This is a genomic window from Actinomadura xylanilytica (genome assembly GCF_030283145.1).
In the GTDB taxonomy this organism is placed as follows: domain Bacteria; phylum Actinomycetota; class Actinomycetes; order Streptosporangiales; family Streptosporangiaceae; genus Spirillospora; species Spirillospora xylanilytica.
Genome location: NZ_JASNWE010000002.1, coordinates 1247202 through 1304309 on the forward strand (window position 1 = coordinate 1247202; position 57108 = coordinate 1304309).

General features: G+C 72.7%; 51 protein-coding genes (2 of these 51 running past the window's edge). 25 read left to right on the forward strand and 26 right to left on the reverse strand.

What is annotated here, in order from left to right; all coding sequences use genetic code 11:
• Window positions 1–2229 carry the 3' portion of a 5-methyltetrahydropteroyltriglutamate--homocysteine S-methyltransferase gene (metE, locus tag QP090_RS16960; protein ID WP_285939879.1) on the forward strand. The gene continues 45 nt to the left of window position 1, outside the view, so only the last 2229 of its 2274 coding nucleotides appear in the window; its start codon lies off the left edge, out of view; its stop codon occupies window positions 2227–2229.
• A gap of 56 nt (window positions 2230–2285) precedes the next feature.
• Window positions 2286–2573 (forward strand): chorismate mutase, encoded by a 288-nt coding sequence (locus tag QP090_RS16965; protein ID WP_285939880.1) that lies wholly within the window; start codon window positions 2286–2288, stop codon window positions 2571–2573.
• A 58-nt stretch (window positions 2574–2631) separates the two neighbouring features.
• On the opposite strand, the gene QP090_RS16970 is transcribed toward QP090_RS16965, so the two are convergent.
• The gene (locus tag QP090_RS16970; protein WP_285939881.1) at window positions 2632–3048 is read right to left on the reverse strand and encodes an ATP-binding protein; all 417 of its coding nucleotides are present in this window, start codon (window positions 3046–3048) and stop codon (window positions 2632–2634) included.
• A 674-nt stretch (window positions 3049–3722) separates the two neighbouring features.
• On the opposite strand from QP090_RS16970, the gene QP090_RS16975 reads away from it, so the two are divergent.
• Together QP090_RS16975 and QP090_RS16980 are read left to right on the forward strand one after the other, a co-directional pair.
• Entirely contained in the window at window positions 3723–4985 is a 1263-nt protein-coding gene (locus QP090_RS16975; RefSeq protein ID WP_285939882.1) for a helix-turn-helix domain-containing protein, read from the forward strand.
• Window positions 4986–5168: 183 nt separating this feature from the next.
• A complete protein-coding gene (locus QP090_RS16980) occupies window positions 5169–5873 on the forward strand; it encodes a putative DNA-mimic protein (RefSeq protein ID WP_285939883.1) in 705 nt (234 codons plus the stop codon).
• Window positions 5874–6024: 151 nt separating this feature from the next.
• On the opposite strand, the gene QP090_RS16985 is transcribed toward QP090_RS16980, so the two are convergent.
• A complete protein-coding gene (locus QP090_RS16985; RefSeq protein ID WP_285939884.1) occupies window positions 6025–6936 on the reverse strand; it encodes a MerR family transcriptional regulator in 912 nt (303 codons plus the stop codon).
• A 68-nt stretch (window positions 6937–7004) separates the two neighbouring features.
• Between QP090_RS16985 and QP090_RS16990 the strand changes: the two genes are divergently transcribed.
• From QP090_RS16990 to QP090_RS17000, 3 genes are all read left to right on the forward strand, one after another.
• Window positions 7005–7760, forward strand: coding sequence for a maleylpyruvate isomerase family mycothiol-dependent enzyme (locus QP090_RS16990; protein WP_285939885.1), 756 nt, complete (start codon window positions 7005–7007; stop codon window positions 7758–7760).
• Window positions 7761–8015: 255 nt separating this feature from the next.
• On the forward strand, window positions 8016–9038 hold the full coding sequence (locus tag QP090_RS16995) for a carbon-nitrogen hydrolase family protein (RefSeq protein ID WP_285939886.1): 1023 nt from the start codon (window positions 8016–8018) through the stop codon (window positions 9036–9038).
• A gap of 142 nt (window positions 9039–9180) precedes the next feature.
• Window positions 9181–9882, forward strand: coding sequence for an SMI1/KNR4 family protein (locus QP090_RS17000; protein ID WP_285939887.1), 702 nt, complete (start codon window positions 9181–9183; stop codon window positions 9880–9882).
• 129 nt (window positions 9883–10011) lie between these two features.
• On the opposite strand, the gene QP090_RS17005 is transcribed toward QP090_RS17000, so the two are convergent.
• Window positions 10012–10839 carry a DUF1963 domain-containing protein gene (locus tag QP090_RS17005; RefSeq protein WP_285939888.1) on the reverse strand — a complete coding sequence of 276 codons (828 nt, stop codon included), beginning with the start codon at window positions 10837–10839 and terminating at the stop codon, window positions 10012–10014.
• 255 nt (window positions 10840–11094) lie between these two features.
• Between QP090_RS17005 and QP090_RS17010 the strand changes: the two genes are divergently transcribed.
• Window positions 11095–12648: a serine/threonine protein kinase gene (locus QP090_RS17010; RefSeq protein ID WP_285939889.1), complete on the forward strand. Its 1554-nt coding sequence runs from the start codon at window positions 11095–11097 to the stop codon at window positions 12646–12648.
• Between the two features lie 27 nt (window positions 12649–12675).
• On the opposite strand, the gene QP090_RS17015 is transcribed toward QP090_RS17010, so the two are convergent.
• Window positions 12676–13290, reverse strand: a complete 615-nt coding sequence (locus QP090_RS17015; protein ID WP_285939890.1) for a nucleotidyltransferase domain-containing protein — start codon at window positions 13288–13290, stop codon at window positions 12676–12678.
• Between the two features lie 54 nt (window positions 13291–13344).
• Here QP090_RS17015 and QP090_RS17020 point away from each other — a divergent pair, with 54 nt between their 5' ends.
• Window positions 13345–16443: an ATP-binding protein gene (locus QP090_RS17020; protein WP_285939891.1), complete on the forward strand. Its 3099-nt coding sequence runs from the start codon at window positions 13345–13347 to the stop codon at window positions 16441–16443.
• A gap of 24 nt (window positions 16444–16467) precedes the next feature.
• Window positions 16468–17658, forward strand: a complete 1191-nt coding sequence (locus QP090_RS17025; RefSeq protein WP_285939892.1) for an FAD-dependent monooxygenase — start codon at window positions 16468–16470, stop codon at window positions 17656–17658.
• Between the two features lie 25 nt (window positions 17659–17683).
• Here QP090_RS17025 and QP090_RS17030 read toward each other — a convergent pair whose 3' ends face one another.
• From QP090_RS17030 to QP090_RS17050, 5 genes are all read right to left on the reverse strand, one after another.
• Window positions 17684–17980, reverse strand: a complete 297-nt coding sequence (locus tag QP090_RS17030) for a hypothetical protein (RefSeq protein ID WP_285939893.1) — start codon at window positions 17978–17980, stop codon at window positions 17684–17686.
• Complete coding sequence (locus QP090_RS17035) at window positions 17977–18588, reverse strand: DUF5994 family protein (RefSeq protein WP_285939894.1); 612 nt, start codon at window positions 18586–18588, stop codon at window positions 17977–17979. Before QP090_RS17035 ends, QP090_RS17030 begins: the two co-directional genes overlap by 4 nt.
• Before the next feature lie 194 nt (window positions 18589–18782).
• Window positions 18783–19676: a CE1 family esterase gene (locus tag QP090_RS17040; protein ID WP_285939895.1), complete on the reverse strand. Its 894-nt coding sequence runs from the start codon at window positions 19674–19676 to the stop codon at window positions 18783–18785.
• Between the two features lie 255 nt (window positions 19677–19931).
• Window positions 19932–21443 (reverse strand): DEAD/DEAH box helicase, encoded by a 1512-nt coding sequence (locus QP090_RS17045; RefSeq protein ID WP_285939896.1) that lies wholly within the window; start codon window positions 21441–21443, stop codon window positions 19932–19934.
• Between the two features lie 375 nt (window positions 21444–21818).
• Complete coding sequence (locus QP090_RS17050) at window positions 21819–22022, reverse strand: cold-shock protein (protein ID WP_285939897.1); 204 nt, start codon at window positions 22020–22022, stop codon at window positions 21819–21821.
• Window positions 22023–22346: 324 nt separating this feature from the next.
• On the opposite strand from QP090_RS17050, the gene QP090_RS17055 reads away from it, so the two are divergent.
• Entirely contained in the window at window positions 22347–22574 is a 228-nt protein-coding gene (locus QP090_RS17055) for a hypothetical protein (protein WP_285939898.1), read from the forward strand.
• 199 nt (window positions 22575–22773) lie between these two features.
• On the opposite strand, the gene QP090_RS17060 is transcribed toward QP090_RS17055, so the two are convergent.
• Window positions 22774–23454, reverse strand: a complete 681-nt coding sequence (locus QP090_RS17060) for a response regulator (RefSeq protein ID WP_285939899.1) — start codon at window positions 23452–23454, stop codon at window positions 22774–22776.
• Window positions 23421–24764: a sensor histidine kinase gene (locus tag QP090_RS17065; RefSeq protein ID WP_285939900.1), complete on the reverse strand. Its 1344-nt coding sequence runs from the start codon at window positions 24762–24764 to the stop codon at window positions 23421–23423. The genes QP090_RS17060 and QP090_RS17065 overlap by 34 nt, the downstream gene beginning before the upstream one ends.
• A 112-nt stretch (window positions 24765–24876) precedes the next feature.
• Between QP090_RS17065 and QP090_RS17070 the strand changes: the two genes are divergently transcribed.
• Window positions 24877–26157 carry an SGNH/GDSL hydrolase family protein gene (locus QP090_RS17070; RefSeq protein WP_285939901.1) on the forward strand — a complete coding sequence of 427 codons (1281 nt, stop codon included), beginning with the start codon at window positions 24877–24879 and terminating at the stop codon, window positions 26155–26157.
• Here the strand turns inward: QP090_RS17070 and QP090_RS37665 are convergent.
• The 3 genes from QP090_RS37665 to QP090_RS17090 all read right to left on the reverse strand — a co-directional run bounded on the left by QP090_RS37665 (window position 26076) and on the right by QP090_RS17090 (window position 29038).
• On the reverse strand, window positions 26076–27371 hold the full coding sequence (locus tag QP090_RS37665) for an AAA family ATPase (protein ID WP_432763046.1): 1296 nt from the start codon (window positions 27369–27371) through the stop codon (window positions 26076–26078). The genes QP090_RS17070 and QP090_RS37665 overlap by 82 nt on opposite strands.
• A gap of 66 nt (window positions 27372–27437) precedes the next feature.
• Complete coding sequence (locus QP090_RS17085; RefSeq protein ID WP_285939902.1) at window positions 27438–28325, reverse strand: sulfotransferase domain-containing protein; 888 nt, start codon at window positions 28323–28325, stop codon at window positions 27438–27440.
• On the reverse strand, window positions 28322–29038 hold the full coding sequence (locus QP090_RS17090; protein ID WP_285939903.1) for a DsbA family oxidoreductase: 717 nt from the start codon (window positions 29036–29038) through the stop codon (window positions 28322–28324). The genes QP090_RS17085 and QP090_RS17090 overlap by 4 nt, the downstream gene beginning before the upstream one ends.
• Window positions 29039–29237: 199 nt before the next feature.
• Between QP090_RS17090 and QP090_RS17095 the strand changes: the two genes are divergently transcribed.
• Both QP090_RS17095 and QP090_RS17100 read left to right on the forward strand, forming a co-directional pair.
• A complete protein-coding gene (locus QP090_RS17095; RefSeq protein ID WP_285939904.1) occupies window positions 29238–30284 on the forward strand; it encodes an RNA polymerase subunit sigma-70 in 1047 nt (348 codons plus the stop codon).
• Window positions 30285–30416: 132 nt separating this feature from the next.
• The gene (locus QP090_RS17100) at window positions 30417–32795 is read left to right on the forward strand and encodes a tetratricopeptide repeat protein (protein ID WP_285939905.1); all 2379 of its coding nucleotides are present in this window, start codon (window positions 30417–30419) and stop codon (window positions 32793–32795) included.
• Window positions 32796–32866: 71 nt separating this feature from the next.
• Here QP090_RS17100 and QP090_RS17105 read toward each other — a convergent pair whose 3' ends face one another.
• Together QP090_RS17105 and QP090_RS17110 are read right to left on the reverse strand one after the other, a co-directional pair.
• The gene (locus QP090_RS17105) at window positions 32867–33682 is read right to left on the reverse strand and encodes a dienelactone hydrolase family protein (RefSeq protein ID WP_285939906.1); all 816 of its coding nucleotides are present in this window, start codon (window positions 33680–33682) and stop codon (window positions 32867–32869) included.
• 147 nt (window positions 33683–33829) lie between these two features.
• A complete protein-coding gene (locus tag QP090_RS17110; RefSeq protein ID WP_285939907.1) occupies window positions 33830–34372 on the reverse strand; it encodes a PadR family transcriptional regulator in 543 nt (180 codons plus the stop codon).
• A gap of 291 nt (window positions 34373–34663) precedes the next feature.
• Between QP090_RS17110 and QP090_RS17115 the strand changes: the two genes are divergently transcribed.
• Window positions 34664–36667: a glycosyltransferase family 2 protein gene (locus QP090_RS17115; RefSeq protein WP_285939908.1), complete on the forward strand. Its 2004-nt coding sequence runs from the start codon at window positions 34664–34666 to the stop codon at window positions 36665–36667.
• A gap of 65 nt (window positions 36668–36732) precedes the next feature.
• Here QP090_RS17115 and QP090_RS17120 read toward each other — a convergent pair whose 3' ends face one another.
• Together QP090_RS17120 and QP090_RS17125 are read right to left on the reverse strand one after the other, a co-directional pair.
• Window positions 36733–37698 (reverse strand): DUF5954 family protein, encoded by a 966-nt coding sequence (locus QP090_RS17120; RefSeq protein WP_285939909.1) that lies wholly within the window; start codon window positions 37696–37698, stop codon window positions 36733–36735.
• Window positions 37699–37853: 155 nt separating this feature from the next.
• Window positions 37854–38432 (reverse strand): TetR/AcrR family transcriptional regulator, encoded by a 579-nt coding sequence (locus QP090_RS17125; protein ID WP_285939910.1) that lies wholly within the window; start codon window positions 38430–38432, stop codon window positions 37854–37856.
• Between the two features lie 161 nt (window positions 38433–38593).
• Here QP090_RS17125 and QP090_RS17130 point away from each other — a divergent pair, with 161 nt between their 5' ends.
• The 7 genes from QP090_RS17130 (at window position 38594) to QP090_RS17160 (ending at window position 44187) form a co-directional block, all read left to right on the forward strand.
• A complete protein-coding gene (locus QP090_RS17130; RefSeq protein WP_285939911.1) occupies window positions 38594–40126 on the forward strand; it encodes an MDR family MFS transporter in 1533 nt (510 codons plus the stop codon).
• A 241-nt stretch (window positions 40127–40367) separates the two neighbouring features.
• Window positions 40368–40940 carry an RNA polymerase sigma factor gene (locus QP090_RS17135; protein ID WP_285939912.1) on the forward strand — a complete coding sequence of 191 codons (573 nt, stop codon included), beginning with the start codon at window positions 40368–40370 and terminating at the stop codon, window positions 40938–40940.
• On the forward strand, window positions 40933–41955 hold the full coding sequence (locus QP090_RS17140; RefSeq protein ID WP_285939913.1) for a CU044_5270 family protein: 1023 nt from the start codon (window positions 40933–40935) through the stop codon (window positions 41953–41955). Before QP090_RS17135 ends, QP090_RS17140 begins: the two co-directional genes overlap by 8 nt.
• A 58-nt stretch (window positions 41956–42013) precedes the next feature.
• The gene (locus tag QP090_RS17145) at window positions 42014–42700 is read left to right on the forward strand and encodes a DUF6348 family protein (protein ID WP_285939914.1); all 687 of its coding nucleotides are present in this window, start codon (window positions 42014–42016) and stop codon (window positions 42698–42700) included.
• Window positions 42701–42977: 277 nt separating this feature from the next.
• Window positions 42978–43115, forward strand: coding sequence for a hypothetical protein (locus QP090_RS17150; RefSeq protein ID WP_285939915.1), 138 nt, complete (start codon window positions 42978–42980; stop codon window positions 43113–43115).
• 116 nt (window positions 43116–43231) lie between these two features.
• Window positions 43232–43816, forward strand: coding sequence for an RNA polymerase sigma factor (locus QP090_RS17155; protein WP_285939916.1), 585 nt, complete (start codon window positions 43232–43234; stop codon window positions 43814–43816).
• A gap of 50 nt (window positions 43817–43866) precedes the next feature.
• Window positions 43867–44187: a hypothetical protein gene (locus QP090_RS17160; RefSeq protein WP_285939917.1), complete on the forward strand. Its 321-nt coding sequence runs from the start codon at window positions 43867–43869 to the stop codon at window positions 44185–44187.
• A gap of 55 nt (window positions 44188–44242) precedes the next feature.
• On the opposite strand, the gene QP090_RS17165 is transcribed toward QP090_RS17160, so the two are convergent.
• On the reverse strand, window positions 44243–44992 hold the full coding sequence (locus QP090_RS17165; protein WP_285939918.1) for a L,D-transpeptidase family protein: 750 nt from the start codon (window positions 44990–44992) through the stop codon (window positions 44243–44245).
• 163 nt (window positions 44993–45155) lie between these two features.
• On the opposite strand from QP090_RS17165, the gene QP090_RS17170 reads away from it, so the two are divergent.
• From QP090_RS17170 to QP090_RS17180, 3 genes are all read left to right on the forward strand, one after another.
• A complete protein-coding gene (locus QP090_RS17170; RefSeq protein ID WP_285939919.1) occupies window positions 45156–45803 on the forward strand; it encodes a TetR/AcrR family transcriptional regulator in 648 nt (215 codons plus the stop codon).
• A 122-nt stretch (window positions 45804–45925) separates the two neighbouring features.
• A complete protein-coding gene (locus tag QP090_RS17175) occupies window positions 45926–48052 on the forward strand; it encodes an acetate--CoA ligase family protein (RefSeq protein ID WP_285939920.1) in 2127 nt (708 codons plus the stop codon).
• Between the two features lie 100 nt (window positions 48053–48152).
• Window positions 48153–49358 (forward strand): amidohydrolase family protein, encoded by a 1206-nt coding sequence (locus QP090_RS17180; RefSeq protein ID WP_285939921.1) that lies wholly within the window; start codon window positions 48153–48155, stop codon window positions 49356–49358.
• A gap of 110 nt (window positions 49359–49468) precedes the next feature.
• On the opposite strand, the gene QP090_RS17185 is transcribed toward QP090_RS17180, so the two are convergent.
• The 7 genes from QP090_RS17185 to QP090_RS17215 all read right to left on the reverse strand — a co-directional run.
• Window positions 49469–50599: an ABC transporter substrate-binding protein gene (locus QP090_RS17185; protein ID WP_285939922.1), complete on the reverse strand. Its 1131-nt coding sequence runs from the start codon at window positions 50597–50599 to the stop codon at window positions 49469–49471.
• 28 nt (window positions 50600–50627) lie between these two features.
• Complete coding sequence (locus tag QP090_RS17190; RefSeq protein ID WP_285939923.1) at window positions 50628–51503, reverse strand: ABC transporter permease; 876 nt, start codon at window positions 51501–51503, stop codon at window positions 50628–50630.
• The gene (locus QP090_RS17195; RefSeq protein ID WP_285939924.1) at window positions 51500–52213 is read right to left on the reverse strand and encodes an ABC transporter ATP-binding protein; all 714 of its coding nucleotides are present in this window, start codon (window positions 52211–52213) and stop codon (window positions 51500–51502) included. The genes QP090_RS17190 and QP090_RS17195 overlap by 4 nt, the downstream gene beginning before the upstream one ends.
• A 206-nt stretch (window positions 52214–52419) precedes the next feature.
• Entirely contained in the window at window positions 52420–53739 is a 1320-nt protein-coding gene (locus tag QP090_RS17200; RefSeq protein ID WP_285939925.1) for a CaiB/BaiF CoA transferase family protein, read from the reverse strand.
• Between the two features lie 225 nt (window positions 53740–53964).
• A complete protein-coding gene (locus tag QP090_RS17205) occupies window positions 53965–55248 on the reverse strand; it encodes a glutathionylspermidine synthase family protein (protein WP_285939926.1) in 1284 nt (427 codons plus the stop codon).
• A gap of 23 nt (window positions 55249–55271) precedes the next feature.
• On the reverse strand, window positions 55272–56531 hold the full coding sequence (locus tag QP090_RS17210) for an ATP-grasp domain-containing protein (RefSeq protein WP_285939927.1): 1260 nt from the start codon (window positions 56529–56531) through the stop codon (window positions 55272–55274).
• Between the two features lie 49 nt (window positions 56532–56580).
• A protein-coding gene (locus QP090_RS17215; RefSeq protein WP_285939928.1) for an MFS transporter crosses the window boundary here: on the reverse strand, window positions 56581–57108 show its end. The gene runs 750 nt beyond the window's last position; the window shows 528 of its 1278 coding nt (coding positions 751–1278); the start codon falls outside the window, past its right edge — the gene reads right to left on this strand; the stop codon is at window positions 56581–56583.

The window sequence follows — 57108 nt, forward strand, 5'->3', positions numbered from 1 at the left end:
GACCGCGAGCTGAAGCGCGCGACCGAGGCGTACTGGGCGGGCGGGCTCGACGCCGCCGGGCTGGAGGCCGCCGCGTCTGCGCTGCGCCGCTCGGTGTGGACGGGGCTGAGGGACGCGGGACTCGGGCTGATCCCGTCCAACACCTTCTCGCTGTACGACCAGGTGCTCGACACGACGGTGCTGGTCGACGCGGTCCCCGAGCGCTTCCGCGACCGCGAGGGGCTGGACGCCTACTTCGCGATGGCGCGCGGCGCCGAGGGCGTCCCCGCGCTGGAGATGACCAAGTGGTTCGACACCAACTACCACTACCTGGTGCCCGAGCTCGGGCCGGACACCCGCTTCCGGCTCGCCGACCCGGTGAGCGCCAAGCCGCTCGCCGAGTACCGGGAGGCCAGGATCCTCGGGATCGAGACGCGGCCGGTGCTGGTCGGGCCGCTGACCTACCTGCTGCTGGCCAAGCCGGCGCCGGGCGCGCCCGCGGGTTTCCGGCCGCTCGACCTGCTGGACGGGCTGGTCGAGGTGTACGCCGAGCTGCTGGAACGGCTCGCCGGGGCGGGCTGCGCGTGGGTGCAGCTCGACGAGCCCGCGCTCGCCGCCGACCGCACCGACGAGGAACTGGACGCGCTGCGCCGCGCGTACGACCGGCTGTCCGGGTTGCCGTCCCGTCCCCGCCTGCTGGCCGCCACCTACTTCGGGGAGATCGGCGGCGCGCTCCCCGTCCTGGCTGGGACGGCCGTGGAGGCGATCGGGCTCGACTTCGTCGCCGGGCCCGGCAATTTGAAGGCGCTCGCCTCCATCGGCGGGCTGCCGCGCCGGACGCTGGTCGCCGGGGTGGTGGACGGGCGGAACGTCTGGCGGGCCGACCTGTCCGCGTCCCTGTCGGTCTGCGCGTCCCTGCTCGGGCTCGCCGGGGACGTGGTGGCCGGCACGTCCTGCTCGCTGCTGCACGTCCCGCTCGACCTGGGCGCCGAGCCCGGCCTGGACGACGGTCTCCGCGGCCGGCTCGCGTTCGCCCGGCAGAAGGTCGACGAGGTGGTGCTCCTCGGCCGCGCCCTCCGCGAGGGCCACGAGGTGATCGCCTCCGCCGCGGCCGAGACCCGCGCCGCGGCGGAGGCGGGAACCCGCTCGGACTACCGCGTCCGGGCCCGGCTGGACGCTCTCGGCGACGGCACCGTCCGCGCCGACCCGGCCGCGCGGTTCGCCGCGCAGCAGGAGGCGCTGGGGCTGCCGCCGCTCGCGACGACCACGATCGGCTCGTTCCCGCAGACCGCAGAGGTGCGGCGCGCCCGCGCCGACCACCGCGCCGGACGGATCGACACCGCCGCCTACGAGCAGGTCATGCGGGACGAGATCGACCGCGTCATCGCGCTCCAGGAGGACCTCGGCCTCGACGTCCTCGTGCACGGCGAGCCGGAGCGCAACGACATGGTGCAGTACTTCGCCGAGCAGCTCGACGGGTACGCCGCCACCGCCAACGGCTGGGTGCAGTCGTACGGGACGCGCTGCGTCCGGCCGCCGATCCTGTTCGGGGACGTGGCCCGTCCCGAGCCGATGACCGTCCGCTGGACCACCTACGCGCAGTCGCGGACGCGGCGTCCGGTCAAGGGCATGCTGACCGGGCCCACGACCATGCTGGCCTGGTCGTTCGTCCGCGACGACCAGCCGCTCGGCGACACCGCCCGGCAGGTCGCGCTGGCGCTGCGCGACGAGATCCGCGACCTGGAGGCGGCCGGGATCGGCATCATCCAGGTCGACGAGCCCGCCCTCCGCGAGCTCCTCCCGCTGCGCGCCGCCGACCAGCCCGCGTACTTCGCCTGGGCGATCGCCGCGTTCCGGCTGGCCACCTCGGGCGTCGCCGTGACCACGCAGATCCACACGCACATGTGCTACTCGGAGTTCGGCGAGGTCATCGGCGCGATCGGCGACCTGGACGCCGACGTCGCCAGCGTCGAGGCGGCCCGTTCCCACATGGAGCTGGTCACCGACCTCAACGCGGCGGGCTACGCCGCGGGCATCGGCCCCGGCGTGTACGACATCCATTCGCCGCGCGTCCCTGAGGTGGCGGAAATGGAGGACTCCCTCCGGCGCGCCCTCCAGACCATCACCCCCGCGCGTCTCTGGGTGAACCCCGACTGCGGCCTCAAGACCCGCGACTACCCGGAGACCGAGGCGTCCCTGCGCAACATGGTCACAGCCGCCCGCAACATCAGAGCGGCCCTCCCCGCCTGACACCGTCCGCGGCCTGCCCCGGGCCACGGGGCAGGCCGTTGTGTGACAATTGGGACATGATCGACCCGACGTCCCTCGCGGAAGTCCGCGCCCGCATCGACGGCATCGACGACGACCTCGTCCGGCTGCTGGCGGACCGGCAGGCGCTGGTGCGGGCCGCGGCGGAGTTCAAGGCCGACGAGCAGGCCGTACGCGCGCCCGCGCGGGTGGAGCAGGTGGTGGCCAGGGCCCGCGAACGCGCGCTGGCGGCGGGCCTGTCCCCGGACGTCGCCGAGCCGGTCTGGCGCGCGATGATCACCGCGTTCATCGACCTTGAGCTCACCGAGCACGCCGCCCGGAAGTAGCCGTCCGATCGGAACCGCGCCTGAGTGTGGTGGCCGGGACACGTGACGTACGGCCACGTCACCGGCTTCCGACGCCGTCACCTTGGCAGTCTGCCGCGATCCGGCACCACACGGTTTTGCCGCCGGCGGTCTCAAACCATCCCCAGGACGCCGAAAGGTGCGCGACGATCGCGAGCCCCCGTCCCGATTCCGCGGCGCCGCCCGGATCGTCCGCGCGAGGCAGCCGCCCGCACCACCCGCCCGCGTCCGACACCTCGACGCGCAGGGCGCCCGGTTCGAGCAGCAGGCAGATCGTGATCACGTCGTCCGGCCGGTGCGGCGCGTGCAGGACCGCGTTGCCGGTCAGTTCGGACGCGCAGGTCAGCAGATCATCGATCGCGGACGCGAGTCCGGCGGACGGTTCCGTGATCTCCTTCGCGAGCCGATCACGGATCCACCGCCGCGTCTCACCGACCTCCCGCCGGTCGTAACGCATCACCCGCACCCCGACGACGAGGCACTTTCCCCGCGCCACATCACCGGCCCCCGCGAGCGCGGTGCCAGGTTGCGGGGGCGCGGTGCCGGGTGTTCGGGCAGCGGGCGTGTTCGCGGTCACCAGGCCACCGACCTCGACTTGAGGATGTCGCGGAGCCATCGCCGGAGGGCTCGCCTCCGGGAGACGGGGCGCAGTGGCACCGGGTCCTGGGGGACGGCAGGCGTCGGCCGCACCGCCACACCGGTCTGAGCGCGGACATGTCGGGATTGAAGTGACATTTGCGGTCTCAATGCGTCCAATCGTCGCCATAGTTCGCTGTAGGTTTCGGCCTCGACCAATCCATGGTCCGTTCCCCGGGGCATTGCCCACCAATGGCCGGTGTACTCGCCATGCCAGATCACGAACCCGGGGAATTCGATCTTGAAGCGGCGGAGCACCTGATCTAGATCGACGTCCAGTGCCGCCCATGGGGGCGTATCCACTAGATTGTTCATAGGCCACGACTGCCTTTCGTGGTTCAGGCCCCGGAACTCGGTGTGGTAGCACCGGTCCGGGGCCGACTTGTCTTCCGAACCATGTAAGGGCCGTGGCGGGGTTACCGTGAAGATGTTGACTGTTGTGCGCACCAGTCGCGCAACAGATCAACACCCCGTTGACGCGGATTGGTGCGATTTATGGCGACGTTCGGTGCTACTTTGCGCGGTTTGATGGCTGATCGTGGACTGGGGCTGCGCGAGCTGGCCAGGAAGGTGCCGTGCGACCCCGGGCACCTGTCACGGGTGTCGCACGACCAGACTCGGCCGTCCGTGAAATTCGCGGAGGCGCTTGAGTGGACCCTGGAGGCCCCCGGCGAGCTCCGGCCCCTCCTACCCGGCAAGCGAGCCGCATCGCGCGCTACGTTGGAACCGGAAGCCGCCCAGGAAACGGACGAAGACGTGAGACGTCGCGAGGCTCTCCAACTGCTCGCCGCGCTCGGCGTGGGCGCCGGTGCGCTCGGCTCCACCGGCGAATCGGTCCGTCAGCTGCTGGCTCTGACCCTCGACAGCGAACCTCGTGACCTGGACGAATGGCATCTGACCATTTCGGATCACCTGCACGCGTTGCGGACGCGTCCGCCTGAGCGGGCCCGTGACGGCCTGGTCGTCGATCTGCTGGCCGTCCAGCGTCAGCTACAGACCGCCGATGTTCGGCAGGTGACCGAGCTTCAGCGCGTCACGGCCGCGCTGGCGATGCTGCACGCGAACATCCTGACCCGGCTGGGTGACCACGGGGCCGCGATCCACTGGTCCCGGACGGCCAAGGCCGCCGCCGACGCGTCCGGTGACCTCGAACTGCGCTTGCTGGTCCGCGCCGAGGAGGCGGGGCTGGGGTTGTACGGCCAGCGTGGTCCGGAAGCCGTACTCCAGCTCGTTCGCAAGGCCCAGTACATCGCGGGCGGCTCGGCATCGGTCGCGCTGGCCAGATTCGATCTCGCCCAGACGCAGGTGAAGGCGCTGTCCCTGCTCGGCAGGCACGAGGAGGCGAAGCAACGCGTTCGCCGGCTCAACATATCCGTTCCGGACGATTTGCGTGATGGGCCCATTCCGGCCTACTGGACCGGCGACCAGATGCATTTCGCTGAGAGCTGGGTGTACGCCCACGCGGGCGAGGAGAGTCGCGCTGATGACGCCCGCGAACGGGTCCTTTCGTATGGGCCTGATTATGTGTACGGCGTGAATGTTCGTCTGCACGAGGCCCTGTGCGTCACCGTGAACGGCGGGGTGGAACAGGGGGCACGTCAGGCCGTGGAGATCCTTTCCGAACTCTCGGTGTCCCAGCGGGTCCAGATGATCACTGAGACGGGGAAGGCCGTGCTGCGGGCGGTTCCGCCGGGGCAGAGGGAGCGTCCCGCCGTTCGGGAGTTGCGTGCGATCACCGGGAGGACGGCGCTCGGCTGAGTCGGGGCCGGGAGCTGGCTCGGTTCTGGAAGTGGACCGAGGTGGACCGGGCCTGACCAGGCGAGATTGATCCCTGGTGGAGTGGTGGACTTCCACTCCCCTCAAGACGACACGCCGGTGGTCCCATCAACATGCCACCACCAGCCCAAGGTCGTTTCTGCCGTTGAGACTAGGGTTGCTGCCGTGGCTTTGGACGTCAACGTCGGGATGTTTCTGTGCGCGGAAGACGAGGGCTGGGGCGGCGAATACCAGGAACGGTTCCTTGCCGACATCAACGCGACATTGCATCAGCTCGGCCTGCCGGAGCATCGCGAGCCCCGCACGCTCGCCGAGATCCACCCCCCGCTGGACCCGGGCACCGACCCCTGCCTGCTCGGTGCCCGGTTGGGTTCCTACGGCTCTGAGAAATACCAGCGGCTCGCCGACTTCGCCCGGCACCTGGCCGTCCTTGGCGCTGTGCCCCCGGCCGACCATCCGTACGACGCCCTCGCCGAACAGCGTTACGACGACCTACCCGACCGGCGGGCGGGCTTCGACCACGTCATCGCCACCGCGACCGGCATGGACACCGTCGTCCTGCCGCAACAGTTCGACGAGGTCGCCTACGGCACCGATAGACCAGTCGCACACGGCCTCCTCGTCTCCGCCCACCGGCTGCGCATCGAGAGCGTGATGCTGGGACACGCGTTCCGCTACGCAGACTCCCGCGGCCACGACTGGATCAGCGACAGCGTCCTGGACGACGATTCGTTCGCGCACCTGAACGCACGCATCGATGACGACCCGGACATGAAGCAGGCATGGGCGAACGAGGCCGACCTGTGCCACCGGCTGCTCAGCGCGGCCACCGACGTCCTCCGCAGCGGCGCGCTGGGCATCACCGGGTGACCGGTTGCGGACCGCCACACTCGCTGTCCGCCTGCCAACGCTCGATCTGTCCGCCATACAGCACTCCACTGACCGCCTACCAGGTGCTGCCCGCGGACGGCTCCGGGGCCCGCGTCACCGGCGACCGAGCAGAACACGGAGTCCGCGGGGGTCAGGTGAGGGATCGTTCGAGGGCGTCGAGGAGCCAGGCGAGGATCGAGCCCGGGGAGACGGGGCCGTGCGTGATCTCGGTGGTCAGGGTCCAGTAGCGCTGGACGGCCGGGTCGCGGTCCAGGGCCGAGTTCGCCAGCAGTTCGCGTCGGAACGCGGGGGTGTCGCGGCGGCCCCGGGCCGAGGCGTGGGTGGTCACGAAGCAGTCGAGGGCCAGGTCCGGGGCCCGTCCCGTGCCCATCAGGGGGAGGGCCAGCTCGGCCGCCGTGCCGATGCCGATCACGAGGGCGTTCTCGTCGGGGATCTGCTTCCGGTTGGCCCAGGAGCGGGCCTGTAGCCGCCTGGTCAGTGAGCGGTCGCCGACCAGGGCGACCATCTCGGCGTACGCGACGACCTGGCGGGTGGTCGGGTCGGCGGGCGGGTCGGGCACGTTCATGGCGACGAAGGTGTCGAACACCTCCGGCCGCAGCGGGGACAGGATGACGCGGCGCCAGAAGGCGACCAGGGCCTCGCGCGCGGCGCGTCCGCCACCGGCGGCGGAGAGCAGGTCCAGGCGCGCGGCCCGCTCGGACGGGGCGGCCTCCTCGATCGCGCGGAGCGAGGCGTGCCGCCAGGCGAGCGCCGCGAGCTCGACGTCGAGCGCGGCGCGTTCGGCGGCGACGGCCTCGGCGACGGAGCGCTCGCCGGTCAGGACGTGCGCGATCGCGGGCAGGCCCATACCGAGGTTCCGCAGGCTCCGCACCAGGTTGAGCCGGTCGACGGCGGACGCGTCGAACCTGCGGTGCCCGCCCTCGCTGCGCCGGGACTCCAGGATCCCCTCGTCGCAGTAGAAGCGGATGGTCCGGACGGGCACGCCGGTCGACCGGGCCAGGTCGCCGATGCCGAACAGCGTCCCGTCCGTGTCCTTGGTCACGGCCCCTTGAACCTCCACCTCGGTGGAGTTCTTACGTTAGGGGCATCCCGATGGACAGGAGGCACGACATGAGAACGCTGGACGTCGAGCGGCTCGCGGAAGGGCTGTGGGAGCAGAGCGGCTTGTTCGCGGACGCGGTCGACGGCGCGGACCCGGACGGGCGCGTGGACACCTGCCCGGAGTGGCGGATCCGGGACCTCGTCGTGCACCTCGGCCAGGCCCACCGGTGGGCGGCGGGGGTCGCGCGGACCGGTGCGCCCGCGCCCGCGCCGGACCCGGGCGCCGCGGACCCCGGCGGCCCGGACGCCTGGTCCGGGTGGCTGCGCGCCGGCGCCCAAGAGCTGATCGAGGCCGTCGGCGACGGCGGGACGGTGGTGTGGACCTTCACCGGTCCGCGGCCGTCGGTGTTCTGGCTGCGCCGGATGCTGCACGACACCTCCGTCCACCAGGGGGACGCGGCCCTCGCCCTCGGCACCGCCTTCGAGATCGCGCCCGACCTCGCGGCCGACGCGATCACCGAGGGGCTCGAGCTGCTGACCGCGCCCGGCGCGGAGGCGATCAAGTCCGACCTCGCCGAGCTGCGCGGTGACGGCCAGACCCTCCAGGTGCTGCCCGCGGACGGGCCCGAGGGGTGGCTGATCACCCGGACCCCCGGCGGGCCGAGGTGGGAGCACGGGTCGTCCGGCGGGGACGTGGTGGTGGCCGGGCCCGTGGCCGGGCTGCTGCTGGTGCTCACCAGGCGGCTCCCCGCGGACGGCTCCGGGGCCCGCGTCGCCGGCGACCGCGCGCTGCTGGACCACTGGCTGGCCCACACCGCGATGTGATCTGGGCCCGCCTCGAAGTGAGGTGAGCGTCGGCGGTGTCGCGGCCGGTCATCACCCGAAGAGGGGCGGAGGAGGCCCTGGGCGAGGTTGACGGTGGCCGGCGGTCAGGAGAACATGCTCGCGGCGTGGCCTACGCCTCACCTCCCTCGGCCGTCCCCGGCACGGTCTGGCACGGAGGCAAAGGGACTTGGTCTCAGGTCGCTGTCGCGGTCCGATCGTCTTGGACGTGGTCGCCGGGGGGCTCGCGTTCGGGACGTGGAAGGCCAGATGACAGCCAACAGGAATCTCAAGCGCCAGGTACGTGCCCGTGCCGCCAAGACGGGCGAGTCGTACACCACTGCCCTGAGGCACGTGCGTCCGGCGCCGTCAGGAGGCGCGAAGCCGGGCGCCTTCGGTGTCCGGCTGGCCGTGGCGCAGACCATCGTCCACCATGACCCGGGCAATTTCGTTGAGCTGCGCGAAAGTGGGCATCAGGTGCGCCGTCTGATGCGCGAAGCCCACCAGGCCGGCGCGAGGATCGTGCATTTCACCGAGGGGGCGAGCTGCTTTCCCCACAAGCGGGTGATGTCGGTCGAGGGGCCGGGCAGGATCGGTCCGGCTGACTGGAGCAGGTTCGCGTGGGGGGTACTCCGGCAGGAACTGGCCGCGACGGCGGAGCTGGCGCGAGAACTCATGCTGTGGACCGTCCTCGGTTCCACGCATCGACTGACCCCGCCTCACCGGCCGCACAACAGCCTGTACGTGATCTCTGACCGGGGCGACGTGGCGACGCGTTACGACGAGCGCATGCTGTCGGACACCAAGGTCTCCTACATGTACACGCCCGGCTCCACCCCGGTCACGTTCGAGGTCGACGCGGTCCGGTTCGGATGCGCGCTCGGAATGGAGGTCCATTTCCCCGAGATCTTCAGCGAGTACGAACGGCTCGATGTCGACTGTGTGCTGTTCTCGACGACGGGCGGGGCACCCGGCAGCGGGGCGGCATTCGCCACCGAGGCACAGGGACACGCGGCCACCAACGGCTACTGGACCAGCTTCTCCGTCCCCGCCCAGCACAGCACGATCACGCCCTCAGGAGTCATCGGTCCCGGCGGCGAATGGGCGGCCCAGTGCTCCCGGGACCAGAGACCGGCGGTGGTGGTCGTCGACATCGACCGCGACCCGGCCGACCATGCGAACCCCCAGGCCCGGCTGTGGCGCCGCAACGCCCGAGCAGGTCTCTACGACGACTACTTCGCTGAACACGACCCGCGAAGCGATGACCGCAGCGAATTTTAGCGACCGATCACGTGTGGGCACGGATTCTGTCGAGGAGTACACCTAGGCCGTGCCCCGTAGATCTTGTAGGTGACGCCTGCCCCTTTCGGCCGCACGTTGAACACGACCCGATCGAGGCCGGCATGTGGAAGTATCTCCTGCCATGACTTTCGACTTTCGTGCTGAACTGGACGTGCTGGCCCGGAGGATTGAGCAGAACCCCATGCTGGAACTGTTCTCGTTCGAGGTGTGTGCGCCCGTTTCGGAGGAAGCAGTCAAGGACGCTGAGGCGCGCTTCGGGGCGCCTTTGCCGGCGCCGCTGCGTCGGCTCTACCGAACGCTCGGCAGCGCCACCCTCCAGTGGTGTTTCAGATCAAGCCTTGACGAGCAAAATCGCCAACAAATATCCGAGAAACCCCCGAACACGATCGCCGAGCACGGCCTCTTCGATGGATCCATCGGGATTGCGTCACTGGAGAACGTGCTGTTCAACCCCGAGTACACCCCACTGCAACTTGAATACGAATCTGAATTTATTTTCGACGGGACCGTGTACGGCGACAATGAGTTCTGTCGTATGGTGCGCCACTTCGACACGGTCGACGACTGTTACGCGATGTCGTTCATCGTTCAGCCGGACCGTACGGACTGGAAGATGATGCTTCTCGGCGATTACTGGATCGAATACGACTATTCGAGGGTGGCCTACCTGGAGGACTACCTCAGGTACGTCATCGCCACATGGGGCCTGGTGGACGCCCGCGAAGAACTGTTCAGCGAGTACCGTGGCGACCTGCGCGAACCACTGCGCTTCGACCCCGACCTCGCTGCCGCCCGGGTCCCGACGATCTTGTCGGCCATGTGATCCGGCACCGTCCTCGCGTGTCCGGTGATCAGTGACTGGGGCACGGAGCCAGATGTGGATGGATTCCATCAGAGGGATGAACCGCGGCGAGTCGCCATGCTGGCCAGAAGTGATAAGGCGGATGATCTACTAGGGGAAGTCCGGTTCGGCCACTGCCTGAGTGAAGTCACCGTCGCGCAGCGCCTTGGTGGGGATGAGGAAGTGCAGCCCCCCGCCTTCAGGGAATTCCCATTCCGCGAGGTTGCTGGAGATCCGGAGCAGGCGCGTGTACTCGCCCTGGGGATCGGGGAGGAGTCGGTGGGTCGCCTCCTCCGCCGTCCAGCCGAAAGCCTGATCGACTCCGAGCGGGCCCGGATAGTACTGGTCCTCCGGGAAGTCGCCGAACATGAGCAGGGCGTCGGCTTCGAGTCGGTCGGCTTCGATGCCGGGATCAGGAGTGAAGCCGAAGTCTTCGATGAGGCTTTCGAGGGACATGAACGAGCCACTGGAAATGAGGCCGGGCAGCGTGAGATCGGGGCGGGCGTTCAGCGGGACCGCCGCGAAGCCGCGCTCGGGCTGCGGTGCCGTGACCGCGACGGCGCGTGCCGGGTTCGCCGGAACGACCCGGCAGATCGCCGGGTCGTCGAGGTCGTAGCCCGATGGCGCGGTGTCGAGGTAGAAGAAGTTGAGCAGCCCGGGACGGCAGGGCAGTTCGTCCCCGAGCCATGGCGCCAGCTCGTCGGTGTCCAGCACGGCGAAGAGGACGAGCGGAAGGTCGTCGCACCGTGGCCACGGTGTTCCCGGATCCAGCAGCGCGGGCCCGCCCAGCCGGCACCGGCCGGTCGCGGGCCGGGCATCGTTCGCCGGGGTGAGATCGAATCCCGGACGGGCCAGGGCGGCGAGTTGCGGACCCAGAGCCGCGCCCAGCCTTTCGGTGCACAGCCTGTGGACAGCGGCCGTCTCGGTCGGAAGATCCATGCGCCAATACCAGCACAGACCGCCGCCGAATTCGCCTCATGGTCGCGATCGCGTGGGGACGCACCGGTCAAAGCCGGTGGACCCAGGTCCTCAAGCTCACTTGGCGGCCGTCGGCGCGCGAACGCAGGACGGGTTCGGCGTCGGTGCGGAGAAAGCCCGTCGCCTCGGCGACACGCCGGCTGGCGGTGTTGGCACGCCCCGCCACATTCTGGCATCCGTGGATATGATCGCGCCTGATCCGATGTTGGAGGACGCGTGCCGGAATGGATGGCCCTGCTGCCCACGGATCTGGAAGCGGTAGGGCCGTACCGGCTCGAGGGCCGGCTGGGCACCGGCGGCCAGGGCACGGTCTATGTCGGTGGCGAGAAGCCGGGGCAGCGGGTGGCGATCAAGCTGCTCCATCCGCACCTGGTCACCGATGAACGGGCCCGGACGCGGTTCCTGAGCGAAGTCGAGATCGCCAAGCGGGTGGCCCCGTACTGCACGGCGCAGGTGCTCGACAGCGGCGTCGCGAACGAACAGCCCTACATTGTCAGCGAATTCGTGGACGGGCCGTCGCTCCAGGAGTCGGTGCGCAGCACGGGACCGCGCGGCGGGGCGGCGCTGGAACGGCTCGCGTTCAACACCGTGACCGCGCTGGCCGCGATCCATCAGGCGGACGTGGTCCACCGGGATCTCAAGCCGGGCAACATCCTGCTGGGGCCGGACGGCCCGGTGGTGATCGACTTCGGGATCGCCCTGGCCCTGGACCTCAGCCGGTCGATCATCACCAGCCAGGTCGTGGGCAGCCCCGGCTACATGGCGCCCGAGCAGATCTCCGGGGACGCGGTCGGACCGGCGGCCGACCTGTTCGCCTGGGGGGCGACCATGGTCTTCGCCGCCACCGGGCAGCGGGCCTTCAGCGGCGAGTCGATCCCCGCGGTCATGCAGGCGATCCTTCATGGTGAGCCGAACCTGGAGGCGCTGGACGGCCGCCTCGGCGCCGTCATCCGCGCCTGCCTGGACAAGGACCCCGCCAGGCGGCCGACCGCCGAGCAGGTCGGCAACGACCTGCGCGCCCTGCCGGGCCCGGCCTGGAACACCGCGGACGCCCCGGTCGCCGCGCTCCAGACCGAGCCCGCGAGCGAGGCGGGGGCCACGAGCGAGGACGAGCCCGCGTCCGCGAAGGCGCCCGAGGACACGAGCGAGGACGAGCCCGCGCAGCCGCCCGAGGCGGGCCGGGGCGACGAGACGGCTCCCGCCGACGGGGCCAAGCGCCGTCGCCTGGCCGGGGTCGGTGCGGCGGTCCTGGTCCTGCTCGCGGCATTGGGGCTCGCCTACTCCGTCATCTCCCCTGACAAGGGGAGGTCCGGCTCGCTGCGGACGCCGGGCTCGGCCGGGCCATCGGGCGGGCCGTCCGGCAGTCCGCCGGCGTCGCCCGGCCCGTCCGGCAGCAAGGGGGACGCGAGCCGGGCGCCGTCGGCCGGGACGCCGGCGACTCCGGCGGCCGGTGCTGGGCGGCAGTCCCCGGGCCGTCCGGATGGGGCGCCGAACACCGGCGGCTCGAAGGCTCCGGCGACCAAGAAGCCGTCCTCGCGGCCGAGCGGGGGCGGGCAGCCCTCGTCCGACCCGAAGGTGATCGGGACCGTTTCCATCAGCGATATGAACGGCTACTGCCGGTCCAAGGGGTACGCCGGCAGCGGGGGCCCCTGGAACAGTTGGTGCTACGGCCCCGGCGGGGAGCAGGTCAGCATGACGAGCGTCTGCCGCTGGGCCTATCCGGGCCACCCGAACGTCAAGGCGGACGGGACCACCTGCAAGGAGTACTGAACGGCGGCGACGAGCGGCACCGCGACTTCAGGACGCGTCGCCGGGTTCGGGCAGGCGATCGAGCCAGGGGTGGCCGCCCAGGGTTGCGACGATGGCCGCCGCGAGCCATCGTCTCTGGCGGCCGGTGAGGACGGGCAGGGTGACGGCGAAGTCCAGTTCGTCCTTGGGGCGGGGTGCTCTGGCCTTGTAGAAGAGCTGCACTTCGGGTGAGAGGTAGGGGACGCCGTCCGGGGACACGAGGCCGAGGTCCTCGATGGGGCGGCGAATCCGGTCGTCGCGGTGCGAGATCCAGGTCCGGTGTTCGGACTCGTCGAACATGACCTGGATCCGCCAGGGCGCGGCGGGTCCGGGACGGCACCAGATGTCGTGGACGGACGGCGGCAGCGTTTCGCCCGGGTCCCAGGGGCGCAGCGTCCCGGGCGGGTCGGCGGCCCACCACTGCCAGGCGGGAAGGGCGTCCTGCACGCTGAGCTGGTCGCGGCGCAGGAGGAGGACGTCGATGTCGGCGTGCTCCCGGTGGACGCGGCCGATGGCGAGGTCGATGGCGTGGCCCCCGGCGATCCACCACGGGACGGCCAGGGAGGCGAAGAGCGCGGCCACCTCGGCGAGCGGCGCGGGGTCCCAGGGAGCGGTGTGCGGCATGGTCCTGTATATGGTCCGGACGAGTCTAGGGCGAATGGGCTGATAATCACGGGTATGCGGTTCGGGGTTCTGGGGGAGACGCGGGCGTGGCGTGCGGACGGGAGCGAGGTGCCGCTCGGCGGCCCGGCCCGGCGGGCGCTGCTGGCCCTGCTCCTCACGCGGCCGGGGGCGCCGGTCTCCGTCGACCGGCTGATCGACGGCGGCGCGGGCGGGGGGCGGGCGTTGCAGTCGCAGATGTCCCGGCTGCGGGCGGCGCTGCGCCCGGAGGCGGAGATCGAGCTGACCCCCGCCGGCTACCGCCTCGGGGTCCAGCCGGACGACGTGGACGCGTGGCGGTTCGAGCGGCAGGCGGGCGAGGGCCGGGACGCGCTCCGCGGCGGTGATCCCGAACGGGCGGCCGGGCTGCTGCGGGCGGCGCTCGGATGGTGGCGGGGCGACGCGTTCGCGGACGTGGCGGACGGGCCCGCGCGGGCGAGCGCCGAACGGCTGGAGGAGCGGCGGCTCGAAGCGCTGGAGGACCGGATCGACGCCGAGCTGCGGACCGGCGGCCGGCTCGCGGTGGTGCCGGAGCTGCGCGAGCTGGTCGAGCGGCATCCACTCCGCGAACGGCCGCGCGCCCTGCTGATGCGGGCGCTGCGCGACGAGGGCCGGCCCGCCGAGGCGCTGGTCGCGTTCGAGGACGCCCGGCGGACCCTGGCGGACGAGCTGGGCGCCGATCCGTCCGCCGAACTGGGCGCGCTGCACCGGGAGCTGCTGGCCGCCCCGCCGCGCGGGCCGGCGGCGCCGCCCGCGCAGCTCACCAGTTTCGTCGGGCGCGACGCGGAGACGGCGGAGCTCGGCGCGCTGCTCGGCACCGTGCGGCTGGTGACGCTGCTCGGGCCCGGCGGGGTCGGGAAGACGCGGATGGCGGTCGAGGTCGCGTCCGGCGAAGGGTGCGGGGAGGTGTGCTTCGTCGAGCTGGCGCCGGTCCGGGACGGCGCCGCACTGCCGCAGGCGCTGCTGGTGGCGCTCGGCCTGCGGGAGGGCGGGCCGCTCAGCGCGCCCGCCGGGCCGGTGCCGCCGCTGTCGCGGCTCGTCGCGGCGCTGGCCGACCGGCCGCTGCTGCTGGTGCTCGACAACTGCGAGCACCTGGTGGACGCCGTGGCGGAGCTGGCGCACGCGTTGCTGTCGGCCTGCCCTGGCCTGCGCGTCCTCGCGACGAGCCGCGAGCCGCTCGGCATCACCGGCGAGCACCTGTGGTCCGTCCGGCCGCTGGAGGGGGACGCGGCGGTGCGGCTGTTCGCCGACCGGGCCTCGGCCGTCCGGCGCGGGTTCGCGCTCGACCGCGACCGCGCGACGGTGCGGCGGATCTGCGCCGCCCTGGACGATCTGCCGCTCGCGATCGAGCTGGCGGCGGCGCGCCTGCGCACCCAGGATCTCGCCGAGCTGGCCGCCGGGCTGGACGACCGGTTCGGGTTGCTGGAGCGCGGCGCCCGCACAGCCGACGCCAGGCACCGGACGCTGCGCGCGATGGTGGCGTGGAGCTGGGACCTGCTCACGGACGACGAGCAGCGGGCCGCGCGCCGGTTCACGGTCTTCGCCGGAGGCGCCGACGCCGCGTCCGCGCAGGCCGTCTGCGGGGTCCCCAACGTGCGGGACGCCCTGGAGTCGCTGGCCGACAAGTCCCTTCTGGAGGTCACGGCCGGTCGCTACCGGATGCTGGAGACGATCCGCGCGTACGGGGCCGAGCGGCTGAACGCGGCCGGTGAGGACGACCTCGCGCGCCGCGCGCACGCCGCCCGCTTCCTCGACCTCGCGCGCACCGCGGGCCCGTATCTGCACGGCGATGAGCAGCTCCGGTGGCTGCCGGTTCTCGCCGCCGATCACGACAACCTGCTGGCCGCGCTGCGCCGGACCGTCGAGGCGGGGGCGACCGGGACGGCGTTCCGGCTGCTCGGCTCGATGGCCGCCTACCTGTGGATCCGCGGGCTGTCGGCCGCGGCGGCGGGTGCGGCGGCGGCCCTGCTCGACCTGGTCGGGCCCGGCGCCCCGTCCGGCCTGGAGGAGGAGTACGTGGTCTGCGCGCTGGTCGCCGCCGCCGACCCCGCGACCGCGCGGGCATGGAGCCGGCACCGGCGGGCCGCGGGCGCGGCGATCGCGGCCATCGCGGCGGGGGCCGGGCGGCACCCGTTCGTCCCGTTCCGCTGGCTGATGGCCGCCGCGGAGCCGGACGAGGCGGAGACCGCGTTCGCGCTGATCACCGCCGACCTGGGCTCCGCCGAGCCCTGGGCGCGGGCCGCCGCGCACCTGATCTCGGGCTATCCGGAGCTGGCCGCGGGCGACGCCGTCCGGGCCGAGCAGGAGTTCACCGCGGCGCTCGCCGCCTTCCGCTCGACCGGCGACCGCTGGGGGACCGCGCTCGCCCTGGACTCCCTCGCCGGGCTCGCGGCGCTGTGCGGCGACCCCGGCCGGGCGATCACGCTCACCGACGAGGCGCTCGTCCTCAGCGAGCGGCTCGGCGCCGTGGACGACCAGTCCGACCTGCTGTGCAACCGCGGCGACTACCGGTTCGGCGCCGACCCCGAGGGCGCGCGGGCCGACTACGCGCGGGCCGCCGCTCTCGCCCGCCGCGCCGGACGGCCCACCTACCTGGCGGCGGCGCTGCGCGGCCTCGGCGACCTCGCGCTCCACGACGGCGACCCGGGCGGGGCGCGGCGGCTCTACGAGGACGCGCTCGACCGCTTCGACCCGAACTGGATCAAGAGCGTCGGCAACCGGACCCGCGCGCTCGTCGGCCTCGGCCGGGTCGCCGAGGCGGGCGGCGACCGGGCCGGGGCCCGCGTCCTGTACCGGCGGGCGATCGAGGTCGCGGCGGCGAGGGGGGCGCTCTTCGAGGCCGCCCGCGGCGTCGTCGCGCTCGCCGGCTCGGCCCTCGCGGACGGCGATCCCGCGCCGGCCGCCACCCTGCTCGGGGCGGCGCGAGCGCTGCGCGGGATCGCGGGCGACGCCGACGCCGACGCTCCTCGCATCGAGGCCGCGGCGCGCGCCGAACTGGGCGAGGGCCCCTACCGCGACGCGCACCGGACGGGGCTGCGGATGGGGCCCGCGCAGGTGCTCCGCCTGACCGGCCTGCCCGAGTCCGTCGCCGGTGAGCGCGCGGTGAGGGTGCGGTGAGCGGCCCCGGCCAGGCTCACCCGCATGAACCCCACCAGGAAGCACGTCCTCATCTCCGGGGCGTCCATCGCCGGGCCCGCGCTGGCCCTGTGCCTGAACCGGCACGGCTTCGCCACCACCATCGTCGAGAAGAGCCCCGCGCTCCGTACCGGCGGCTACGCCGTCGACTTCCGTGGGAAGGCCCACCTCGACGTGCTGCGCCGGATGGGCGTCCTCGGCGAGATCGAACGCGCCCGCACCCGGATGGGCGCCATGGCGATGGTCAACAGCGCGGGCAAGAAGCTGGTGAGCATGCCCGAAGACCTGTTCGCGGGGGACGTGGAGATCCTCCGCGGCGACCTTGCCCGGATCCTCGTCGACGCCACCCGAGAGCGCACCGAGTACGTCTTCGGCGACTCCATCACCGGGCTGGCCGACGGCGCGGACGGCGTGGACGTCACCTTCGAGCGGGCCGCGCCGCGCCGGTTCGACCTGGTCGTCGGCGCCGACGGGTTCCACTCCAACGTGCGGTCGATCGCGTTCGGTCCCGAGCGCGACCACGCGACCCACCTGGGCCTCTACAACGCGATCTTCACCACCGCCAATCACCTCGGGCTCGACCGCACCGGCCTCGGCTACAGCACCCCCGGCAAGACCGTCACGATGTACAGCGCGCGGGACAACACCGAGGCCAAGGCCGTGTTCTACTTCGCGTCCGCGCTCCTGGACCTGGACCGGCACGACACGGCGGGGCAGCAGAAGGCGCTCGCCGAGCGGTTCCGCGGCGGCGGCTGGGAGACCGACCGGCTCCTGGACGCCATGGCGGACGCGCCCGACTTCTACTTCGACTCCGTCGGCCAGATCCGCATGGACGCCTGGACGCGCGGCCGGATCGCGCTGCTGGGCGACGCCGCGTGCTGCCCGTCGTCGCTGTCGGGGATGGGCACCGGCCTCGCGGTCGTCGGTGCGTACGCGCTGGCCGGCGAGCTGGCCGCGGCGGGCGGCGACCACCGCACCGCGTTCGCCCGGTACGAGGCGCTGGTCCGCCCGTACGCGGAGGGGTGCCAGAAGTCGGGGGAAGGGGTCAGCAGGTTCATGGTGCCCGAGACCCGCTTCATGGCCTGGTTTCTCAACCAGAACTTCAGGCTCCTCCCCTACCTGCCGTGGAAGGGCATGATGGCCAGATCGGCCCGCCGGACCGCCGAGGCGATCTCCGTCCCCGCCTACGACCTCTGACCGCCGGGCGCCCGGGGCGCGGCGGTCAGAGCGGTTCGGCGATCCACCGCCAGACGCGGCCGTCGTGCTCGGCGCGGACAACCTGGGCCCCGCTGGAGTCGGCCAGCTCGCCGACCGCCCGGATCAGCCGCCGGTGGAAGTCGCCCGGCAGCGGCTCCGGGCTCTGCCCGTCGATGAGGGTCACGGTGACCTTGGACTCGTCGCGGAGCTGCGCGGTCAGCCGGCCGCCCGGATCGAGCCGGACCACCACGATCATGTCGGCCCGGATCAGGTCGCGGCCGTCGCCCGTGGCGATCCAGACCTCGGTGTCCTTGCCGCTCAAGGGCGTTCCCTCCGCATCCCGCCGTCGTCGGCCCACTGGGAGATCTCGATCGGCTCGACCCGGTCGATGTCCTCGGCCCCGGTAGGCAGGATCTCATCCGACCTGCCGTCCGGCCCGGGGACGCGCGCGGTGGACACGTCGCAGGCGGCGAGGATCTCGTGCGGCATGGCGCTGTCCGTCCCGGCGGCGGCGCTCGCCAGTGCGGCCCGGGCCGGTGCCTCGGGGGCCTCCGGCGGGACGACCAGCAGCATGAGCTCGTCCGACCGTCCCCGGGTCACGATGACCATGCTGTCGATGTCCGGCAGCCAGCCCACCTTGATCATCCGCCCGCCGACCAGGAGGCGGCGCGGGACCTCGTCCCAGTCGGCGAGGTCGACGGTCAGCCGCAGCGGCTCGTCCGGGGCCCAGGGCAGACCGCTCACCAGCGCGGTCAGCTCGGCGACCGCGTCGCGGGAGCGCGGCCACCAGCCGCCGTCGAGGGCGCCCCTGCGCTCCGGGCCGGGGGCCAGCGTGAGGCGCGGCTCCCGCGCGCGCTCCGGCCCGGCCGGCTCGTCGCCGGGCGGCGCGGGCGACCGCCGTGCGGCTGCGAGATCATAGATACGGGCCATATCGCGGGCCCCGTTCTCGGCTCCGTGCGGAACCGGATGGTCACTCGCCGAAGACGACGCCGACGTGACGGTCCGCGTTCGAGATGCCCCCGGTCCCTCCAGCCTACGTCGCGGGACGCCCGAACGGCGGTGGCGTGACGGCCGCTACGCCGGCCTTCCCGCCGGGCGCGCCACCTGACCGTCGGCGCGGAGCGTCACGGGCGGACGTGCTTGGTGAAGAAGTCCCAGATGAGCGGACTCGCGGCGACGCCCTTGCCCGTCCCGTCCGGCCAGGTGTGCCCGCCGTCGAAGATCGTGCAGAACTCCACCTGGCTGGAGCGGACCGCGCCGAGCGAGGTGCGGCACACGGTGGACGCCGCGTCCAGCACGATCCGGTCCAGCGGGGGCAGCCGGTCGATCGACCGCCAGAAGTCCATCACCGCCTGGACCGGCGGGAACGGGACGTGGTTGTTCCAGTCCTGGTCGCCGCCGCCGCCGAACGGCACCGACGGGTCCGCGGTGCCGTGCAGGGCGATCAGCGACACCGGGCGCTCCGGCTCGCACGGGACGGCCAGCGAGCCGGACACCACGCCGATCGCCGCGATCCGGGTGGACCGCTCGCAGGCGTACCGGTAGGCCATCCCGCCGCCGTTGGAGAAGCCGGTCAGGTAGATCCGCCGCGGATCGGCCAGCCCCTCCCGGACCAGCGTGTCGATCAGCCGGTCCAGGAACCCGACGTCGTCGATGCCGGCCATCCGGGCGAACCAGCAGCAGCCGCCGGCGTTCCAGGTGCCGAAGAAGCCGTTGGGGTAGGCGGTCACGAACCCCTTCTCGTCGGCCAGCGCGTCGAACCCGGTCGAGTCGCGGATGTACTGCATGTCGTTCAGCCCGCCGTGCAGGGCGATCACCACGGGCCGCGGGCGGGCCTTCCCGGGCGGGACCCGCAGCAGGTACTCGCGTTTCCATCCGTCGTCCATCGTCACCGAGCGCGTGTACGAGCCCGGCGCGAGCCGTGCGGTTGCGGACGTGGCCCCCGAGGCGGTTCCGGACGCCGCCAGCAGGGCGGCGAGCAGAACCCACGTGATCACGATGTGCGTCACAGACCTCATGGCGGAGATCATCCGGCGGCGGGCCGGGGGACGGCTATACCCCGGGCGAGCGATTGCTCGGGCAAAGTGCGCGCCCAGGTGCATAGCACGCCGGAACGCTCCCGTCCGATCGCGTTGAGTCGCGATCGGACGGGACGCGGCGGAGGAATCGCTCGCGCGGCCCCGGACGGCGAGACCGTCCCGGACGGCGAAACGGCCCCGGACGGCCGAAGGGCCCGGCGAGGTGACCGCCGGGCCCTTCTACAGATCGTCGCGTCAGGTGTTGCTGGACGAGGCGAGCGCTCCGGAGCGCCCGTCACGGCCACGGGACGAGGAACGGCGCCCGTGTCCGCCGCGGCCTTGGCCGCCACCGGCACTGTTGCCGCTGGCGCCGCCGCCGCCGCCACCGCGACGGCGTCCGCCGCCACCGCCGCCGCCGCGCCGGTTGCCGCCGCTCTGGGGGCGTTCGGCGGCGGGCGGGGCCGGGAGCGTGACCGGGACGCCGGACGGCGGGCGGGCGCCGGTGATCCGGGCCAGCTCCTCGTCGCCGGGACGCACCCGCGTGGTGGTCGGGGTGATCCGGGCGAGCGCCATCAGCCGGTCCATCTCGCGCCGCTCGGCGGGCACGACCAGGGTGACCACGGTGCCGGACTCGCCCGCGCGGGCGGTCCGGCCGCCGCGGTGCAGGTAGTCCTTGTGGTCGGTCGGCATGTCGACGTTGACGACCAGGTCGAGTCCGTCGATGTGGATCCCGCGCGCCGCGACGTTGGTCGCGACCAGCACGGTGACCTGCCCGGTGCGGAACTGCTCCAGCGTGCGGTTGCGCTGGGGCTGGGACTTGCCGCCGTGCAGCGCCGCGGCGCGCACGCCGCTCGCCAGCAGCTTGCGGGCGAGCCGGTCGGCGCCGTGCTTCTTGCCGACGAACATCAGCACCCGGCCCTCACGCGCGCCGATGTGCACCGTGGTGTCGTGCTTGTCGGTCTCGGTGACGTGGAGCAGGTGGTGCTCCATCGTGGTGACCGCGCCCGCCGACGGGTCGACCGAGTGGGTCAGCGGGTCGTTCAGGAAGCGGCGGACCAGCCGGTCGACGTTGCGGTCGAGCGTCGCCGAGAACAGCATCCGCTGCCCGCCGGGCACGACCTGGTCGAGCAGCGCGGTGACCTGCGGCAGGAAGCCCATGTCGGACATCTGGTCGGCCTCGTCCAGCACGGTGATGTCGACCCGGTCGAGCCGGCAGTCGCCGCGGTCGATCAGGTCGGCGAGCCGTCCGGGCGTCGCGACCAGCACCTCGGCGCCGCGCTTGAGCGCGCTCGCCTGGCGGCCGAGGGACATCCCGCCGACCACGGTGACCAGCCTGAGCCGGACCGCGTCGGCGTACGGGGTGAGCGCGTCGGTGACCTGCTGGGCCAGTTCCCGGGTCGGGACCAGCACCAGCGCGAGCGGCTGCTTCGGCTCGGCGCGCCGGCCCGCGGTGCGGGCCAGGAGCGCGAGGCCGAAGGCGAGGGTCTTGCCGGAGCCGGTCCGGCCGCGGCCGAGGACGTCCCGGCCGATCAGCGTGTTGGGCAGCGTCGCCGCCTGGATCGGGAACGGCGCGGTGACGCCTTCCCGGGTGAGCGTCGCCAGGAGCGCCGCGGGCATGTCGAGCTCGTCGAAGGCCTCCACCGGCGGCAGCGCGGGCGTGGTGCTCTCCGGCATGGCGAACTCGGTGCTCTGGTTCTGCCGCTGCTGCGGGGCCGCCGGGCGCCGGCCGCGGGGCCGGGACGAACGTGAACGTGCGTTGTGGGGCATGCGGGGAAAAAGACCTTCCTCGGGTGGCACGTGTCGAGGAGTGCTCCGCTGCACGGGGCCGCACGATCGCAGGGCCGGGCGAAGAAGTCTCAAGAACGAGCCGGTGGGAATGACGGGCGGTGCTCGTGCCGCCGATCGTGGGGAACGGCCTCATCGCCGTGGGGCGGGGCCGAAGTCGAGAGCACACGATATCCGTGTGCGGGGCGCTGTCGAGCGCGCCGTCGAGCCGGTGCTGCACGATCGGTACCGGCCGATCAGGTGTCGCCTGATCAGTGCTGCCCGATCGGTGGTGCTGGGGCCGAAGTGGCGGCTCGGCCGGGCCGGAGGGTCACGACGGGCCGCGGCCGGAGGCCGCGACCCGCCGTTCACACATACTTAGGCGGGGACGATGTTCTCCGCCTGGAGGCCCTTCTGACCCTGGGTGACGTCGAACGACACCTTCTGGCCCTCCTGAAGCTCGCGGAAGCCCTGGGCCGCGATGTTGGAGAAGTGGGCGAAGACGTCGGGGCCGCCGCCGTCCTGCTCGATGAAGCCGAAGCCCTTTTCGGCGTTGAACCACTTCACGGTACCGGTGGCCATGGTGTTTCTCCTTCTGGGCCAATGCCCGGGCTCGCACCCTGCGAGTCCGGAGTCGCCGCGATGATCCCATCCGGAAGATCCAGAACAACAAAAAATGCGCCTGAGGTAAGTACCAGCAGGCGCACACAAGAGTCTATGAGAACCGCAACTCTCCGGAGTCTAGCACGCATCCGGGGGAGATCGCCAAGGCTGATCGCTTCGTGTCCGAAAACCCTTGGCCACAGGGGGTTTCGGGGACGCGCGCGCGAGCCCGCCCGCAGGTCCGCGCAGGTTACTGGCCCAAGAACGCCCCGTTATGGCCCAGCTGGGCGCATACTGGGAATGATGAAAGCACCCCGAGCCGTGACCCGGCGACACCTGCCCACCAGTCCCTTCAAGCCTCCGCCCGCGGCCCCGCCTGTCGAGCAGTTCGCCGTGGACGACCGGGTGAGCCACGACAAGTACGGCCTCGGCCGTGTCATCGGCGTCGTGGAAGACACCACCGTTCTGGTCGACTTCGGAACCCAGAAGGTGCGGATCTCCGCGCCGTTCGCCAAGCTCTGCAAGCTCTGACTCCCGGGGCCGCACCGCCGCGGCCCCGCCGGAGTCGGCACGGACCGGCCGCGGGGCCGTCGTCTCGGCCGCCGCCCAGGCCGCCGGGCCGGTCGGCCATTCCGCCGTACCCTGAACGCCGCGCGGAATCACGCGGCGTGCTTCCTTCATGCCCGCCCGCCGGTCCGCTCACCTGTCGGCCCGGCGGTCCGCCCGGCCGTCAGCGGCGGGGCGCCGTGCCGCGCAGGTAGGCGAGGACGGCGAGGACCCGGCGGTGGGTCTCCTCGGTCTGCGGCAGGTCGAGCTTGGTGAGGATGCTCCCGACGTGCTTGCCGACGGTCGCGTCGGAGATGACCAGGTGCTGGGAGATCGCGGCGTTGGAGTGCCCCTCGGCGATCAGCGCGAGGACCTCGTGCTCGCGCGGCGACAGTGCCGACAGCGGGTCGCGGTGGCGGCGCAGGAGCTGCCGGACGACCTGCGGGTCGACCACGGTGCCGCCGGCCACGACCTGGCGGAGCGCGGTGATGAAGTCCTCGATGTCGACGACCCGGTCCTTGAGCAGGTAGCCGACCCGGCGCCCGTCGCCCGAGTCGAGCAGGTCGGTGGCGTAGCTCGACTCGACGTACTGGCTCAGCGCGACCACGGCCAGGCCCGGGTGGTCGCGGCGCAGGTCGACCGCCGCGCGCAGCCCCTCGTCGCTGAAGCCCGGCGGCATCCGGATGTCGGTCACGACCAGGTCGGGGGCGTGCTCGGCGACGGCGGCCCGGAGCGCCGCGGCGTCGTCGACCGCCGCGGCGACCTCGAACCCGAACCTGCCGAGCAGCCCGGACAGCCCTTCGCGGAGCAGCACCCCGTCCTCGGCGAGCACTACCCGGACGGCGGCTGTCGGTTCAGGCTGCACGGAAGCTCCACACGTAGGACCGTCGGCCCCCCGGTCGGGCTCGACAGGAACATTCTGCCGTCGATGACGGCGACCCGGTCCGCGAGGCCGGTCAGGCCGGTCCCGCCGGCCGGGTCGGCGCCGCCCGTCCCGTCGTCCTCGGCCTCGACGGTGAGCAGCCCGTCCAGCCAGCGGGCGGTGACCCGGACCCGCCCGGCGCCGCCGTGCTTGGCGGCGTTGGTGAGCGCCTCGGCCACGACGAAGTAGGCGGTCGCCTCCACGTGGGCGGGGAAGCGGCCGGGCAGTTCGGCGTCGACCGTCACGGCCGGCGCGGCCTGGTCGGCGAGCTCGCCGAGCGCGGCGGGCAGGCCCCGGTCGGTCAGCACCCGCGGGTGGATCCCGTGGATCAGCTCCCGCAGCTCCACCATGAGCCTTTTGGCCTGCGCGTGCGCGGTGTCCATGCTGCGTGCGGCGGGCGAGCCGGGCGGGACGTCGAGCCGGGCCAGCCCGATCTGGAGGGTCAGCCCGATCAGCCGCTGCTGCGCGCCGTCGTGGAGGTCGCGTTCGATCCGGCGCCGTTCGGCCTCGAACGCGTCGACCAGCCGGGCCCGCGAGCGTGACAGCTCGACCAGCTCGACCCGCAGCAGCTCGCTGGAACCGCGCCGCAGGAGCGCCCGCGCGAGCAGGCCGTGCGCCCCGGCGATCAGCGCCAGCCCGTACGGGACGGCGGGCAGCAGCACCAGCGCGCCGAGCGCGTACGGCAGCGCGTCGCCGGGCGTGCCGATCGTCACGGGGCCGAGCGCCACCGGGCCGTCGCCGCCCTGGGCCAGCAGCGGGCTCACCAGGCAGGCCAGCAGCCACAGCAGGGCGAGCGCGAGGGCGGTGTACAGGACGGGGGCGACGGTGACGAGCAGGCAGGCGTAGCCGAGCTCGCGCCACGTGGCGGGCTCGGCGTACCGGGTCCGCAGCCAGCGCAGCGGCCCCGGGCCGGACGGGTGGCGGTGCCCGGAGCCGATCGGGGTCAGGTCGATCATGCCCAGGCGGCGGCGTTCCAGTTCCGCGAGCGGGACGGCGACCAGCGGGCCGATCCCGGCGATCAGCAGCACGCCCACCGCGACGAGGAAGGCCGCCTGCACGAGGGACGTGGCCCGTCCGCCCATCGGCGCCGCGATCAGCAGCGGCAGCCCGATGAGCGTCAGCGGCGCCGCCGCCAGCGCCGCCGCCGGGACGCTGGTCAGCAGGTAGCCGGCCGACCGCCATGGCCAGCCGCTGAGCAGGAAGCGCCACCGGAGGACGGCTTCCAGCGGGGTTCGCGGGGGGAGGGGACGCACGCACGTACGTTATCGACGCCCGGGAGCGCGCCGCCGGGGTAGTGCTGGCCCTACCTCGAAGTTGGTGGGGCGCCCTGATGCCGCCGTCCCGTCCGGCTAGTGGGATCTAGACATGAACTTCACGCGTCACACACGGTCGTTCCGGATCCCGCTCGCCGTCCTGGGCGGCACCGCGCTGACCGGTGGGCTCGTCTACGCGGCGACCGCGTCCGCTGCGGCGCCCGCCGCGCCGGGCGGGTGGGTGCAGAGCTGGGCCGCCGCGCCGCAGCGGCCCGTCGCCGGCAACGAGGACGACGGCGCCAACTGGTCGACGACCGGCTTCAAGGACCAGTCCCTGCGGCAGGTGATCAGGGTCGGGCAGGGCGGCGCGCGGGTCCGGATCCGGCTCTCCAACCGGTATGGGACCAAGCCGCTGAAGGTCGCCGGCGCTACGGTCGCCCGGTCGGCCGGGGGCGCCCAGGCATGGCCGGACACCTCCGCGCGGGTCACGTTCGGCGGCGCGGCGTCGGTCATGGTGAAGCCGGGCGCGGAACTCGTGGGCGACCCGGTCGCGCTGTCCACCTCCCCGCTGGAGAAGCTGGCCGTCACGTTGCGCTTCACCAGCGCGACCGGGCCCGCCACGTTTCACCGCTTCACCACCCAGGCCGCCTACCTGGCCAAGGGCGACCACACCGCCGATCCCGCCGGCGGCGCCTTCACCGCGTCCACCGACGCGCTCTACTACCTGACGGGCGTGGACGTGGCCGGCGGGAAGGTCGCCGGGACCGCGGTGGCGTTCGGGGATTCACTCGTCGACGGCACCGGCTCCACGGGCGAGGGCCGCTGGCCCGACGTCCTCGCCGGGCGGCTCCTCACCGCCGGACGCCCGGCGACCTCCGTCAACGCGGGGATCGCCGGCAACCAGCTCCTCGCCGACTCGCCCTGCTTCGGCGACAAGGCCCTCACCCGGTTCCGCAAGGACGTCCTGGACGTGCCGGGCGTCCGTTCCGTGCTGATCCACCTGGGCGCCAACGACATCGGCGCGTCCCAGGTGCAGAACGAGTGCCAGCGGCGGGCCGCCCCGGTGACGCCGCAGGAGCTGATCGCGGGCCACCGGGAGCTCATCCGCGCCGCGCACTCCCGCGGTGTCAAGGCCACCGGCGTGACGGTGCTGCCGCTGAAGGGCGCGCTGTTCCCGATCTGGAGTCCGGAGGGCGAGAAGGCCCGCCAGGGGTTTAACCACTGGATCCGCACCAGCGGCGAGTACGACGCCGTCCTCGACGCGGACAGGGCGATGGCGGACCCCGCCGACCCGGACCGGTCCCTGCTCGCCTACACCTTCCAGGACGGCCTGCACCCGAACGACGCCGGCCACCAGGCGATCGCGCGGGCCGCCGACCTCGGCGCCCTGTGACCCGCTAGTCGACCAGGGCGCCGCAGGAGATGTTGACCTGGGTGGAGGTCAGGGTGCGGGCGTGGTCGGAGACGACGAAGGCCGCGACCCGCCCGACGTCGGCGAGCGTGGCGGGCCGGCCGAGCAGCGTCGCGTCGGTCATCTGCTGCCGGAAGGGCGCCGTCTCCGTGACGTCCGGCATGGACTCGGGGATGCCGCCGGTGCGCAGGGTGACGACCCGCACCCCGTGCGGGCCCAGCTCGCAGGCCCACTGGCGGCGCATCGCCTCGACGGTGTCGCTGCCGATCTGGACGGTGCCGAGTCCGGGGGCGCGGTTGCCGGGCGTCCTCGGCGGGACCGAGATCGACCGCGGACAGGCCGAGCGTGCCCGCCGCGCCCAGCACGACGTCCGGATCGGCGGTGCCGTCGGCCGCGATCACCACCAGCAGCCGGGTCGCCGCGGGCAGCTCCGCGACCCGCGCGCGGAACGTCTCCAGGACCTGGCCGGTGACCCGGAGCGGCCCGGTCCGGTGCGGGCTCTCGGCGCGTCCCTCCTCGGCCCGCAGCGCGGTGGCCAGCTCGATGAGCGCGAGCGGGTTGCCGCCGGACTCCGCCAGGAGGCGTGCGCGCGCCGGGGCGGTGAGGCCGGGCACGCGGTCGTCCAGCAGCCCGGCGGCGGACGCGCGGTCGAGGCCGCCGAGCTTGAGCACGTCGAGCCCGGGAGCCGGGAACGGCCGGGCCTCGTCGCGGATCGCGAACAGCAGCGCGATCGGGTCGGCGCGCAGCCGCCGGGCGGCGAAGAGCAGCGCGTCCGAGGAGGCCAGGTCGAGCCACTGCGCGTCGTCGACCAGGCAGAGCAGCGGCCGGTCGGCGGCCAGCTCGGACAGCAGGGTGAGGGTGGCCGCGCCGACCAGGAACCGGTCGGGCGCCGGGGCGTCCGCGAGCCCGAACGCCGAGCGCAGCGCCGCGGCCTGCCGGTCCGGCAGCGCGTCCAGCCGGTCGACGAACGGGAGCAGCAGCAGGTGCAGCCCGCTGAACGGCAGCTCGGCCTCGGACTCGACGCCCGCCCCGCGCACCGTCCGCAGGTCGCGGCCGTCGGCGGCGGCCTGGTCGAGCAGCGTGGTCTTGCCGATGCCCGCCTCGCCGCGGATCACCAGGACCCCGCTCCGCCCGGATCGCGCGCCCGCGAGCAACCGGTTCACGCGCTCCCGTTCGACGTTCCGCCCGACCGGCATCCGCGCCCCCTTTCCCGAAGCGCGATCATCGTAGGCGGACGGCGCCCGCCGGCGGATCGGGAGAGGTCAGCGGTGCAGCCATTCCAGGAGGTCTGGCGGGGCGAGCTCGGCGGTGCGCCGCGCGTAGCGGGCGAGGTCCTCTGGCGAGAGGACCTCGCGGGCCCCGCCGGACGTGCCGCGCCGGAAGAACGCGGCGTTGTCCTTGAGGATGCCGGACGGGTTGGGCGCGAGTGCGTCCGCGCGGGCGCGCATGTTGGCGAACGTGGCGGCCTCCACCAGAGAAGGCCACCGCCCGTCCGGGACCTCTATACCGAGTGCTCCTGCCAGCCTGCGCATCTCGCCCGGCAGGTCACTGGACAGGTCGTCGTAGTGGACGAGGACGATATTGGACTGGTCACGGCGGTTCCAGGCGTCCGACAGATGCCACATCACCCCAGGGAGCGAGTCCATCTGGTCGAGGTGCGAGACGTCGTGTCCGATCCAGCCGCGAAGCCAGTCGCGTAGTGGCGGCCGGGGCCTCTCCCGTACGGGCGGGCCGCTTGTTAGCTGCCTGATCCGTTCGCGGTCGATGTTGCCGCCCTGGTGGTAGAGCGACACGGCCATGTCGAGCGGATGCCGTGCGACCACCACGTACGTCGCGCGTTCGTCGAGCGGGATCCCGTCCAGGGGCGTATGCGTCTTGATGAACCGGCGGTGCCGCTGGTCCTCCAGCCGCGCGACCACCTCGTCGCGCGGCGCCACCAGGTGGTCGAGCCACGGTGACAGCTCGTGCAGCGGCGCGGGCAGCTCGGGCGTCTGGAAGACCAGCAGCGCGCAGATCATCTGTAGCCAGGTCGTCCCGCTCTTGGACCGGGTGCTGATCACGATGTCGCCGCGCCGGAAGGGGAACTCCGCCCACCGCCCGCTGTCCTCGTCGGGCGAGGTGTAGCGGACGGCCGGGGCCCCGTCCCTCATCCGCGGGGCTCCGCGGGCACCGCGCAGGCGTCGCCGTCGCAGGCGCCGCCGTCGCCGGCCGCGATGGTCACCGGGGGCCGTGACTCGGCCCAGGCGCGCGCGAGGACCTGCGTGAACGTCTCGGTGGGCTGGGCTCCCGAGACGCCGTAGCGGCCGTCGACGACGAAGAACGGCACGCCGGTCGCGCCGAGCTGCTGGGCCTCGACCTGGTCGGTCTGGACGTCGGCGGCGTACCGGTCCGAGTCCAGCACCGCCCGCGCGGCACCGGGGTCCAGGCCCGCCTCGGCGGCCAGCTCGACCAGCGAGTCCGGGTCGAACAGCGAGCGGCGGTCGGTGAAGTGCGCCCGGTAGAACGCCTCGATCACCGGCCCCTGGAGCCCGGCGTCGCGGGCCAGGTGGATCAGGCGGTGCGCGTCGGCGGTGTTCCCGACCGTCCCGCCGCTCAGGTTGTACTCCAGCCCGTCCTCGGCGGCGCGGTGCTCCATCTCCGTGTTGAGCGCGCGAACGCGCTCGGGCGGCATGCCGAGCTTGGCCGACAGCATCTCGGCCTGGTCGCGGACCTCGCCGTGAGGCGCGGACGGGTCGAGCTGGAACGACCGGTGCACGACCTCGACGCGGTCCCGGTGGTCGAACCCCGCCAGCGCCTTCTCGAACCGGCGCTTGCCGATATAGCACCAGGGGCAGACGAGGTCGGACCAGATTTCAACGAGCACGGCACACCTTCCAGACGTAGACCTCCAAGTCAACGCATTGTCCCCGGGATCGATTTCCTCGGGCCCGGCCGGGGACCGGCGGCGGCGCCCCGGGGCCGGTCCGACGGCCGTCCGGCCCGGCGGATGTCGGTGCGGTGGGGTACAAAAGTCGTGGTCAGGGCGGATGTCCGCCCGATCGCACGCAGACGCGGGGGGCGACGTGAGCGGGCAGGTGGACGAGGCACAGGTCGTGGACGCGATCCAGGCGGGCGACGAGGCCGTGTTCGCCGAACTCGCCGAGCGCTACCGGCATGAGCTGCGGGTGCACTGCTACCGGATGCTCGGATCGTTCGACGACGCCGAAGACCTCGTCCAGGACACCCTGCTGCGGGCCTGGAACCGGTGCGAGACCTTCGAGGGCCGGTCGACGTTCCGGGCGTGGCTGTACCGGATCGCCACCAACGCCTGCCTGGACGCGCTGGCCGTCCCGTCCCGCAAGCGGGAGGTCGCGACGGCGACGGCCGCCGCGGGCGGCCCCGCGCGCTCGGCGCCGGCCGAGATCGCCTGGCTCCAGCCCTACCCGGACGAGCTGCTCGACCTGGCCGCCCCCGCCGAGGGCGGGCCGGAGGCGGCGGCGATCGCCAGGGAGACCATCGAGCTGGCGTTCCTGGCCGCGATCCAGCACCTCCCGCCGCGCCAGCGGGCCGTGCTGATCCTCCGCGACGTCGCCGGGTGGCCCGCGCCGCAGACGGCCGAGGCGCTGGAGATGACCGTCGCCTCGGTCAAGAGCGCGCTTCAGCGAGCCCGTGCCACGCTCCGCGAGCAGCTCCCCGAACGGCGCTCGGACTGGGGCCGGGCCACCGCCCCCAGCGACGCCGAGCAGGCGCTGCTGCACCGGTACGTCGCCGCGTCGCGGGAGGCCGACCTGTCGGCGCTGGCCGCCCTGCTGCGCGAGGACGCCCGGCAGACCATGCCGCCCGCGCACCTGGTGTACGACGGCCGGGCCGCCATCCTCGACCTGTGGCGCCCGGTCCTGGAGGGCGGCCGGAGCTGGGGCGAGTGGCATTCGGTGGCGCTGTCGCTGAACCGCCAGCCCGCCGCCGCCAACTACGTACGGCGGCCCGGCGAGCCGTCCTACACGGCGGTCAACATCGACGTCCTGCGGGTCGAGGACGGCCGGATCGCGGAGATCACCACCTTCGACCCCGCGCTGCTGCCCGCCCTCGGCCTGAGCCGCACCCTGGCCCCGGCCGAGATCGGGTGGTGACCCGCGTCTGACCGGCGGAGCGGCGGTCGTCCCATGAGGGCGAACCGCCACGATCCGGGGCATCGGGCGGTTACGATCTTGGTCCCGCGCCGTGGCGCGGGACCTCCCCACCGCCGTACCGAAAGGCCGCCCGTGCCCTCCGCCGACGAACTGACGCCCGCGCAGGCCAGCCGCCGCGCCACCGTGCTCGACCTGCTCACCAGCGCGGGCTGGACCCCGGACAACGCCCTCTGGGACGCCGGCATCAGCACCGACTTCGTCGCGGGCGTCCAGTTGCGCGGTGCCGGGACGGCCCAGCGGTGCGACTACATGATCACGGAGAAGGGCGACCTGACCGAGTACCTCAACGTGCGCTGGAACCTCCCGGACGGCGAGACCCAGCTGATCATCGACTTCCTGGGCCAGTCGTCCGGCTCGGAGACCGACCTCGGCACGGTGCTGGCCGCGCTGGCGTCCGAGCGGGCCCAGGAGGGCGACCGCCCGGCGGCGACGGTCGCGGCGCTGCCGCCGGACTGCCCGCTCTTCACCCTGGACGAGTACGGACGGCTCGCCCCGGTCAACGAGGCGGCGGCGGCCGGAACGGCGACGTCCCCGGCCGCGAACGCGGAGATCGACGAAGCCGACGCCGACGAGGACGACGAGGACGACGAGGTCGAGTACACCTACGGCGACGAGGTCCAGAGCCTGCTGGACCGTGAGCTGCGCGCGGCGGGCTGGCGGCGCACGCCGAACGACATGCTGCTGATGGGGCTCCGCGAGTCCTTCTACGTCCAGCGCGGTTCGGTGACCCTGAGCGCCGGGCGGTGGAACGGCGAGGAGACCAGCATCCGGCTGGAGGGCCCCGAAGGGCAGGCCCGCCTGCGCCTGGACGGCCTGGCCGCGCCGCAGGACGCCCACCGGCTGGTCGCGCTGCTGATCCGCTGGCAGGAGCTGATCACCGAGGACAACTGGCAGGACTTCGTGAACGACCTCCTCGCCGCGTACCCGCACGTCTACACCGAGGGCGACGACGGCGACTGGCACCGGCTGGCACTGCCCGCCGCGGAGCCCGTCCGGGAGCCGCAGCCCGGCGTCGAGGACCGCGCCCGGCTGATCCGCGAGACCCTCGGCGGCGCCGGCTGGACGCAGGAGGAGGCGTCCGACGGATCCCCGCTGTGCATGATCCTCCGGACGCCCTCGGGCGCGTCGCTGACCTGCATCCACTCCGTCGAACCGCCGGAGATCCTGCTGCTGGACGTGCAGCTCCCCGAGGGAACGGGAAGCGACTTCGGCGGCAACCCGATGTTCGCGCTGGACATGATGGACCTGTGGTCCGGCGGCGGCCGGGACCGCCTTGAGGACGTCCTCGGCGTGCTCACCACGGCCGAGCACGCGTTCGACGCCCGCGGCTTGACGCCGCTCGTCCAGGCGCTCCAGCTCCGCTGCCGGGTCCTCTGGGTGCGCGATGGAGTGCTGGGGACGATCGTCCGCGCCCAGCCGGAGTTCGGCGGCGAGCCCGCCCCGCCGCTGCCCCGTCCGCTGCGCGAGATGGACCGGGTGGTCGCCACGCCCGAGGGCGACACCGCCGAGGGATGGTGCGAGCGCGGGCACGCCGCGCTCGGCGAGCACCGCCCCGATCTGGCGCTGGAGAGCTTCGACGCGGCGCTCGACCGCGACCCCGACCACGCCTGCGCGCACTACCACCGCGCCTGGACCATCGGCACCGCCGACCTGGAGGAGACGCACCGCAGCTTCTACCGGAGCGTGGAGCTCGACTTCGCGGTCGGCCCCTCCCTGCTGCACTACGCGCAGCTGATGCGCCTGTGCGGGTACCCCGAGCAGGAGACCATCACGTTGCGGCACGCCGTCGAGCGGCTGCCGGAGTACGCTCCGGGCTGGTACACGCTGTCGCTGACGGCGGTGAAGGCCGGCCGCTACGACGAGTGCGTGACCGCCGCGACCCGGGCCCTGGAGCTGATGCCCCGCGACGCCCGCGCCCTCCACTGCCGGGCCTGCGGGTACGCCCTGCGCGGCGACAGCGCCGAGGCCCTCGCCGACGTCGCCGCCGCGATCGAGACCGACCCCTCCTTCCGCACCGAGATGCGCGACGACCCGGACTTCGGCGCGCTCCGCGACGACCCCCGCTTCGTCGCGCTGGTCGACCCGTGGCCGGCGTCCGACGCCGAGGGCTCGCTCCCGTCCGAGCTGGTCGAGGTGCTGCGCCCGGCGGGCTGGCGTCCGGACGACCGCTCGGTCTCCGGCGGCCGGGTCTCCTCGGTGGAGTACCCGTGCCCGGCCGGACGGCTGATCTTCGGGCTGAGCGCGGGCACCTGCTACGTCAACCTCCGTCCGTCCGGCCGGGGCGAGGGCGCCGAAGGCTGGCTGTACGCGGGCGCCGGCGACGACGCCCGCGTCCTGGCCGGGCTGCTCACCGGCTGGCAGGACCGGCTGGACGGCGACAACTTCCCCGAGTTCGCCAAGGAGGTCGGGGCCCATCTCGCTGAGTCCACCTGGCACCTGGGCCACCCCTGACCCGAACGGCGCCGGTGCCTGAGCGCCACCCGTTCATGCGCTCAGACACCGGCGGTCGGCTTGGCCGGGCTTCAGGTCGAGAGCGGCAGGCCGTGCTCGGCCGGCTTGGACTCGGCGATCTTCCTGACCTCCTGGGGCTCGGGCACTGTGCTCTCGTGTCGGCTCAGATGCCGGGCGAAGAACCGCAGCGAGTCGTCCACTTCGAACGACGGCTCATCCCCGTGCCGGCCGGGGTTGGCGTGCAGCGTCTTCTGAGCCGAGGCCAGGGCGTCGAACAAGGCCAGGCTTTGGTCCCGCGGCACCATCTGGTCGTCCCACTGGACCAGGAACTGCACCGGCACGGTGATCCGCACGGCGTCCTCGGCCAGCCCGTGCACGCCGAGCAGGCCCAGCACCGCGGCGCGGATCCGGGGTTCTGCGGCGATGAGCGGGATGCCGAGCCCACAGCCCATCGACATGCCGCAGTAGCCCACCGGGCCGACGCCGACCTGGTCGAGGCGCTGTACCGCGGTCAGGACCGCCTGCCAGTCCGCGACGGCCTGACCGGCCAGATGGCTGTGCATGCCAGCGACCAGTACGCCCGGATTCCCGCCGGCGGCCATACCGGCCCGCATCTCGGCCGCGACCCGGCCGAACTCCTCGTCCTCGGGCCGGTCGCCGTGGTTGGGTGCGTCGATCGCGACGACCGCGAACCCCTCAGCGGCGTAGCGGCGGGCGCGGGAGACGGTGCCGGGGACCGTCTTGTGCTGCCCGCCGCCGTGGCCCAGCAGAATCAGGGGACGAGGACCGCGGGCGTCTTCCGGCGTCCATAGCACACCGGGGATCTCGTCGAGGGTGAAGAACTGCTCGGTGACGCCGTCCGACGACGTCTGGGAGGTGAAGCGCATCAGCGTTTCAAGCCTTTCGGGATGCCTTGTGCGGGCGCTCCCTAGACCATGCGAAGAAGGGAGCCCCGACCCATCACAGCGTTGATCGGTCTCACCTCCTTGAACTCACAGTGGTGCACGGCGACGCCGAGATTACTACAAAGATCATCACGTGGCCGGTTGTTCGCGGTATCGGTCGGCGACGCTCGGCGCCGCCGACTGCAGATCACGGGTGAGTGCTCGGGCCTGGTCGAGGAGCAGTGGGACGCGAAGTGCCGGGACCAGGTCTTCTAGCGCGCTGGTGGCGGTGTGGGTACGGGGGCGTCGAATGTGACCGGCCACTGCTGCGTGCAGCGGGTGCGGGGGTGGTCGGGGCCCTGCGCCCTGGTCTGCGCCCGCAGGACGCGGTGCAGCTCGTGCCCATCCGGGCCGCCGCTCCGCCAGCAACGCGCGCGCGCCGGTCTCCCCGGTGGGGGTGAGGCGGTAGAGGCGGCGCGGCGGCCGGGTGGGGTCGGGGTTGTGCGCCTCCCAGCGGCCGGTGATCCAGCCCGCGTCCTCCAGGCGGTCGAACATCTTGTAGGTGGTCGCGCCCGAGAGGCCCGCCGCCTTCTTGATCGTCCAGCCGTGCAGCTCGGTCCCCTCTCCGGACGCCTGGACGAAGAGTTCCAGCACGTCGAGGAGCGGTCGGGTGACCCGGGTCGGGAACGACATACGGCTTAAATTACCTAGGTTCCCCGGCAAGTGGAAGGAAACGGCCACCCCCGGCCATCACCGCTCATACCTCCCGCCCGTCCGAACCGGTCGGGGGAGGGGCGCACTACCGGGAGCGTGTAAAGTTTTGACAGAGAACTGAAGGGCGGCGCGCGTCCCCCTCGTTCGACCGTCGTGACGGCTCTTCACCGGGGGAAGCCCCGGCCGTCATTCCTGAGTGAATGTGAACAACTCTCGTTGAAATCGTTCGATGGCGCTCTTCCCCCCGGCGGCTGTGTCACCTGTGAGGGTGTGGGCTATACCGAATACGCCGACATCTGCCCCACCTGCCGGGGCGCCCGGACGGGCCGCCGGGGCGACCGGACGCCGCGGGTCAGTGTGATCATCCCGGTCTACAACTGCCGGCCGAGCCTGGACCGGGCCCTGCGGTCGGTGTCGGACCAGACGATCGGCCGCGAGGCGATGGAGGTCATCGCCGTCGACGACGGGTCGACCGACGGCGGCGGCGCCGAACTGGACCGGTGGGCGCGGGAGTGGCCGGGGCTGCGGGTCGTCCACCAGCCGAACTCGGGCGGGCCGGGCGGGCCGCGCAACACCGGGCTGGACCGGGCCGCCGGTGAGTACGTCTTCTTCCTCGACGCCGACGACCACCTCGGGCCGGAGGCGCTGGAGCGGCTGTGCGCGATGGCCGACGCGAACGGCACCGATGTGGCGATCGGACGGTACGTCGGGGTCGGACGCCGGGCGCCGCGCTTCGAGCGGGACGTGCCGCGGACGACGGTGCTCGCGGCCGATCCGCCCGTCTACGACTCGCTGTCGGTGCTGAAGCTGTTCCGCCGCTCGCTGATCGAGCGGCTCGGGCTGAGGTTCCCCACCGAGCAGCTCTCCGCCGAAGACCACCTGTTCACCGCCCGCGCCCTCTTCGCCGCCGACGGGATCTCGGTGGTGGGCGAGTACGAGTGCTACTACTGGATCGACCGGGAGAACGGCACCAGCGTCCTCCAGCAGGGCGGCGCCGACGCCGCCCGGCACCTCGCGCGCATCGGCGAGGTGATGGAGTTCGTCGCGGGCGAGGTGCCCGCCGGGCCGGACCGCGACCGGCTGATGGCCCGGCACTTCCTCAACGAGATCTTCTCCCGCTTCGGGCGCCGCTACCCCGGACTGGACCCGCTGGAGCAGGCCGCCACCAGGGACGGCGCCCGCGGGCTGTTCGAGGCGTGGTGGACCGACGGGGTGGGCGCGCGGTTCGGCGCCCGCGGCCACCTGATCGCGCACTGCGTGACCCACCGCCTGGACGGCCTCCTGACGCGGGTGGTGGAGTCCGGGCTGGACGGGCCCGCGCCCGAGGTGCGGGTGGAGGGCGCCCGCGTCTTCCAGCACTACCCGGGGTTCCGCGACCCCGAGTACGCGGTGCCCGACGCCCGTTACGAGATCACCCACCGGGTCCGGCAGCGCCGCCGGCTGGACGCGGTCGAATGGCGCCAGGACCGGCTGCGGGTACGGGGATACGCCTTCCTGACCGAGATCGGCGCGGACGGCCAGTCGGCGCACCTCGTCCTGCGCGAGCGCGACGGCGCGGCCGAGTACCGGGTGCCGTTCGAGGTGACCGCCTGGGAGGGGGAGCTCCCGGAGATGGCCGCCGACATCGATCTGGCGTCGGTGGCCGGCGGCGGCCCCCTGCCCGCGGGCCACTGGGACATCGCCGCCGTGATGACGGCGGGCGGCATCGTCCGGGAGGGGCCCCTCTATCCGGGGAAGGGCGCCGCGGTGCAGGCCCCGGGAGTCCGGATCGTCCCGGTCAAGGGCGGTACCCCGTACATCACGCCGTACTTCGACGGGGAGGCCGGGCCGCTCGCCCTGCGGTGCGGCGGGCTGGGCGGCGGCCCCGCGCCCGTCACCACCGATGCGGCGGCGATGACCCCCGGCCCGGCCCTCGACCTGGCGCTGTCGGTGCGGACCGCGGTGACCGCCGAGATCACGGTCGCCGCGCTGCTGCGGCAGCGCGGCGGAGAGACCGTCATCGAGATCCCGCTACCGGCGCGCTGGACGGTCGACGGCGTGGTCGCCACCGGGCAGATGCCGCTGACCGCGCTGGCGCCCGGCAGGTGGGACCTGTGGCAGCGGATCACCGTCGCCGGGTCGGCGGACGAACGCCGCGTCCAGGCCCCGGCGCACCTTCCGGACACGGGGCGGGGGATCCAGCCGTACGCCACCGAGAAGGGCAACCTCTCGCTGCTGGTCGCGCCGCCCCGCAACTCCGGCCTGCTCCAGCGTCTGAAGATCGTCCGCGGCTGACGGGACGCCGCCCGGGTCGGTACCGCGAGGCCGGACGACCCCGTGCGGGCCTCGCGCGGACGGGGTCAGCAGGACTCGGGGAGGTCGTACCGCTCCTGGTCGGACGGGCGGGGGCCCTCCGGGCCGTCGCGGCCGAGGCGCAGCATCCGGGAGACGCGCACGGTGCGGAAGCGGCGGCCGATCGCGGTGAAGTCGTGGCCGGTCGCCGCCCCGATCTGCTCGGCGGCCTCGGCCCAGTCGGCGAGCTCGGCGGCGGTCGGGGGCGCCCCCTGGAACTCGCGCAGCCTGGGCAGCAGCTCGGCGAAGTAGCCGGCCAGGTGGTCGCGGGCCCGGACGGGATCGTCCGCGCCGGTGATCGGCTCCCAGGAGCCGTCCTTGATCTCGACCATGGTGAAGGTGGGCGGGAGCAGGACCACCGCGGGGTGGCTCTGGACCGCGTGCCGGGCCTCGGCCCGGATCACGTCGGGGACGGGCCCGAGCACGGGCATGTAGCCGACCAGGTTCAGCCTGAGCTGCGCCTCCCACTGCCCGGCCGGCGCCCGCGGGTCCAGCAGGAACCCGCGGAGCGCCGAGCCGCTGCCGCAGGCGGGCGAGGCGTCGGTGGGACGGGGCGGCTCCATCACGCCGTCGCCGATCAGGGTGTACTTCTCGACGCGGATCACCCGGTAGCGGCGGTCGCCGATCTCCCACTCGTCCTTGGGGAGCTGCTCGCCCTCCTCGGGGTCGAGGCGGTCGGCGGCGGCCAGCAGGTCGGCGGCGAGCCCGGGTTCGCCCTCCAGCCCGTTCGCGCGCCGGCGCAGATTGCTCGCCAGGTCGTAGCGGGCGCCGGCGGGGTCGGCGGCGCCGGTGCAGCCGATGCGCCATTCGGTTCCGGTCTGCACCGCGTGCCCGAAGTCGGGGGACCCGGCGGGGAGCAGCTTGGGGTACCGGTGGATGCTGTCGCCGAGTTCCCTGTCCTTCACCGCCGCGACCGGATCGAGGCCGGGGACCAGATTGATGTGGTCGTACCCGGGCATCAACGGAAAGGTCATGCCTTCATCCTCGTCACAGACGCGGGCGGCACGCAGGGGAATCGGCATCAGCGGACGGAACCGCGAGCGAAGTGCCCCGAATAGTGCGATATGGGGATGACGAAATCTTGCCTCGCCGCGCATACCGCCGTGGTGACCGGGCCTGACGGAATAGGTCAGGCGATGTCTCCCCAGCCGTGTTCCAGTAGGGCGAAGACCTCGTGCAGCGCCTGCGGGGGATCGTCGCGGTCGCGCAACAGCATGGCGCTCTCCAGTGCGAAGCGGGCCAGGGCCGCGGCGGCGAGATCGTCCTCAGGGGCGCCGGTGGCCTCGGCGATGGCGGCGGCCAGGGCGGTCTCGTGCCGCAGCCACATCCGGCGCGAGTACTCCTGGAGCGCGGGGGTCGACCGCACCATCTCGATGAAGGCCGTGAAGTCGGGATCGTCGCCGTGGACGTACAGGTACTCGCGCAGTGCGCGGTCGCGCAGAGCGTGGATGATCGGCTGCCCCGGGGCCCGGTCGCGGACGGCGGACACGAGGGCCTCCTCCCGCCGCTGGTCCTCGTCGAAGACGAGGGCCTCCTTGCCGGAGAAGTGCTTGAACAGCGTGGTGACCGACACGTCCGCCGCCTCCGCCACGTCCCGGACCCCGACGTTGTCGTAGCCGTGCTCCAGGAAGAGGCGCAGTGCGGCGTCCGCCAGGGCCTTCCTGGTCTGGGCCTTCTTGCGTTCGCGGCGCCCCGCCGTCTCGGTCATGGTGGCCATCCTACCAGCTTGGCGTATCGGCTAATAAAGTTGAACCGTTGCACTTAGTTAGTTGTTGTGCTTCCCTGGACGTGGCAGGCCGCCGGCCCCCCGGGCGGGGCGCCCTGGACGGCCGCCGAATCCGAAACCGACCCCCCGAGAGGTGGACGTCCATGTCCAGAACAGAGAAGGAGCCCGCGTCGGAGCGCCCGACGAGGCCGGCGGTGACGAGTCCGGCGGCGCCGTCGTCGCCGGAGCGGTCGGTCCGGCTGGTGCTGGCCGGGGTGCTGCTGGCGATGCTGCTGGCGATGCTCGACAACGCGATCGTCGGCACCGCGATGCCGACGATCGTCGGCGACCTGGGCGGGCTGAAGCAGATCGCCTGGGTGGTGACCGCTTACACGCTGCTGTCGGCGATCTCCACGCCGGTGTGGGGGAAGCTGGGCGACCTGTTCAGCCGCAAGACCGTGTTCCTGACCTCGATCGTGGTGTTCCTGGCCGGGTCGGTCCTGGCGGGCGCGGCCTGGTCGATGCCGGCGCTGATCGGGTTCCGCGCGCTCCAGGGCCTCGGCGCCGGCGGCCTCGCGGTGGGCGCGTTCTCGATCATCGGGGCGCTGGTGCCGCCGCGCGAGCGCGGGCGCTACCAGGGCATGACCGCGTCGGTGATGGTGGTCGGCACGATCGGCGGCCCGCTGCTGGGCGGGGTGATCACCGATGGGCTCGACTGGCGCTGGGCGTTCTACCTCAACGTCCCGCTGGGGCTGGTGGCGCTGGCGTGGTGCTGGTGGATGCTCGACCTGCCGGTGTCGCGCGCGAAGGTGCGGATCGACTACGCGGGCATCGTCGCGCTGTCGACGGCCATCGCGTCGGTGGTGCTGGTCGCGACCTGGGGCGGGGTCGACTACGCCTGGACGTCGGCGCAGGTCCTGGGGGCCGCCGGGGTGGCGGCCGTCGCGCTGGCCGCGTTCCTGGCGATCGAGCGGCGGGCCGTCGAACCCGTCGTCCCGCTGAAGCTCTTCCGCAGCCGCAACATGACGCTGTCCTCGCTGTCGGCCCTGATCTACGGCGTGGTGATGTTCGGGGCGGTGCTGTACCTGCCGCTGTTCCAGCAGACCGTCCAGGGCGCCTCGGCGGCCTCGTCCGGGCTGCTGCTGCTCCCGATGATGGTCCCGATGCTGGTCGTCGCGCAGGTCACCGGGAGGTCGATGAGCGCCACCGGCAGGTACAGGATCTTCTTCGTTCTGGGCGGGGCGTTCCTGACCGCCGGGGCGGCGCTGCTGGCGACCGTGGACGCCGGGACCGGCCGGCTCGCCACCGGCCTGGCGATGGCCCTGCTGGGCGCGGGGCTCGGGTTCGCGGCGCAGCTCTCCACGACCATCGCGCTGAACAGCGTCGAGCCGAAGGACATGGGCGCGGCGTCCGGCGCGGTCACCCTGTTCCGGACGGTCGGCGGCTCGCTGGGCGTGGCGGCGTTCGGGTCGATCTTCACCCGGGCGGTGGCCGGACGCACCCCGGCCGACAAGGGCGCCTACCTGGACGCCTTCGCCGGCGGCACCGGCCAGGTCTTCCTGGCGGTCGCCGTCGTCTGCGCCGCCGGATTCGTCCTGGCCTGGTTCTTCAAGGAGGTTCCGCTCCGCGGCAAGGCCCCGGCGCCCGCACCCGCACCCGCCTCCGCCTCCGCACCCGCGGACACGTCCGCGTCCTGACGGTCAGTGCTTGCCGGTGCACGGTGGCGCGCCGGCCCGGCATGGCGCAGCACGTCGGTCAGCGACTCCCGGAGGATCCGGTAGGAAAGCGTATGCCGACATTCCCGGCCTGCCGTGGGGGCGCGGATCCCGGAGCGCGCTCCGGGCGTGAAGAGGAACCGCGGGTTCGGGCAATCAGCGCTGATCACTCCGTCAGAGAGGCGCCGGATGCATGACCATGACCCATGTACCTCCCACCCGGATGCCTGAGGAGGCGAGCGACGCCTCGGTCATCGCCAGGTCGCGGGACGAGCCCGAACTGTTCTCGATGATCTTCGACCGGTACTTCCCCGCGATCCACCGGTTCGCCGCGTCCAGGCTCGGCCCCGGCCCCGCGGACGACGTCGCCGCCGACACCTTCCTGGCCGCCTTCGACCAGCGGGACCGCTACGACCTGGCCTGCGCCACGGCCCGACCCTGGCTGTACGGGATCGCGACGAACCTGATCAGCCGGCATCGGCGCAGCGAGGTCCGGCTCTACCGCGCCCTCGGCCGGTCCGCGGCGCGGGACGAGGCCGAGAGCCACGCCGACCGGGTGGCGGACCGGGTGAGCGCCGAGGGGCTCAGCCCCGAACTGGCACGGGGCCTGGCGCGGCTCTCCCAGGGCGACCGCGACGCGCTGCTGCTCGTCGTCTGCGCCCAGTTCAGCTACGCCGAGGTCGCGCTCGCCCTCGATGTTCCGATCGGCACCGTCGGCTCCCGCGTCAACCGGGCGCGGCGCAAGCTCCGCAAGACACTGGGCCCCACCGCACAGGAGGCGATCAGCCATGGATGAGCTTCAGCGGCTGCGGAAGCGGCACGACGCGCTACCGGACCCGACCGAAGAGACCATCGCCGACGCCCGCTCTCGCCTGAAGGACCACATGCGCCGGCCCGTCCCAGGTAAGAAGCGGACCTGGCACCCGGCCTGGGGTCTCAGCCTCGCCGGGGCGGCCACCGCGGCCGTGCTCCTGGTGCCCCTGGTGCTCTTGGGGCCCCTGGCAGGCGGCGGCGGAACCGATGAGGACCGCCCCAGGGAACAGTCGTCCGCCCAGATGCGCGCGGTCGCCGGCGCTCAGGACCTGGCCCACAATGCGGCGATCACCGCCGCCACCGAACGCGACGTCATGCCCAAGCCCCACCAGTGGTCGTACCTGAAGGAGCTGAACGCCGAGACCAAGGTGGACGGCGCGCGGCTGAGGGGGACCCCGAAGGAGACGAGCGCCGGGGAGGTGTGGTCCCGGTTCGATGACTGGGGCTATGCCGACTTCCGGGACGGGAAACTGTCGCTCAACAAGGGGTCCGAGCGCACGGTCGACTACCGGGACATCTTCTCCCTGCCGAAGAACCCCGACCAACTGCTCGCCCAGGTCTACAAGACGGTCGGGAAGTACGCCTCCCGCCCGACCCTCGGTCCTAGCGGATCGAAGGGCGGCCCTCTCAACGATGAGGACCAGGACTACGACCTGAACGCGTTCTGGCACATCGAGGCGTGCCTGCGGGACAGCGCGCTGCCGACCGGGCTCCGCGCCGCCCTGGTCGGCGCGCTGGCCAAGATCCCCGACGTCCGGTACGGGGCCCGCGCCGTGGACCTCGCCAAGCGTCCGGGCATCACCCTCTACCGCATCCGGGGCGGCTACCTGCGCGAGGAGATCCTCATCGACCCGACCACCTACGCGTACCTCGGCCACCGCGACATCGTCGTCAAGGACCTCACGGAGGACGGCGAGGACCTGAGAAAGGGGGACATCATGTCCTGGAGCAGCCTGGTCAAGGCCGTCGTCGTCGACCAGCCCGGCCGGCGCTCCTGACGGCCGGACCCCGAGATCCGGGGGATCGGTCCGGCTTCGTCCCACTAGGGTGATCACCATGGAGTCGGCGGAACAGGAGATCGCGGGCCATGTCGCCCGGATGCTCGGCGAGGGCCACGGCCTGCCCGTGACCCTGGACGGCGCGGCCGTCGACATCACGGGAACCGGCATCCGCGTCGCCGTCGGCGCCCCCGAGACCTACCTGGAGGGGCGCACCATCCGGATCCCGATCGGGATCGCCCACCCGAGCTGGAACGGCATGTTCGCCTGGGACCAGACCGTGGGCACCCGAGGGGCGGACCGGCACCCGGTGGCCGAGGCGCTGGACGGATGGGCGCACAACGTGTTCGCGGTGTTCGCCGCGGCCCTCCTCCCCTCGTCCGACCTCGCGCGGCGCGTCACCGCGCTGCCCATCACGAGCGGTTCCGAGACGGCCGACGTCTACTACGGTGCGCTGGCGATGCGGGACTTCGGCGGGTTCACCGACGCCGACCGCGAGGCCATCGCGAGCCGCCCGCCGACGATGGTCCTGATCGAGGAGCTGTTCGGCGGCTACGCGCTGCCCGACCGTCCGGTGTGGGTCTACACCTACTGCGCCCGGATGCCCGACGGGCCGGTGACGGAGGTGACGGTCCTGAACGGCGACAGCAGCGAGTCGTTCGGGCACATCGCCGACCACCTGCCCTGGCACGGCCACGGCTCCGTCAAGTCGTGGGCACTGGTCGTCCCCCGTCCCACCGCGTAGAACGTCGCGACCGGCCCCCGCACCGTCATCCGCGGCCGACCTGCCCGACCTGGCGATTTCACGCCGGGCCGCGCGCGGGGACCTCAGTGATGCCCGATGTCACCGTGTTCCCTGCGGAAGGAACCCACTCTTGGACTTCGCTCATCTGAACGTTGTGCGGCGCGATGAGGACGCCGGCCGGGGCACGGTCCCGGCGGCGCAGGCCGACGCCCCACCCGGTCCGCCGGGAGAACGGCCGGGGTCTGCCGGAGCGGGAGGACGCGGACGGAGCGGGAACGTGGAACCGCAACTGGTGTTCACCAACGTGCTGCTGTCGGTGGTGAGCGCGTACGGCGTCACCGGATCGGCGGCGGTGACGCTGGGCGCCGCGGCCATCGCCCTGCTGGTGACCTTGGTGTTCGCACGGCGCCGCTAGCCCTTCGTGCGGAGCCGGAAAAAATCCCGGCGTGGTTTGCACACCCGGGCTCGCGCACGGACCTAGGTACCGAGCGTGAGCCCGGGTTGGAGGACAGCGGCGATGGAGGACTGCCGATGGTCGAAGCCAGACGAACGCCTGTTGCGGATGGACCGGCACCTGCCGGGGACATCCGAGAACAGTTCACCACCCTGTACCGGCGGCACTATCGCGGCGTCGTCGGAATGGTCGTTCTTTTAGGAGGTAACCGGGAAGAGGCGGAGGACGCCGCACAACGCGCGTTCGAAGACGCGCTCCGGAAATGGGACACGATCCGTGCGCCGTCGGCATGGGTCCGGGTGGCGGCCCGCAACCATTTCATCAAGGCCCGCACCAGGGACCGCAACCTGCGCGAACGTGCGATCGAACTGCATCAGAGCATGCGCTCGGAGGACGAGGCGGAGCAGGATCCGATGACCCGGTGGGTCGACCTGAACTGGATCGAGCAGGTACTGGCCGAGTTGCCGCCCGGCCAGCGCCAGATCTTGCGCTACATCTTCGACGGGCTGTCCACGAGGCAGATCGCCGAGCTGCTGGGCAAGAACGAGCCCAACGTCCGATCCCACCTGCGTCACGCCCGCAGCCGCCTCAGGGAGCGCCTGGCACAGGCCGCCCCGCGCGGCCCCGTCCTGCCGGAACCGGGGAAGGAGGAGTCCCAGTGAACGACCGTGACCGTGGCGAATCCGACGGCCGTGACCAGCACGGTCCACAGGTGGACGACTCCGGATCCGGGGCCGGTCCGATCATCGGCGGCGGCATGCACGATGATCGGCAGGAGCCGACGGGGCCACTGCTGGGCGAGGTGCTGGATCTGGTCGATCGGGCCACCGGCCATCTGACCCCCGACTACATCGAGGACCGTCTTCAGCAGATCCTCGCTCCCGCACCCCTGACACCCGACGCCTGGCAGGGCGGGCCCGGTTCCCTCACCGTCACCGGTGAGGGAACCGGGCCCGCCCCGATGGGCGAGTTCTCACTTCCGGACCGCTCCCGGACCCGCCGCTCAGAATGGCGCGGTCCAGAAGAGCCGTGACGCCCTCGTGAACGTCGACAGGATCCCCGGCGCGATGGCCACGCCGCGCCGGCCGTCAGGGGAACAGGGCCTGCCGGGTGCCCATGATGATCCGGTCACGCGGGTGCAGTGTCCTCATGACGGTCTCCAACTCGGGCCGGGCCAGCGCGACACAGCCCGCGGTCGGGGCCGCGCCGATGTGCATGAAGATCGCCGAGCCGTTCCCCTGCACGATCGGCGAGTCCGGGGGCCGGTTGTAGTCGATGACGACGGCCTGCTTGTACGGGCCGCTCCTCATGTACTCGGACAGGTTCTCGTCGGCCGGCGCGCACTCGCCCGGGTAGTACCGGTTGTAGCGTCCGTCGCCGATCGTCGAGCCCCAGCAGTCGCCGCTCTCCCGCAGCGTGCGGTAGGGGAGCGCGGTGCCGGGATCTCCCTCGCCGAACGCTTCGGTCAGGCTGTGGGAGCCGGTCGGGGTCTTGCCGTCGCCCTCGCGTTTCGCGCCCGGCTCCGCGAAACCGTTCCTGCCCACGTGCCCGGGGGCGGTCAGGGTCTGTCTCCAGAAGACGCCCCTCCGGGTGCATTCGGTGATGGCCACCTCGGTGGTCCCGTAGTCCGCCGCGACGGCGAACAGCACATGCCGGGCGGAGCCGGCCCCGTAGCGTGACAGGCCGAGGCCCAGCGCCTGGCAGGGACGGACCGCGCCCCTCTCCTTGGCCGTCGCGGACGGAGCGTGGACGGCCACGGTGGCGAGCGCCGCTCCCAGGCACAGGAGCGCGAGGACGGCCCGGCGGCCGTGCGGTCGGGGCCGAGCTCGGGTGGACATGCGTGCCATCTCCCTGGAGTGTTCCGGCTCACTCCATGTGACGGCCTGAGACCGGCACAGTCAACCGTTCGCCCTTGGCCGTCGGCCGCTTCCGGCCTCGCGGCCGACGCCGGGACGGCCGGATGCGACGTCGGATCGCGCTGGGAGGCACTAAACTGACGGTATGCCAGAAACCGTGCTGACCGCAGACGGCAGGGTCGCGGGCCGGCGTGCCAAGGCCACCCGGCAGAGGCTGCTGGACCGCCTCACGGAGATGCTCGCCACCTCGCCGTACCGCGACATCACGGTGATCGACGTGGCGCGGCGGGCCGGCACGTCGCCCGCCACCTTCTACCAGTACTTCGGCGACATCGAGGCCGCCGTCCTCACCATCGCGGCCGAGATGGCCGAGGGGGGCGGGCAGTTGCGCCCGCTCGTCGAGGACCAGCCGTGGACCGGGAAGTCCGGATACGAGACGGCGCGGCTCCTGGTCGACGGGTTCCTGGACTTCTGGCGCGACAACGAGCCCGTCCTGCGGGTGGTGGACCTCGCCACGATCGAGGGCGACGACCGCTTCCACGCGCTGCGCGTCCGCATGCTCAACAACGTGACGACCGCGCTCGCCGAGGTGATGGGCGAGTTGCAGCGGCGCGGGCGGGTGGCCGAGAACGTGAACCCGGAGGCGATGGCCGGGGCGCTCGTCGGGATGCTGGCGCACAACGCCGCCCACCAGCGGGGCTTCGAGGCCTGGGAGATCAGGGTCGAGGACCTGCGGGAGAGCATGGCCCAGCTTGTCTTCTGGGCCGTGTCGGGCAAGCGTCCCCCCAAGTAGCCGGCCCCCCGGGCCCGTCCCGGGCGGCGCGCACGCGAGCCGACCAGGACGGCCGCGGCCTTCTTCGCGCTTGTATCTGATGCCCCATCAGATACAAGCGCGCCTGAGGTTAAACTGACGGTATGTCAGATAACAGCCCACTGCGGGTCGAGGGCACGGAACGGGACGTGAGCGGCCGGGTCCTGGCGCTCCGCGACGAGGATCTCGGCGTGTTCTTCAGGCCGCGCACGCTCGCGGTCGTCGGCGCCTCGGACACGCCGGGACGGCCGAACACCGCCGTCTACCGGAGGCTGCGCGCCTGGGCCGAGCGCGTCGGCGCCCGCGTCCACCCGGTCAACCCCGGGCGCGACCAGGTGGACGGCGAGCCCTGCCACCGGTCGGTGGCCGAGGTGCCCGAGCCCATCGACGTCGCCGCCGTCCTGGTCGGCGACCCGTCCGGGGTGCTCGACGAGCTGGCCGCCGTCGGCGCCCGCTTCGCCGTGGTCTTCGCGTCCGGGTTCGCCGAACTCGGCGACGACGGCCGGGACGCCCAGGAGCGGATGGGCCGGCTCGCGCTGGACGGGCCCCGGGTGCTGGGCCCCAACACCAACCTCAACGCGTTCGAGGAGTTCCGCGAGGACCTGGACGGCCCCGCGATCGCGCTCATCTCGCAGAGCGGGCACCAGGGCCGCCCCGTCTTCCAGGCGCAGGAGCTCGGCGTCCGGGTGTCGCACTGGGCGCCGACCGGCAACGAGGCCGACCTGGAGTTCGCCGACTTCCTCCGGCACTTCGCCGACCTGCCGGAGGTCGGCGCGGTGGCCGGGTACGTCGAGGGCTTCAAGGACGGCCGCACCCTGATGCTCGCCGCCGACCACGCCGCGCGGCGCGGCGTGCCGGTCGTGGTGGTGAAGGTCGGGCGGACCCGGGACGGCGCGTCCATGGCCGCCTCGCACACCGGCAAGCTCACCGGGTCCGACGCGGTCGCCTCCGCGGTCCTCGGGCAGTTCGGCGTCACCCGGGTCGACGGGCTCGACGAGCTGCTGGACACCTCGCAGCTACTGGCCCGCGCGAAGCCGCCGGTGAGCAGCGGCGTCTGCGTGTACGCCATCTCGGGCGGCACCGGCGCCCACATGGCCGACCTGTGCTCGGCGGCCGGCCTGGACCTGCCCGAGCTGTCGGCCGGGACGCAGGAGGCGCTGCACCAGTGGATCCCCGGGTACCTGCGGGTCTCCAACCCGGTCGACAACGGCGGCCACCCGGTCGGCGACTGGCGTGGCCGCCGCATCCTGGAGACGCTCGTGGCCGACCCCGCGGTCGGCGTGCTGATCTGCCCGATCACCGGCGCGTTCCCGCCGATGAGCGACGTCCTGGCCCGGGACCTGGCCGAGATCGCCGAGCGCACCGACAAGCCGATCTGCGTGGTGTGGGGCTCGCCGGCCGGCACCGAGCCGGCGTACCGGGACACCCTGCTCGGCTCGCGCCGGCTGGCGGTGTTCCGCACGTTCGCCAACTGCGTCGGGGCGGTGCGCGCCTACCTCGGCTTCCACGAGTTCCAGGGCCGGTACCGGTCCCCGTTCCCCGGTGCGCCGCGCACTCCCTCGCCGGCCGCCGTCGGGGCGCGGCGGCTGCTCGCCTCCGGTCCCGCGTCGGAGCACACGGCCAAGGAGCTGCTGCGCGAGTACGGCATCCGGACGCCCCGCGAGGAGCTGGCGGGCAGCGCCGCGGCGGCGGTGCGCGCCGCGGCGGCGATCGGGTTCCCGGTCGTCCTCAAGGGGTGCGGGCCGGACGTGGCGCACAAGTCCGACCTCGGGCTGGTGCACCTGAACCTGCGGTCGGCGGCGCAGGTGCGCGAGGCGTACCGGCGGGTCACCGAGCACGAGGGGGTCGACGCGGCGCTGGTCTGCGAGCAGGTGCGGGGCGGCGTCGAGACGGTCGTCGGCCTGGCCCACGACGAGCTGTTCGGCCCCACGGTGATGGCCGGTCTGGGTGGGGTCTTCGTCGAGGTGTTCCAGGACGTGGCGTTCCGGGTGCCGCCGTTCGACGCCGCCGAGGCCCACCGGATGCTGGCCGGGCTGCGCGGGTTCCCGCTGCTGGGCGGGGCCCGGGGCCGGCCGGCGGCGGACGTCGGCGCGCTGGTCGAGGTGATCATGAAGGTGCAGCGGATGGGGCTGGAGCTCGACGGCGTGCTCACCGAGCTGGACATCAACCCGCTCGCCGTGCTCCCCACCGGTGCCGTCGCGCTCGACGCGCTGGCCGTCACCACCAGATAGCTGACGCCCCGTCAGTTCGGCCCGCCGACCGTCTTCCGCAATCGGCGACGCGCTACTACCTTGTATCTGACGACCCGTCAGATGAGTTGGGATGTGCATCATGAGCCTGTCCTTCGGCGAGCTACCGAAGATCATCAGCGTCGATGACCACGTGGTCGAGCCGCCGCACGTCTGGCAGACCTGGCTGCCCGCCAGGCTCCGCGACCGCGGCCCGCGGATCGAGCGCCGCGGCATCGGCGAGGTCGAGCACATCGGCGGCGGCACCTACCGCCAGACCTTCGACGACGACGGCCCGCAGGCCGACTGCTGGGTCTACGAGGACCTCGTCTACATCCACAAGCGCCACGTCGCCGCCGTGGGGTTCGACCGCGACGACATGACGATGTCCCCCATCACCTACGACGAGATGCGGCCGGGCTGCTGGGACCCCAAGGCCCGGATCGCGGACATGGAGCTCAACCATGTCGAGGCCTCGCTGTGCTTCCCCACCTTCCCCCGCTTCTGCGGGCAGACCTTCACCGAGGCCAAGGACCGCGAGCTCGGCCTGGCCTGCGTGCGGGCCTACAACGACTGGATGGTCGAGGAGTGGTGCGGCGACTCGGGCGGACGGCTGATCCCGCTCTGCCTGATCCCGCTTTGGGACGCCGAGCTGGCGGCCCAGGAGGTCCGCCGCAACGCCGCCCGGGGGGTGCGCGCGGTCTGCTTCAGCGAGATCCCGCCGCACCTCGGGCTGCCGAGCGTCCACTCCGGCGCCTGGGACCCGTTCTTCGCCGCCTGCCAGGAGACCGGCACGGTCGTGAGCATGCACATCGGGTCGTCGTCCAAGATGCCCGCCACCTCCGCCGACGCGCCGCCCGCGGTCTCCGCCGCGCTCTCGTTCAACAACGCGATGGCCTCGCTGTGCGACTTCCTGTTCTCCGGGGTCCTGGTCCGGTTCCCGCAGTTGGAACTGGCCTACTCCGAGGGCCAGATCGGCTGGCTGCCCTACGTCCTGGAGCGGGTCGACGACGTGTGGGAGGAGCACCGGGCCTGGGGCGGCGTGCGCGACGCGATCCCGGAGCCGCCGTCGGCCTACTTCCGCCGCCAGGTGTACGGCTGCTTCTTCCGCGACGTGCACGGCCTGGAGTCGCTGCACCGGATCGGCGTCGACCGGGTGACCTTCGAGACCGACTACCCGCACACCGACTCGACCTGGCCGCACACCAAGAAGGTGGCCGAGGAGATGTTCCAGGGGCTGGACGCCGAGACCGTCTACAAGATCACGCGCGGCAACGCGATCCGGATGCTCAAGCTCGACCTGGTCTGAGCGCACCCCGGAACGCCGCACGGCCCCGGAACCGTTCCCGGTTCCGGGGCCGTGCTGTGCTGTGTCGTGTCGTGCCTTGTGTGCGGTGCCGTTTGGTGTGCGGCGCTGGGTCAGGGCTTGTGGCCCACGGCCTCCGCGTAGAAGGTACGGTCGACGGCCTCGGACTCGGGCACCGCCTTGCCCAGGGCGCCGCCGTCGACAAAGGCCCGCTGCAACCGGTCGGTGGTGCCCTTGCGGATCTCCCAGTCCCATACCGGGGCCGGGACGGCGGTCAGGCTCTCCGGCTTGAGGCCGAGGCTCGACGCGACCTCCCCGACGAACGCGGTGTTCTTCTTGTAGTCCCCGTCGAAGTAGGTGTTCACGATCCGGACCAGGGCGCGGACGAACGCGACGCCCGCGTCCGGGTTGGTGCGCAGCATGCCGGGCCCGTAGATCATGCCGCCGAGCGGCTCGCCGAGGGGCTGGCCGCCGAGGAAGTGGACCCCGGGATTGCCCTCCACCTGCTTCCAGACCGGGTCGACCACCCACGCCGCGTCCACGCCGCCGTTCTCCAGCGCGGTCACCGTGTCGGCGGGCCCGGTCAGGCTGGTGAAGCGCACCTTCTTGAGGTCGGTGCCGTGCCGGCCCAGCACCTGGCTCATCGGATAGGTGATCACGCTGCCCTTGCCGATGAGCGTGCCCACCTGCGCGTTGCCGAGCTGGATGGAGCCGGGCGCGGTGCCCTTCGGGGCGCGGGCCCAGAGCCCGGACTTGGACTCGGGGTTGGAGGAGTAGTTGCCCAGCACCCAGCGGAGTTCGAACTTCTGCTGGAGGCCGTTGAAGAACGCCGCCTCGGGCGCGGACCACATCGCGTCGAGGTCGCCCTTGGCCAGCAGCGGGATCGAGTCGGCGACCCCGAGCTGCTTGAAGTCGACGTCCAGGTTCTCCTTGGCGAACTCGCCCTTGGCGATGCCAAGCCGCAGCGTGGCCACGAACTCGGCCGACCCGGTGCTGGACGACACCGTGATCTTGGTCTTCTTGGCGAGCGGCTTGGGCGCGGGCGCGCCCGGCTTGCACCGGGCCGGCTCGCGGTCCGGCGCGAGGTTGCTTGGATCGCTCCAGGCCGTCGGGCCGCAGCCCTCCACCGGGGTGATCGGACGTACCTCGCGCGGGGTGTCGGCGCTGACGGCGCCCCCTCCGCCGCACGCGCCGACGGCGAGCGCCATCGTGGCGATGATCGGAACGAATACGGGAAGTCTCATTTTTTTCCTCCGGCACCGAAACGCCTGGTCAGGTACGGACGCGATCCCGGTCATCGGGCGCCCAGGGGGTCAGCCGCCGGCCGAGGAACCGGATGATCTCGGAGAAGATCACGCCGAGCACCGCGACGCAGACGATGCCGACGTACATCACGTCGTTCTGGAACAGCGCCCGCGAATTGAAGATCAGATAGCCCAGCCCCTCGGTCGCCGCGACGAACTCCGAGGCCACGATGACCAGGACGGACACGCCCGCCGCGATCCGGGTGCCGACCAGGATCTGGGGCAGCGCGCCGGGCAGCAGCACGTGCCGGAACATCTGCCACCGGCCGGCCCCGAAGACCGTGCCCGCCTCGCGGTACCCCTCCGGGACGGCCAGGAACGCCGACATCGTGGAGATCCACACGAAGAAGAAGACGGTGGCGGCGACCAGCGCGAGCTGCGGCCCCTCGCCCAGGCCGAACATGTTGAGGAAGATCGGCAGCAGCGCCAGCTTCGGCACCACGTAGAGCGCGTCGAGCAACGGCTCCAGCGCGGCGCGCACCGTCCGCGAGGTGCCCATCACCAGGCCCAGCAGCACGCCGATGCCGGTGCCGAGCAGGAAGCCGAGGACGACCCGGCGGGTCGTCGCCCAGACGTCCGGCCAGAGCTTGCCGTCCAGGGCGAGGTCCCACCCGTTGGCGACGATCGTGGTCGGCGACGGGTACAGCCGCGCGTCGATCCAGCCCTGGTCCGAGGCGGTCTGCCACAGCCCGATGAGGACGACGGGGACCGTGATCGCCAGCCCGAGCTCCAGCGTGCGCCGGCGTGCCGCCGCGCTCGCCGGGGACCGCTCCGCGGGTCCCGGCTCGCGTACGATAATCCGTTCTTCGCCCTGCCCCTTCGGCAAGGCCCGCTGCTCGGTCATCTCCCACCACCTCCGGCCGGCTCGATCTCGCCCCGCAGCAGGTCCCACAGCTCGGCCTTCAGCTCCGCGCACTCGGGCGAGTGCCGGACGTCGCCGCTGCGGGGACGGCCGAACGGGGGCGTGCGCTCGGCCAGGACGTGGCCGGGGCGGGCGCTCATCACCAGGACCCGGTCGCCGAGGACGATGGCCTCCTCCAGGCTGTGGGTGACGAACAGGACGGTGCGCCGGTCCGCCTCGCAGATCGCCAGCAGCTCCTCCTGGAGGATGGTGCGCAGTTGCGCGTCGAGCGCGGCGAACGGCTCGTCCATCAGCAGGATCTCCGGCTCCACGGCCAGGGCGCGGGCGATCGACACGCGCTGCCGCATGCCGCCCGACAGGGAGGCCGGGTAGGCGTCGGCGAAGTCGGTCAGCCCCATCCGGGAGAGCCAGTCGCGGGCCCGCTTCGTCGCCTGCTTGCGCGGGACGCCCTGGACGTCCAGGCCGAACCGGACGTTGGCGAGCACGGTCTTCCAGGGGTAGATGCCGTAGTCCTGGAAGATCATCGCGGCCGGATTCGGGGCCGTGGCGCGGATCTCCAGGCGTCCGGCACTGGGCCGCAGGAGCCCGGCGACCAGCCGCAGGAACGTCGACTTGCCGCATCCGGACGGTCCGACCAGGCAGCAGAACTCGCCCGCCGCGATGTCGAGGTCGATCGGCCCCAGGGCGTGCACGTCCGCGCGGCCACGGCGGAACCGGCGCTCGACACCGGTCGCGCTGATCGCGGCGGGCGGTGGCTCCGAATCGTGCCGTGGGATCGTAGAACCCGTTCTATTTTGGGCGAGTTCCATGGTCTCACCTCCAAGGACGCAGTGGAAGCGACAATATGATGGGTCGTCAGATCTGTGCAATAGAAAACGTGGGCCGTCTCCCGGCGATGTCAGCCGCCGGGCGTGCCGGAGCCGCCCGGCGCGCCGCCCGGCGCGTCCGGTCCGCCCGGTGTCTTTGGTCCGCCCGGTGCGCCCAGCGCGCCGGACTCGCGCAGCCGCGCGATCGTCGGCGGGTCGTAGCCGAGCACCTCGCGCAGGATCTCCCCGGTGTGCTCGCCCAGTTCCGGGGCGCGGCCGGGGACCCGGGTCTCCTCGCCGACGAACCTGATCGGGCTCGGCAACTGGTCGGTGCCGAGGCGCTCGGCCGGCAGCCAGGGCAGGCGGTCCTGGAACTGCGGGTCGGCGGCCAGCGTCCGGGGCGTGTTCACCGGCCCGATCGGCACGTTGTGCTCGACCCCGAACGCGAGCCACTCGGCGCTGCCGCGGCCGGCGAAGATCTCCGTCAGCGCGGCGCGCAGCACGGTGTCGCCGACGGCGTGGTCGGCGTAGCGCGAACCCGGATGCCGGTCGAACAGGTCCGGGCGGCCGACGGCGACGCAGAAGTTGCGCCAGAGCTCGCGTTCGGAGGCCATGAGCAGGATGTGGCCGTCCGCGGTCGCGTAGAACTGGTAGCGCACCCCGTCGCGCATGCCGGCCGTCCCGGGCTCGCGGCGCCGGTACCCGTCGGTGCGGTTGCCGGTGACCTCGCTCTCCGGCCGCTCGTAGGCCCGCCAGGTCTCGCTGCGCAGCCAGTCCATCGACGCGGCGGCGTCCGACTGCGCGACCTCCAGCCGCCCTCCGGCCCCGGTCGCCCGCGCGCGGATGACCGCGGCGAGGATGCCGAGGGCGGCGAACAGCGGGCCCGCGTTGATGCCCGTCGACGGGTGCTCGGGGATCGCCCAGTGGCCGTCCCCGGCCGGTTCCGGGCGGACGAGCCCGGCCCAGGTGTCGAAGGCGACGCCGTGGGCCGGCAGGGTGCGGTACGGGCCGGTCTCGCCGTACCCGGAGATGCCGCAGAACACGACGCGCGGATTGACCTTGCTGAGCACCTCGGGTCCGACGCCCCGGCGTTCCAGGCCGCCCGGCCGCATCGCCTCCACCACGACGTCCGCGCCCCGGGCCAGGTCGAGGAAGACCTCCCGCCCCTCGGCGGTGCGCAGGTCGAGCACGACGCTGCGCTTGCCCCGGCTGATGTGCAGGTGCATCAGCGACACCCCCGCCACGAGCGGCCAGGTCGTCTCGCGGAGGTAGTCGCCCCGCGGCGGCTCGACCTTGATCACGTCGGCGCCGAGGTCGGCCAGGTGCGTGGTGACGGCACCGGGCCCGAGCATCGACGCCTCGACGATCCGGACCCCGGCGAGTGGCGCGTCGGGCCGGGTGTGAGTTTCCATCGGGACCACGCCTCCGAGAGCCGGCCGGACGGGCGGCACCGGACCGCCCGTTTCTGACTGGCCGTCAGATTAGCGCCATGGAGGCAGAACTGAAAGACCGTCAGGTGACCGACCTGCTCCCGGCCCGCCCTCCCGGAAGCCCACGCCGAGGACGCCCCGACGCGCAGAGGACGGACGAGCGGTCCGCTCGTCCGTCCTCATGGGGGAGTGCCCGAGGGGCCTGTGTCAGTAGTGGAACGCCGAGGTCACCTTGGCGCCCTTGCTCCCCAGGTTGACGACGGAACCCGCCTCGGGCGGCACGGCCCGGCAGAACACACCGCCGTACCCGGCGGGGAAGGCGAAGATCCCCCAGACGGCCCGCCAGTCCTCGACCACGCCGGTCTCGGGGTCCATGACCGGTTCCGGGACGGGGTCGACGCGGCGCTGGACGATGTAGCCGTCGTCGCAGCCGGCGAGCGTCTCGGCCCACTCCCGGTCGGTCTGCTCCCAGCCGACCCGGATGCCCCGGCCCGACAGGCCCGCGAACGGTTTGAGGATCATGTGCTCGCGCTCGGCGCGGACGCGGTCGACGAGCTCCGGGGTGAGGGTCCGCGTCCAGGGCAGGATGCGGTCGATCAGCGCGTTCTCGTCCGCCGACAGGTCGGCCCGGAAACCGGGGTCGGACACGAGCGGCAGGCAGCTCTTGAGCGCGAGCATCGCGCTGTTCAGCGGCGTCCAGAGGACGACGTCGCCCTCCTCGTGCGCGCGCATGACGGCTTCGGCGTACTCCTCGTTGCGCGGGTCCCCGACCAGCTGGTTGACCGAGAAGTAGCGCAGGACGAGGTCGATCGGCCGGTCCTGCACGTACACCCGGCCGCCCTTGACCCGCACCTCGTCGAGCTCGCCGTACACCAGCTCGACGCCGTACCGGCTCATGGTCTCCTGGAAGGAACGGTGCAGGGACTCGTACGCCGGCATGCCGCCGATGGCCTCCAGCGTGGCGACGACGGGCGCCTCCTTCCCGGTGGCCTCGGCGAGCTGCGCGGCGATGGCCGCCGGGGTGTCGACGTGCGTCAGGCCGTGCTCGGCCGCGAACCCGGCGAACGGCTTGGTGGCGAGCAGGGCCCGGTTGACCTCGCTGAGGTCGACGCCGCCGAGCTCGCTGCCGACGTTGAACTCCAGCAGCCGGAAGTTCGCGCCGTCGTCGTGGAGATCGGCCCGGCCGTACAGGTGCGGCCGGTCGGTGAACCGGAGCATCAGCTCGGCGCGCCGCTCGTCGGCGCCGATCGCGGCGCAGTACTTGCGGACGTCGCCGCCGAAGAGCCGGTCCGGCAGCGACGCCATCAGGTCGAACAGGCCGGCGACGTCGGCGGCGGCACGGCGGATCCGGTCCTCCGCGCAGAACAGCGGACGCGGCAGGAGGTAGTCCCGCCAGGCTTGGCCGAACACCTCGGGGAGCTCGGTGTCGGCCATGACGCCGCGCAGGCCGCCGTCCGTCGTGCAGGCGTCCAGGTACTTCTGGGTGACCATCGGTGGCCTCCTCCTCGTGGTGGTCAGGCGTCCGGGGTGACGATCAGGTCCTTCTCGATCTTCCGGACGGCCTCCCGGTCGGCGTGGATCTGGTCGCTGCTCTCGTGCGCGAGGATGATGTAGCCCATCGTCATGCTGGCGAGCAGGTCGGTGCTGGCGTCGACGTGGTCGCCGGTCCGCACGACGTGCACCGGCGAGTGGTAGCTCGGCAGCTCGCGGGCCAGGTCGTAGATCTCGGCGTTGCGCACGGTCCCCGTCGAGTGCGACATCAGGAACACCGCCATGACGTTGCGCCGGAGGGTGTACCCGGGCGGCATCTCGGCGCCGAGCCCCCGGCACACGTCCACGATCCGGGTGACCTGGCTCCCGCCGGTGGCGATCTCGGTGACGGCGGGGTTGCCCGCGCCCGCGAGCCGCGCGTTGACCTCCACCAGCCGGGGCCCGTCCGAGGTCATCATGATCTCGGTGTGCGCGGCCCAGTTCCGCAGCCCGACCGCGTCCAGCGCGCCGAGGCCGTAGTCGATCAGGTCGCCGTAGCGGTCGCGGTCGTAGGGCAGCCACTCGACGCTGTCGTAGACCGCGATGCCCTCGCCGAACGGGATCCGCTTGTACTTGATGATGTCGGTGACCGAGTGCCGCCCGTCGTGGCTGACGGTGTCGACGGCGTACTCGGTGCCGGTGAGATGCTCCATGACCAGCACCTCGTCGGTCACCTCGTCGAGCTTGTCGCGGGTGCCGAGCAGCGCCTCGAACTGCTCGCGCCAGCCGCGCCCGCCCGGCGCGAGGCTCACCCCGACGGTGGCCGCGCTGGCCGGGGGTTTGATCACCAGGTTCGCACCGGTCAGCCCCTCCCGCTCGATCCAGCCCGCCGCCTCGTCGGCGTCGCGGGTGCAGATCTGCCGGGGGACCGGCAGGCCCGCGGCGGCGACGGCCTGGTGCATGAGGTACTTGTGCCGCCGGGCGTCCACCAGCCCGGGGACGTTGGACGACGCGGGCGTCAGGGCGTCCGAGAGCTCCTGCGCCAGGTGCAGCGCCGACTCGAGGCCGGGGATGACGGCGATCGGGTTCAGCGCCCGGAGCCGCCCGGTCGTCTCGGCCAGGTCGCCGTGATGGTTGATGATCGCGTCGAAGTTGCCGGGCTCGTGCGCGGCGTGCAGCGGCGCCCAGGCCGGGACCGCGTAGTCCAGCACGGCCACCGGGCTGAGGCCCGCCGCCCGCAGCGCGGGCGCGATCATCGCCGCCGAGGTGAAGGGCTGCACGATCGCGACGACTGGTCTGTCCATGACGTTCACCTTCGATTCCGGTTGGTCTGTTGGTGACGGGGCCCGGTCCTCACTCGGTGTCGGCGGTGGCCAGCGCGGGCTCGGCGGGCTCCGGCCCGGTGTCCCGGCAGCGCAGCCCCGCGCCCGCCGAGACGAGCACCGCGGCGGCCACCGCGAAGCCTCCGGTGAGCACCCACACGCCGGAGCCCCAGGCGTGCCACCCGGCCGTGCCGACCAAGGGGCCGACGGCGTAGCCGATCTGCTGCGGTACGGTCGCCGCGCCGATGTAGCGGGCGCGCAGGGCGGGCGGGGCGACCAGGCCGGGATAGGCCATCATCGACGGCGCGGCGATGACCTCCCCGAACGTCCACACCACGGTCGCGAACACGAGCATCGCCACCGGGGTGGGCCCGACGAAGATCAGGTGGCCGATCCCGAGGACCGCCATCCCGGCCGCCATCGGAACCCCGATCGGCAGCCGCTGCGTCCACTTGGACAGCAGCACCTCGCACACGATCACGATGGACCCGTTGACGGCCAGCAGGATCGCGTACACCTGCTCGCTGTGGCCCGACCCCTTGACGAACAGCGGCAGCGC

Bases quoted from the DNA above. Each gene is read 5' to 3' on its own strand.
- QP090_RS16965 (WP_285939880.1), top strand. From the start codon at position 2,286: ATGATCGACCCGACGTCCCTCGCGGAAGTCCGCGCCCGCATCGACGGC.
- QP090_RS16970 (WP_285939881.1), bottom strand. From the start codon at position 3,048: ATGCGTTACGACCGGCGGGAGGTCGGTGAGACGCGGCGGTGGATCCGT.
- QP090_RS16975 (WP_285939882.1), top strand. From the start codon at position 3,723: ATGGCGACGTTCGGTGCTACTTTGCGCGGTTTGATGGCTGATCGTGGA.
- QP090_RS16990 (WP_285939885.1), top strand. From the start codon at position 7,005: ATGAGAACGCTGGACGTCGAGCGGCTCGCGGAAGGGCTGTGGGAGCAG.
- QP090_RS17000 (WP_285939887.1), top strand. From the start codon at position 9,181: ATGACTTTCGACTTTCGTGCTGAACTGGACGTGCTGGCCCGGAGGATT.
- QP090_RS17005 (WP_285939888.1), bottom strand. From the start codon at position 10,839: ATGGATCTTCCGACCGAGACGGCCGCTGTCCACAGGCTGTGCACCGAA.
- QP090_RS17015 (WP_285939890.1), bottom strand. From the start codon at position 13,290: ATGCCGCACACCGCTCCCTGGGACCCCGCGCCGCTCGCCGAGGTGGCC.
- QP090_RS17020 (WP_285939891.1), top strand. From the start codon at position 13,345: ATGCGGTTCGGGGTTCTGGGGGAGACGCGGGCGTGGCGTGCGGACGGG.
- QP090_RS17025 (WP_285939892.1), top strand. From the start codon at position 16,468: ATGAACCCCACCAGGAAGCACGTCCTCATCTCCGGGGCGTCCATCGCC.
- QP090_RS17035 (WP_285939894.1), bottom strand. From the start codon at position 18,588: ATGGCCCGTATCTATGATCTCGCAGCCGCACGGCGGTCGCCCGCGCCG.
- QP090_RS17040 (WP_285939895.1), bottom strand. From the start codon at position 19,676: ATGAGGTCTGTGACGCACATCGTGATCACGTGGGTTCTGCTCGCCGCC.
- QP090_RS17045 (WP_285939896.1), bottom strand. From the start codon at position 21,443: ATGCCCCACAACGCACGTTCACGTTCGTCCCGGCCCCGCGGCCGGCGC.
- QP090_RS17050 (WP_285939897.1), bottom strand. From the start codon at position 22,022: ATGGCCACCGGTACCGTGAAGTGGTTCAACGCCGAAAAGGGCTTCGGC.
- QP090_RS17055 (WP_285939898.1), top strand. From the start codon at position 22,347: ATGAAAGCACCCCGAGCCGTGACCCGGCGACACCTGCCCACCAGTCCC.
- QP090_RS17070 (WP_285939901.1), top strand. From the start codon at position 24,877: ATGAACTTCACGCGTCACACACGGTCGTTCCGGATCCCGCTCGCCGTC.
- QP090_RS37665 (WP_432763046.1), bottom strand. From the start codon at position 27,371: ATGCCGGTCGGGCGGAACGTCGAACGGGAGCGCGTGAACCGGTTGCTC.
- QP090_RS17085 (WP_285939902.1), bottom strand. From the start codon at position 28,325: ATGAGGGACGGGGCCCCGGCCGTCCGCTACACCTCGCCCGACGAGGAC.
- QP090_RS17105 (WP_285939906.1), bottom strand. From the start codon at position 33,682: ATGCGCTTCACCTCCCAGACGTCGTCGGACGGCGTCACCGAGCAGTTC.
- QP090_RS17110 (WP_285939907.1), bottom strand. From the start codon at position 34,372: ATGTCGTTCCCGACCCGGGTCACCCGACCGCTCCTCGACGTGCTGGAA.
- QP090_RS17120 (WP_285939909.1), bottom strand. From the start codon at position 37,698: ATGACCTTTCCGTTGATGCCCGGGTACGACCACATCAATCTGGTCCCC.
- QP090_RS17125 (WP_285939910.1), bottom strand. From the start codon at position 38,432: ATGACCGAGACGGCGGGGCGCCGCGAACGCAAGAAGGCCCAGACCAGG.
- QP090_RS17130 (WP_285939911.1), top strand. From the start codon at position 38,594: ATGTCCAGAACAGAGAAGGAGCCCGCGTCGGAGCGCCCGACGAGGCCG.
- QP090_RS17135 (WP_285939912.1), top strand. From the start codon at position 40,368: ATGCCTGAGGAGGCGAGCGACGCCTCGGTCATCGCCAGGTCGCGGGAC.
- QP090_RS17140 (WP_285939913.1), top strand. From the start codon at position 40,933: ATGGATGAGCTTCAGCGGCTGCGGAAGCGGCACGACGCGCTACCGGAC.
- QP090_RS17145 (WP_285939914.1), top strand. From the start codon at position 42,014: ATGGAGTCGGCGGAACAGGAGATCGCGGGCCATGTCGCCCGGATGCTC.
- QP090_RS17155 (WP_285939916.1), top strand. From the start codon at position 43,232: ATGGTCGAAGCCAGACGAACGCCTGTTGCGGATGGACCGGCACCTGCC.
- QP090_RS17165 (WP_285939918.1), bottom strand. From the start codon at position 44,992: ATGTCCACCCGAGCTCGGCCCCGACCGCACGGCCGCCGGGCCGTCCTC.
- QP090_RS17170 (WP_285939919.1), top strand. From the start codon at position 45,156: ATGCCAGAAACCGTGCTGACCGCAGACGGCAGGGTCGCGGGCCGGCGT.
- QP090_RS17175 (WP_285939920.1), top strand. From the start codon at position 45,926: ATGTCAGATAACAGCCCACTGCGGGTCGAGGGCACGGAACGGGACGTG.
- QP090_RS17180 (WP_285939921.1), top strand. From the start codon at position 48,153: ATGAGCCTGTCCTTCGGCGAGCTACCGAAGATCATCAGCGTCGATGAC.
- QP090_RS17185 (WP_285939922.1), bottom strand. From the start codon at position 50,599: ATGAGACTTCCCGTATTCGTTCCGATCATCGCCACGATGGCGCTCGCC.
- QP090_RS17190 (WP_285939923.1), bottom strand. From the start codon at position 51,503: ATGACCGAGCAGCGGGCCTTGCCGAAGGGGCAGGGCGAAGAACGGATT.
- QP090_RS17200 (WP_285939925.1), bottom strand. From the start codon at position 53,739: ATGGAAACTCACACCCGGCCCGACGCGCCACTCGCCGGGGTCCGGATC.
- QP090_RS17205 (WP_285939926.1), bottom strand. From the start codon at position 55,248: ATGGTCACCCAGAAGTACCTGGACGCCTGCACGACGGACGGCGGCCTG.
- QP090_RS17210 (WP_285939927.1), bottom strand. From the start codon at position 56,531: ATGGACAGACCAGTCGTCGCGATCGTGCAGCCCTTCACCTCGGCGGCG.